Origin of the sequence: Pontibacter mucosus, from assembly GCF_003054055.1 — a bacterium.
Classification (GTDB): Bacteria; Bacteroidota; Bacteroidia; order Cytophagales; family Hymenobacteraceae; genus Pontibacter; species Pontibacter mucosus.
The window spans coordinates 115,344-173,014 of the sequence record NZ_QBKI01000001.1 but is presented as its reverse complement, the minus strand read 5'-3'; the positions used below and the strand labels follow the sequence as shown (position 1 = coordinate 173,014).

53 protein-coding genes and 1 tRNA gene (1 of these 54 only partly in view) are annotated in these 57,671 nt (G+C 54.2%); 31 read left to right on the top strand and 23 right to left on the bottom strand.

The genetic code is table 11. The annotated features are described in order from the left end of the window. Positions 1-649 precede the first annotated feature (649 nt). The 3 genes from C8N40_RS00775 (at position 650) to C8N40_RS00765 (ending at position 3,639) form a co-directional block, all read left to right on the top strand. Positions 650-2,419: an ABC transporter ATP-binding protein gene (locus tag C8N40_RS00775; RefSeq protein ID WP_108209911.1), complete on the top strand. Its 1,770-nt coding sequence runs from the start codon at positions 650-652 to the stop codon at positions 2,417-2,419. Continuing rightward, positions 2,419-2,940, top strand: a complete 522-nt coding sequence (locus C8N40_RS00770; RefSeq protein WP_108209910.1) for a GyrI-like domain-containing protein — start codon at positions 2,419-2,421, stop codon at positions 2,938-2,940. Before C8N40_RS00775 ends, C8N40_RS00770 begins: the two co-directional genes overlap by 1 nt. Before the next feature lie 90 nt (positions 2,941-3,030). Beyond that, positions 3,031-3,639 carry a TetR/AcrR family transcriptional regulator gene (locus tag C8N40_RS00765; RefSeq protein WP_108209909.1) on the top strand — a complete coding sequence of 203 codons (609 nt, stop codon included), beginning with the start codon at positions 3,031-3,033 and terminating at the stop codon, positions 3,637-3,639. Between the two features lie 17 nt (positions 3,640-3,656). Here the strand turns inward: C8N40_RS00765 and C8N40_RS00760 are convergent, their stop codons facing one another. Both C8N40_RS00760 and C8N40_RS00755 read right to left on the bottom strand, forming a co-directional pair. After that, positions 3,657-4,073, bottom strand: coding sequence for a hypothetical protein (locus C8N40_RS00760; RefSeq protein WP_092100677.1), 417 nt, complete (start codon positions 4,071-4,073; stop codon positions 3,657-3,659). Positions 4,074-4,226: 153 nt separating this feature from the next. Next, a complete protein-coding gene (locus C8N40_RS00755; protein WP_108209908.1) occupies positions 4,227-6,008 on the bottom strand; it encodes an ABC transporter ATP-binding protein in 1,782 nt (593 codons plus the stop codon). Positions 6,009-6,161: 153 nt separating this feature from the next. On the opposite strand from C8N40_RS00755, the gene C8N40_RS00750 reads away from it, so the two are divergent. The 8 genes from C8N40_RS00750 to coaE all read left to right on the top strand — a co-directional run bounded on the left by C8N40_RS00750 (position 6,162) and on the right by coaE (position 12,502). Further along, positions 6,162-7,262 (top strand): Glu/Leu/Phe/Val family dehydrogenase, encoded by a 1,101-nt coding sequence (locus C8N40_RS00750; protein ID WP_092100673.1) that lies wholly within the window; start codon positions 6,162-6,164, stop codon positions 7,260-7,262. Between the two features lie 188 nt (positions 7,263-7,450). Beyond that, positions 7,451-8,623, top strand: a complete 1,173-nt coding sequence (gene nusB / locus C8N40_RS00745) for a transcription antitermination factor NusB (RefSeq protein WP_108209907.1) — start codon at positions 7,451-7,453, stop codon at positions 8,621-8,623. Between the two features lie 86 nt (positions 8,624-8,709). After that, positions 8,710-9,015, top strand: coding sequence for a YtxH domain-containing protein (locus tag C8N40_RS00740; RefSeq protein ID WP_108209906.1), 306 nt, complete (start codon positions 8,710-8,712; stop codon positions 9,013-9,015). Between the two features lies 1 nt (position 9,016). Beyond that, the gene (locus tag C8N40_RS00735) at positions 9,017-10,015 is read left to right on the top strand and encodes an isocitrate/isopropylmalate dehydrogenase family protein (protein ID WP_108209905.1); all 999 of its coding nucleotides are present in this window, start codon (positions 9,017-9,019) and stop codon (positions 10,013-10,015) included. 20 nt (positions 10,016-10,035) lie between these two features. Beyond that, the gene (locus C8N40_RS00730) at positions 10,036-10,587 is read left to right on the top strand and encodes a DUF1573 domain-containing protein (RefSeq protein WP_108209904.1); all 552 of its coding nucleotides are present in this window, start codon (positions 10,036-10,038) and stop codon (positions 10,585-10,587) included. Positions 10,588-10,620: 33 nt separating this feature from the next. Beyond that, entirely contained in the window at positions 10,621-10,929 is a 309-nt protein-coding gene (gene yajC / locus C8N40_RS00725; RefSeq protein ID WP_108209903.1) for a preprotein translocase subunit YajC, read from the top strand. 41 nt (positions 10,930-10,970) lie between these two features. Continuing rightward, a complete protein-coding gene (locus tag C8N40_RS00720; protein WP_108209902.1) occupies positions 10,971-11,906 on the top strand; it encodes a YbbR-like domain-containing protein in 936 nt (311 codons plus the stop codon). Then, positions 11,906-12,502 (top strand): dephospho-CoA kinase, encoded by a 597-nt coding sequence (gene coaE, locus C8N40_RS00715; RefSeq protein ID WP_108209901.1) that lies wholly within the window; start codon positions 11,906-11,908, stop codon positions 12,500-12,502. The genes C8N40_RS00720 and coaE overlap by 1 nt, the downstream gene beginning before the upstream one ends. A gap of 178 nt (positions 12,503-12,680) precedes the next feature. Here the strand turns inward: coaE and C8N40_RS00710 are convergent. Next, positions 12,681-12,755 (bottom strand) — tRNA-Val (locus tag C8N40_RS00710). 212 nt (positions 12,756-12,967) lie between these two features. Here C8N40_RS00710 and C8N40_RS00705 point away from each other — a divergent pair. Then, positions 12,968-15,451 (top strand): AsmA-like C-terminal region-containing protein, encoded by a 2,484-nt coding sequence (locus C8N40_RS00705; RefSeq protein WP_245904931.1) that lies wholly within the window; start codon positions 12,968-12,970, stop codon positions 15,449-15,451. A gap of 339 nt (positions 15,452-15,790) precedes the next feature. On the opposite strand, the gene C8N40_RS00700 is transcribed toward C8N40_RS00705, so the two are convergent. Genes C8N40_RS00700 through C8N40_RS00690 form a run of 3 tightly spaced genes read right to left on the bottom strand, consistent with a single transcriptional unit; the run spans position 15,791 to position 19,341 of the window. Then, positions 15,791-16,957: a mechanosensitive ion channel family protein gene (locus tag C8N40_RS00700; protein ID WP_108209899.1), complete on the bottom strand. Its 1,167-nt coding sequence runs from the start codon at positions 16,955-16,957 to the stop codon at positions 15,791-15,793. A gap of 18 nt (positions 16,958-16,975) precedes the next feature. After that, the gene (locus tag C8N40_RS00695) at positions 16,976-18,208 is read right to left on the bottom strand and encodes a Glu/Leu/Phe/Val dehydrogenase dimerization domain-containing protein (RefSeq protein ID WP_108209898.1); all 1,233 of its coding nucleotides are present in this window, start codon (positions 18,206-18,208) and stop codon (positions 16,976-16,978) included. A 59-nt stretch (positions 18,209-18,267) separates the two neighbouring features. After that, the gene (locus C8N40_RS00690; protein ID WP_108209897.1) at positions 18,268-19,341 is read right to left on the bottom strand and encodes an anhydro-N-acetylmuramic acid kinase; all 1,074 of its coding nucleotides are present in this window, start codon (positions 19,339-19,341) and stop codon (positions 18,268-18,270) included. Between the two features lie 121 nt (positions 19,342-19,462). On the opposite strand from C8N40_RS00690, the gene C8N40_RS00685 reads away from it, so the two are divergent. Next, the gene (locus C8N40_RS00685; RefSeq protein WP_025608763.1) at positions 19,463-19,771 is read left to right on the top strand and encodes an ArsR/SmtB family transcription factor; all 309 of its coding nucleotides are present in this window, start codon (positions 19,463-19,465) and stop codon (positions 19,769-19,771) included. Between the two features lie 133 nt (positions 19,772-19,904). On the opposite strand, the gene hemA is transcribed toward C8N40_RS00685, so the two are convergent. Beyond that, entirely contained in the window at positions 19,905-21,188 is a 1,284-nt protein-coding gene (hemA, locus tag C8N40_RS00680; protein WP_108209896.1) for a glutamyl-tRNA reductase, read from the bottom strand. 115 nt (positions 21,189-21,303) lie between these two features. Here hemA and C8N40_RS00675 point away from each other — a divergent pair, with 115 nt between their 5' ends. Beyond that, the gene (locus C8N40_RS00675) at positions 21,304-22,485 is read left to right on the top strand and encodes a sensor histidine kinase (protein ID WP_108209895.1); all 1,182 of its coding nucleotides are present in this window, start codon (positions 21,304-21,306) and stop codon (positions 22,483-22,485) included. Between the two features lie 103 nt (positions 22,486-22,588). Continuing rightward, on the top strand, positions 22,589-23,527 hold the full coding sequence (locus tag C8N40_RS00670) for a GNAT family N-acetyltransferase (RefSeq protein WP_108209894.1): 939 nt from the start codon (positions 22,589-22,591) through the stop codon (positions 23,525-23,527). 74 nt (positions 23,528-23,601) lie between these two features. Here C8N40_RS00670 and C8N40_RS00665 read toward each other — a convergent pair whose 3' ends face one another. From C8N40_RS00665 to dusB, 5 genes are all read right to left on the bottom strand, one after another. After that, positions 23,602-25,602: a Na+/H+ antiporter NhaC family protein gene (locus tag C8N40_RS00665; protein ID WP_245904929.1), complete on the bottom strand. Its 2,001-nt coding sequence runs from the start codon at positions 25,600-25,602 to the stop codon at positions 23,602-23,604. Positions 25,603-25,763: 161 nt separating this feature from the next. After that, positions 25,764-26,606 (bottom strand): DMT family transporter, encoded by an 843-nt coding sequence (locus C8N40_RS00660; RefSeq protein ID WP_245904927.1) that lies wholly within the window; start codon positions 26,604-26,606, stop codon positions 25,764-25,766. A gap of 138 nt (positions 26,607-26,744) precedes the next feature. After that, positions 26,745-26,870, bottom strand: coding sequence for a hypothetical protein (locus tag C8N40_RS23240; RefSeq protein WP_281259485.1), 126 nt, complete (start codon positions 26,868-26,870; stop codon positions 26,745-26,747). Between the two features lie 277 nt (positions 26,871-27,147). Next, positions 27,148-27,366 (bottom strand): hypothetical protein, encoded by a 219-nt coding sequence (locus C8N40_RS00655; protein ID WP_108209891.1) that lies wholly within the window; start codon positions 27,364-27,366, stop codon positions 27,148-27,150. A gap of 517 nt (positions 27,367-27,883) precedes the next feature. After that, positions 27,884-28,873, bottom strand: a complete 990-nt coding sequence (gene dusB / locus C8N40_RS00645) for a tRNA dihydrouridine synthase DusB (protein WP_108209889.1) — start codon at positions 28,871-28,873, stop codon at positions 27,884-27,886. Between the two features lie 53 nt (positions 28,874-28,926). Between dusB and C8N40_RS00640 the strand changes: the two genes are divergently transcribed. The 4 genes from C8N40_RS00640 (at position 28,927) to C8N40_RS00625 (ending at position 32,955) form a co-directional block, all read left to right on the top strand. After that, positions 28,927-29,892, top strand: coding sequence for a CPBP family intramembrane glutamic endopeptidase (locus C8N40_RS00640; RefSeq protein WP_108209888.1), 966 nt, complete (start codon positions 28,927-28,929; stop codon positions 29,890-29,892). A 49-nt stretch (positions 29,893-29,941) separates the two neighbouring features. Next, positions 29,942-30,769 (top strand): phosphatidate cytidylyltransferase, encoded by an 828-nt coding sequence (locus tag C8N40_RS00635; protein ID WP_108209887.1) that lies wholly within the window; start codon positions 29,942-29,944, stop codon positions 30,767-30,769. 105 nt (positions 30,770-30,874) lie between these two features. Continuing rightward, positions 30,875-32,152, top strand: coding sequence for a Glu/Leu/Phe/Val family dehydrogenase (locus C8N40_RS00630; protein WP_108210401.1), 1,278 nt, complete (start codon positions 30,875-30,877; stop codon positions 32,150-32,152). 119 nt (positions 32,153-32,271) lie between these two features. After that, a complete protein-coding gene (locus C8N40_RS00625; protein ID WP_092100636.1) occupies positions 32,272-32,955 on the top strand; it encodes a phosphatidylserine decarboxylase family protein in 684 nt (227 codons plus the stop codon). 223 nt (positions 32,956-33,178) lie between these two features. On the opposite strand, the gene C8N40_RS00620 is transcribed toward C8N40_RS00625, so the two are convergent. After that, a complete protein-coding gene (locus C8N40_RS00620; protein ID WP_108209886.1) occupies positions 33,179-33,661 on the bottom strand; it encodes a GAF domain-containing protein in 483 nt (160 codons plus the stop codon). 104 nt (positions 33,662-33,765) lie between these two features. After that, positions 33,766-34,794 (bottom strand): bifunctional diaminohydroxyphosphoribosylaminopyrimidine deaminase/5-amino-6-(5-phosphoribosylamino)uracil reductase RibD, encoded by a 1,029-nt coding sequence (ribD, locus tag C8N40_RS00615; protein WP_108209885.1) that lies wholly within the window; start codon positions 34,792-34,794, stop codon positions 33,766-33,768. 218 nt (positions 34,795-35,012) lie between these two features. Between ribD and prmC the strand changes: the two genes are divergently transcribed. The 6 genes from prmC (at position 35,013) to rfbA (ending at position 41,384) form a co-directional block, all read left to right on the top strand. Beyond that, positions 35,013-35,867 carry a peptide chain release factor N(5)-glutamine methyltransferase gene (gene prmC / locus C8N40_RS00610; RefSeq protein ID WP_108209884.1) on the top strand — a complete coding sequence of 285 codons (855 nt, stop codon included), beginning with the start codon at positions 35,013-35,015 and terminating at the stop codon, positions 35,865-35,867. A gap of 199 nt (positions 35,868-36,066) precedes the next feature. Then, positions 36,067-37,356 carry a nucleotide sugar dehydrogenase gene (locus tag C8N40_RS00605; RefSeq protein WP_108209883.1) on the top strand — a complete coding sequence of 430 codons (1,290 nt, stop codon included), beginning with the start codon at positions 36,067-36,069 and terminating at the stop codon, positions 37,354-37,356. Between the two features lie 3 nt (positions 37,357-37,359). Further along, complete coding sequence (gene galE / locus C8N40_RS00600; protein WP_108209882.1) at positions 37,360-38,394, top strand: UDP-glucose 4-epimerase GalE; 1,035 nt, start codon at positions 37,360-37,362, stop codon at positions 38,392-38,394. A 2-nt stretch (positions 38,395-38,396) separates the two neighbouring features. Continuing rightward, entirely contained in the window at positions 38,397-39,446 is a 1,050-nt protein-coding gene (rfbB, locus tag C8N40_RS00595) for a dTDP-glucose 4,6-dehydratase (protein WP_108209881.1), read from the top strand. A gap of 20 nt (positions 39,447-39,466) precedes the next feature. Next, positions 39,467-40,489, top strand: coding sequence for an SDR family oxidoreductase (locus C8N40_RS00590; RefSeq protein ID WP_108209880.1), 1,023 nt, complete (start codon positions 39,467-39,469; stop codon positions 40,487-40,489). A gap of 25 nt (positions 40,490-40,514) precedes the next feature. Continuing rightward, on the top strand, positions 40,515-41,384 hold the full coding sequence (gene rfbA / locus C8N40_RS00585) for a glucose-1-phosphate thymidylyltransferase RfbA (RefSeq protein WP_108209879.1): 870 nt from the start codon (positions 40,515-40,517) through the stop codon (positions 41,382-41,384). A 54-nt stretch (positions 41,385-41,438) separates the two neighbouring features. Here the strand turns inward: rfbA and chrA are convergent, their stop codons facing one another. Both chrA and C8N40_RS00575 read right to left on the bottom strand, forming a co-directional pair. After that, a complete protein-coding gene (gene chrA / locus C8N40_RS00580; RefSeq protein ID WP_108209878.1) occupies positions 41,439-42,608 on the bottom strand; it encodes a chromate efflux transporter in 1,170 nt (389 codons plus the stop codon). 81 nt (positions 42,609-42,689) lie between these two features. Further along, positions 42,690-43,676, bottom strand: coding sequence for an isopenicillin N synthase family dioxygenase (locus C8N40_RS00575; RefSeq protein WP_108209877.1), 987 nt, complete (start codon positions 43,674-43,676; stop codon positions 42,690-42,692). Positions 43,677-43,793: 117 nt separating this feature from the next. On the opposite strand from C8N40_RS00575, the gene C8N40_RS00570 reads away from it, so the two are divergent. Continuing rightward, positions 43,794-44,636: a hypothetical protein gene (locus C8N40_RS00570; RefSeq protein WP_108209876.1), complete on the top strand. Its 843-nt coding sequence runs from the start codon at positions 43,794-43,796 to the stop codon at positions 44,634-44,636. 90 nt (positions 44,637-44,726) lie between these two features. Continuing rightward, positions 44,727-45,128, top strand: a complete 402-nt coding sequence (locus C8N40_RS00565) for a hypothetical protein (protein ID WP_108209875.1) — start codon at positions 44,727-44,729, stop codon at positions 45,126-45,128. An 84-nt stretch (positions 45,129-45,212) separates the two neighbouring features. Here the strand turns inward: C8N40_RS00565 and floA are convergent, their stop codons facing one another. The 3 genes from floA to proS all read right to left on the bottom strand — a co-directional run bounded on the left by floA (position 45,213) and on the right by proS (position 48,361). Further along, positions 45,213-46,214 carry a flotillin-like protein FloA gene (gene floA / locus C8N40_RS00560; protein WP_108209874.1) on the bottom strand — a complete coding sequence of 334 codons (1,002 nt, stop codon included), beginning with the start codon at positions 46,212-46,214 and terminating at the stop codon, positions 45,213-45,215. Between the two features lie 14 nt (positions 46,215-46,228). Continuing rightward, positions 46,229-46,702, bottom strand: a complete 474-nt coding sequence (locus C8N40_RS00555; RefSeq protein ID WP_108209873.1) for an NfeD family protein — start codon at positions 46,700-46,702, stop codon at positions 46,229-46,231. Between the two features lie 180 nt (positions 46,703-46,882). Further along, positions 46,883-48,361 carry a proline--tRNA ligase gene (proS, locus tag C8N40_RS00550; protein ID WP_108209872.1) on the bottom strand — a complete coding sequence of 493 codons (1,479 nt, stop codon included), beginning with the start codon at positions 48,359-48,361 and terminating at the stop codon, positions 46,883-46,885. A gap of 195 nt (positions 48,362-48,556) precedes the next feature. Between proS and C8N40_RS00545 the strand changes: the two genes are divergently transcribed. Next, positions 48,557-49,840 carry a hypothetical protein gene (locus C8N40_RS00545; RefSeq protein WP_108209871.1) on the top strand — a complete coding sequence of 428 codons (1,284 nt, stop codon included), beginning with the start codon at positions 48,557-48,559 and terminating at the stop codon, positions 49,838-49,840. A gap of 25 nt (positions 49,841-49,865) precedes the next feature. Beyond that, positions 49,866-51,407, top strand: coding sequence for an OmpP1/FadL family transporter (locus tag C8N40_RS00540; RefSeq protein ID WP_108209870.1), 1,542 nt, complete (start codon positions 49,866-49,868; stop codon positions 51,405-51,407). On the opposite strand, the gene C8N40_RS22525 is transcribed toward C8N40_RS00540, so the two are convergent. Beyond that, positions 51,404-51,547 (bottom strand): hypothetical protein, encoded by a 144-nt coding sequence (locus C8N40_RS22525; RefSeq protein WP_170113988.1) that lies wholly within the window; start codon positions 51,545-51,547, stop codon positions 51,404-51,406. The genes C8N40_RS00540 and C8N40_RS22525 overlap by 4 nt on opposite strands. A gap of 781 nt (positions 51,548-52,328) precedes the next feature. Here C8N40_RS22525 and C8N40_RS00535 point away from each other — a divergent pair. Both C8N40_RS00535 and C8N40_RS00530 read left to right on the top strand, forming a co-directional pair. Then, positions 52,329-54,563: a S9 family peptidase gene (locus C8N40_RS00535; protein ID WP_108209869.1), complete on the top strand. Its 2,235-nt coding sequence runs from the start codon at positions 52,329-52,331 to the stop codon at positions 54,561-54,563. A 266-nt stretch (positions 54,564-54,829) separates the two neighbouring features. After that, positions 54,830-55,624, top strand: coding sequence for a YybH family protein (locus C8N40_RS00530; protein ID WP_108209868.1), 795 nt, complete (start codon positions 54,830-54,832; stop codon positions 55,622-55,624). A 3-nt stretch (positions 55,625-55,627) separates the two neighbouring features. On the opposite strand, the gene C8N40_RS00525 is transcribed toward C8N40_RS00530, so the two are convergent. The 3 genes from C8N40_RS00525 to C8N40_RS00515 form a co-directional block, all read right to left on the bottom strand. After that, positions 55,628-56,488, bottom strand: a complete 861-nt coding sequence (locus C8N40_RS00525) for a RelA/SpoT domain-containing protein (RefSeq protein WP_108209867.1) — start codon at positions 56,486-56,488, stop codon at positions 55,628-55,630. A 176-nt stretch (positions 56,489-56,664) separates the two neighbouring features. Then, positions 56,665-57,207 (bottom strand): hypothetical protein, encoded by a 543-nt coding sequence (locus C8N40_RS00520; RefSeq protein WP_108209866.1) that lies wholly within the window; start codon positions 57,205-57,207, stop codon positions 56,665-56,667. 2 nt (positions 57,208-57,209) lie between these two features. Then, a protein-coding gene (locus C8N40_RS00515) for an aldehyde dehydrogenase (protein ID WP_108209865.1) crosses the window boundary here: on the bottom strand, positions 57,210-57,671 show its 3' end. 984 nt of this gene lie beyond the right edge of the window; the window shows 462 of its 1,446 coding nt (coding positions 985-1,446); its start codon lies beyond the right edge, outside the window — the gene reads right to left on this strand; the stop codon is at positions 57,210-57,212.

The window sequence follows — 57,671 nt, the reverse complement described above, 5'->3', positions numbered from 1 at the left end:
CTGTAGTCCCCTCAAGGGGACAGTTTGTACTAGTTGCATAGCAAAGGCAGAAGCTATCGACCTTATCCCAGCCTTTGGGTTGAGCGCCTTGTAGATTTCTGGTGCCGCTGTGGCGGCATTGCGGAGCAAAGGAAATGTACACCGCGCGATGCCCTTATCGAGGGCCCCTACCCCCAAGGCGAGGCCTCCCGGCCTGGGAGGGAGCCAAGTAGGAGATGCAACGATTGGTAAGTGGGGCTGGAGGATGAACGGTGGTTTGGAAAGATAGCTTGCTTCAAGTGGAAGGAAGCGGTAGCTATGAAAGTATAAGCTGACAAGAATAAAAGTATAGCCAAAGTATAAATGTATGACCGGCAAGTATAGAAGTATAGCTCAACTATAAACTATGGCTTTTCAAGCCGGTTGGGTTACAAACCCAACATCATTGTAGGCACGAGTTGCGAACTCGCGCCAGCGGAAGGATAAAGTATGAGCTAAAAGAACTCCCTCCCCTGTTTTTAGGGGAGGGCTGGGGTGGGGTAAACCCCTTCCACTACAAATCCTGAAAATCCTGAGCCAAAACCATTAACTTTACAATCGGTTAAACAGAAGCGCTCGTACAGAGGAGACAGTGCAGCAACAGTAACCATACTTAAGCAGGAGCATACTTTTGGAAGATACATCAAAGCCAACCGGTAAAGTATTCGATTCGGACGTGCTGAAGCGGCTTTTTGCCTTTGTAAAGCCCTACATCAAGACCTTCTACTTTATCGTTTTCCTGACCTTTGCCTCGGCCATCCTGGCTGCCGTGCGCCCCTTCCTGATTCAGTGGACTGTGGACAACGAGATCCTGAACAACGACTGGGAGGGCCTCAACCGCATGTTCGTGATACTGGGCGTACTGCTGGTGGTGCATGCCATTGTGCAGTACCTCCATACATACTTTGCCGGATGGCTGGGCCAGCACGTAGTACGCGACATCCGCGTAAAACTCTACCGCCACATTCTTAACCTGCGCCTCAAATTCTTCGACCGTACGCCTATCGGTACCTTGGTTACCCGCAATGTATCGGACGTGGAAACACTGTCAGATGTGTTCAGCGAGGGGCTGGCCGCCATGATTGGTGACATCCTGCAGCTGGTGTTCATCCTCGGCTTCATGTTCTACATCGACTGGGAGCTGGCTCTGGTGAGTTTGTCCACGTTCCCGCTCATGCTCATCAGCACCTACATCTTCAAAGAGAAGATAAAAACCACCTTCCAGGAGGTGCGCACGGCTGTAGCGCGGCTCAACTCGTTTGTGCAGGAGCATATCACGGGCATGAGCATCGTGCAGATCTTCAACAACGAGAAGCGCGAGATGGAAAAGTTTCAGGAGATCAACAAGGAGCACACCCGCGCTAACATCCGCTCGGTGCTCTATTACTCGGTTTACTTTCCTATCGCTGAGATTATCGGCGCGGCGGGCCTGGGCCTGCTGGTGTGGTACGGCGCCTACGGCGTGATTGAGGATGAGATCACGCTGGGCACTCTGATGGCCTTTATCATGTACATCCAGATGTTCTTCCGCCCGATACGGATGATTGCCGACCGCTTTAACACGCTGCAGTTAGGCGTGGTGAGCACCGAGCGCCTCATGCGCCTGCTCGACAACAAAGAGATGATCCCGGACAGCGGCACCTACGCCCCCAAGAAGATACAAGGCAATGTGCGTTTCGAAAACGTGTGGTTTGCCTACAAAGACGAGGATTGGGTGCTGCGCGACCTTTCGTTTAACGTAAAGGCGGGCGAGACAGTGGCTTTTGTTGGCGCGACAGGTGCTGGTAAGACCTCGGTGATCAACCTGCTCAACCGCTTCTACGAGATAAACAAAGGCCACATCATCGTGGACGGCCACGACCTGCAGGAGTATGACCTGAGCGTGCTGCGCCACCACATCGGCGTGGTGCTGCAGGATGTGTTCCTCTTCTCCGGCACCATCGCCGACAACATCAGCCTGGGCAACAAAAGTATAACCGAGGAGCAAATGTGGCACGCCGCCGACCTGGTGGGCGCGCGCAAGTTCATCGAACGGTTGCCGGGCGGACTGCACTACCAGGTGATGGAGCGCGGGGCCACCTTGTCCGTAGGCCAGCGCCAGCTCATTTCTTTTGTGCGCGCGATGGTCTACAACCCGGAGATCATCATCCTCGACGAGGCCACCTCCAGCGTAGACTCCGAAACCGAGGAACTTATACAGTACGCCATCGACCAGCTCATGCACGGCCGCACCTCCATTGTGATCGCCCACCGCCTCAGCACCATCCAGAAAGCCGACAAAATCATCGTGCTGGACCGCGGCGAGCTGAAGGAGATGGGCAACCACGAAGAACTGCTGGAACACAACGGCTACTATGCGCAGCTGTACCAGATGCAGTACAAGAACATGATTGATCAATAATGAACAAGAAGATTTTCTACGTAGTGGCGGGCATTGCCACTATCGTGCTGGTGTTTTATACTTACCTGGGCGGGTTTACTTCACCCAATGTTTCCCTTGCCACTTCTAAACCCATGTATGTGGCCGGCCAGTCGTTTGAAGGGGCCGTAGAGGATAAGGCGCTTGGGCAGGCCTTTCAGCGGGTGTCGCAGGTGCTGCAGGAAAAAGAACTGGAGGGCCACCCGGGCAATATCTACTACAACGACCCCGACAGGAGCGGCGACAGCCTCCGTGCCTTTATCGGCATCATCATCCCTGACTCTACGGCTAAACTACCCGACGGCTATACCTTGCGCACCGTGCCGGGCGGCCGAAAAGTGGTGCGTGCCGAGGCAACGGCCAATATCGCCCTGCTTCCCAAAAAGCTCTACGGAGCCGTGTTCGACTACGCCAAGGAGGAGAAGCTAAAGCTGGAGGAGTTTTACGTGGAGTGGTTTCCGGAAGATGACAAAGGCGTGCTGGAGGTGCCTGTAAAGGAATAGCGCTATACTTGCAAGTATAGATTTATACTTTAACTTTGGGAGCAGCGGGTTTATACGTCACTCACTCCCCATCACCACAGCAGTTATACTTTGGGCAAGAAAGCAGAGGCTAAAAAAGAGCTGATCTTAGAGGCAGCCAAGAGCGTGTTCGGCAGGTTGGGCTACTCCAAGGCCACCCTCGACGACATTGCCGCAGCCATCGGCATGAAAAAGCCCTCGCTCTACTACTACTATAAAAGCAAGGAGCTGCTCTACATGGAGGCCTTCTCGCAGGAGTGGAAGGCGCGCCTCTCGCACATCAAGCAACTGGCCGAGCACGAACCCAACCCGCACAAGCGCCTGCTGCTCTACATCCAGTCCTCGCTGCGCTACTACCAGGAAATCGTGTCGGAGCACACCATCTCCATCAAGGTTTTAATTGAGACGCGCGCCATGTTCCAGGAGCTGTTCCGGGAGTCGAGGGGCAAGGAGGCCAACTACTACGCCACCGTGATCAAGGAAGGAATCGCCAAGGATGTTTTCATTCCCTGCGAGGCCGAGCGCGTCGGCTACTCCATCATGACGGTAAAAGATTTGATTCAGTTCGAGGAGTTCCAGCGGGCTGATTTCCACCAGCTCCCCTCCATCGACTTTGAGAAAATCGAGCGGGATGTGCTCTACACGGTGAATCTTATACTTAATGGGATTGCAAAAGTATAAAGTATAAAAAAGCGGCACTATTGCTGTGCCGCCCGAAGTTCGTCTAATTTCGCCCGCAGGGCATCCACATCGGGCTTGTGGCCCTTGGCTATCTCGGCCGCTTCCAGCTCTATCAGCATGTTTTTCATCTGCCGCAGGTAGGCGGCCTTATCTTTCTTCAGGCAGCCCTTCTTACTCGGCTCGTGGCAGTTCCCATCTGCGTCCATCGGCTTAAACATACTTCCCTCCCCGTAAATGAGCCACTGCGGGTTCAGGTCGTCGAAGTGCTTTACAATCGCCACCAGCTCATCCAGCAATATATTGCAGCCGTTGATAATGTTATTGAGGGTCTCCTCCGTGCTGCCGGTGATGGCCTTGAGGTCCTCCATTTCCAGTTCCTTCAGGTTGGTGTAGAATCTGAATCTTTTGCCGATTTGCTGTAGGTCGATTGCCATATAAAGAGTTCGTTTAGAGGGTGTAAATGCGATAGTAAATTTGCTATACGTAAGCATAACAGATTTCGCGCAAAAAAAATCCCTAGGTCCTCTTTTGCTGAGGTGAAGCCTTCTCAGAAATGGCTAACGAAGTATAAGAATCAGTGAATTTGACTAAGCGTCCTCCTGCTGCAGCTGGCGCTCATAAAGCTGCTTGTACAGCCCGTGCTGGTTGATGAGCTCTTCGTGCGTGCCGTGCTGCACAATCTCCCCGTCGTCCAGCACCAGGATGCGGTCGGCCAGCTTCACCGACGATACCCGGTGTGAGATGATGATGCTCGTGCGGTTTTCCATGATGCGGCGCAGACTGTTGAGGATGGCGTTCTCCGTCTTGGTGTCCACGGCCGAGAGCGAGTCGTCGAGGATGAGAATGCTGGGCTCCCGCACCAGCGCCCGGGCAATGGATACGCGCTGCTTCTGCCCGCCCGACAGCGTGATGCCCCGCTCGCCGAGCTTGGTGTCGAACTGCTCCGGGAAGCGGATAATGTTCTCATACACGTCGGCATCCTTGGCTGCCTGCACCATCTGCTCCTCGGTTATACTTGGCAGGCCAAACCCGATGTTGTTGCGGATGGAGTCGGAGAAAAGGAACACGTCCTGCGGCACGTAGCCGATCTGCTTGCGCAGGTTTTCGATGTTATAGTCGCGCACGTCAATGCCGTCTATCAGGATGCGGCCCCCCGTCACGTCGTACATGCGCGGCAGCAGGTTGGCGATGGTGCTCTTGCCCGAGCCGGTGTTGCCGATCACAGCCAGTGTCTCGCCGTGCCTGATGTCAAAAGAGACTCCTTTCAGCGCATGGATGCCGGTGTCGGGGTACACAAAGTCCACGTTCTCGAACCGGATGTCGCCGACGATCTCCCGGCTGATGTCCTGGCGCGAAACGATGTCGTTTTCGGTGTGCAGGAACTCGTTGATGCGGGCCTGCGAGGCGGCGGCGCGCTGCACCAGGCTGGCCGTCCAGCCCAGTGAGGTCACCGGCCAGGTGAGCATGTTCACGTAGATGATGAACTCGGCGATGTTACCCGTGGTGATGCTGCCGTTGATCACCTCCTGGCCACCAATGTAGACGGTGATAATTGTGCTCAGGCCCACCAGGAACAGCACCAGCGGGAAGAAGAGCGAGTTCACAAAGTTGAGCTCCAGCGACTTATCCTTGTAGGTGTTGCTGGCGGTGGTGAAGTTGTTGTGCGAGTCGTCCTCCCGCACAAAGGATTTCAGAACCCGGATGCCTGAGAAAGCCTCCTGTACAAAGGTGGTGATGCCCGACAGGCTGCGCTGTATCTCGTCGGACTTGCGCTCGATGATGTTGTTGACGTAGTAAATGCTGATGGCCAGTATAGGCAGCGGGATCAAAGTATACAGCGTCAGCTTCACGTTCACCGACAGCATGTACGGAATCACCATCAGGAAAAGGATGACCAGGTTGATGCCATACATGATGGCCGGCCCCAGGTACATGCGCACGCGGCTCACGTCCTCCGAAATGCGGGCCATCAGGTCGCCGGTGTTGTTTTTGCGGTAAAAGCTGAGCGGCAGCGTCTGGTAATGGGCATAAATTTCGTTCTTCAGGTCGTTCTCTACCAGGCGGCTCATCACGATGATGGTTTGCCGCACAAAGAACAGAAACACGCCGCGCAGCAGGGCCATCAAAAGGATGATAACGCCATACACCAGGATGCTTTTAGAGAAAATGCTGTAGACCACCTCCTGCTGCTCCATGCCGCCAAACAGGCCGTAGAGGCTGATTCCCTCCTTTATCAGGTTAAATGCGTGGCGCACCACCTGCGCCGGCAAAATCTGGAAAAAGTTGGAGATAATGGTAAACACAAGCCCCAGCAGGAGCCTGTATTTATACTTGAGAAGGTATTTATTTAGATATCGTAACGATTTCACAGTCAGAACTTGATGCCCTAGCGCTTTTACGCAGAGTTAGCCGGCGCAAATTGAAATAACCAAAAAAAGATTTAATTTTGCTGCGCGAACGGAGAGGGCTGATGTTTGCCTCCCCCATTCACAAAGATAGAAAACCCCTAATCAAAACTATCAATGGTGGAATTAAAAGAAGTTGAAGTGAAAAAAGACAAATCTGTCTTTGATCAAATATCAGAACACGACCACGAGAAAGTTGTTTTCTGCCACGACAAGGAAACCGGCTTGAAGGCCATCATCGGCATCCACAACACCGTGCTTGGCCCGGCGCTGGGCGGTACCCGTATGTGGGCTTACGCATCTGAGGCAGAGGCCCTGGACGACGTGCTGCGCCTGTCGAGAGGGATGACCTACAAGGCGGCTATCTCCGGCCTGAACCTGGGCGGAGGCAAAGCGGTTATCATCGGCGATGCCAAAAAAGACAAGAGCGAGGCTTTCCTGCGCCGCTACGGTCGCTTCATCAAGAACCTGAACGGTGCTTACATCACGGCTGAGGACGTGGGCACAACCACCAAAGACATGGAGTATATCCGCATGGAGACCGAGCACGTAGCTGGTCTGCCTGAGTCTATGGGCGGTAGCGGAGACCCATCTCCGGTAACAGCCTACGGTACTTACATGGGCATGAAGGCCGCCGCTAAGAAAGCATTCGGCTCTGACTCACTGGAAGGCAAGAAAATCTCCGTACAAGGTGTGGGCCACGTGGGTGGCTACCTGGTAGAGTTGCTTGCCAAGGAGAATGCCCAGATTTTCATCACTGATATTTACGAAGACCGCCTGCGCGAGATCTCCGATAAGTATGGCGCCAAAGTGGTAGGCATGGACGAGATCTACGACCTGGACGTGGACATTTACTCTCCTTGCGCCCTGGGTGGTACCATCAACGACGATACCCTGAACCGCCTCAAGTGCCAGGTAATCGCCGGCTCGGCCAACAACCAGCTGCGCGATGAGCAGGTGCACGGCCCGGCCCTGGTGCAGAAAGGCATTATTTACGCGCCGGATTTCCTGATCAATGCCGGTGGCCTGATAAACGTATACTCTGAGCTGATTGGCTACAACCGCGACAGCGCCTACGCCCAGACAGAGCGTATCTACGGCTATACGTTGGATATCTTCGAACTGGCAGAGAAAGAAGGCATCCACAACCAGGCTGCCGCCATGAAGATGGCCCAAAAGAGAATTGAGAGCATCGGCAAAGTGCGCTCTACGTACTAAGCCAACAGCCTCTAAGCAATACTGTTGAAGTCAAAAGTGCTGCACTAACCTGTGGCACTTTTGCTTTACACCCTTACACTGCGGAACTATCGCCTGCCCGCTCCGCTTTTATGTAGCAGGAAAACAATTTACCGGGCCTGGCCCAAACAAAAATACTTTACCAAACACACGCTCTTTAAAATAAGAATATGCTCAACCGCAGAACACTACGAATTAAGGCGATGCAGGCTATCTATGCCTATCAGCAGGCCGTAGGTTCAGATTATCTGCTGGCCCTAGATCAGATCAACGACGATTTTGCGCCAGACCTTAACTCGATGGAGGTGCAGGACAAAAGGCTGCTCGAAGGCAAGAAACAAATGGCCACCCTGCTGTTTAAGGAATGGTACGAGAAGCAGGAGTTTGACACAGAAGGTGCCGGAAAGGATGTTGTGGATGCGGTGAACAGAGCGATTGCGTTCTACAACAACGCCACCAAAAAAGACTTCAAATACTACGGCAACCAGATGCTGAGCGCCGTGGAGCGTATCTACGACCACTACCTGGGCACCCTGCAGATACTAGAGGTGGTTGTCAGCCTGATTCAGGAAGAGGAAGAGAAAAAAGCCAACCGCTTTACCGCCCCCGAAGGCCCCGATACCACGGCCTTTCTGCGCAACAAGGTGGTGCAGCGCCTGCTGCAGAGCAAGTCATATCAGGAAAGTATCATTCGCCGCAACATTAGCTGGGGCTCCGACATCAGCGAAATCAGAGCTGCTTACCGCAACATCCTGAAGAAGGACGAGACCTTCCTGGGCTATGTGGTACAGCCCGAGCACACCCTGGAAGAGGACGCCGAAGTGGTGAAACATATTTTTAAAAACATTATCTTTAAAGAAAAAAACTTACAATCTTTGTTTGAGGAGCAGGATTTGAACTGGGTGGAGAACAAATCGATTGTAAAAAGCCTGGTGAACAAAACTGTTAAAATCTTTGCCGAGGAGGCTGAGGGAGACAAGCAACTGCTCGATCTTTCGGCCAACTGGGAGGATGACAGGGCCTTCTTCGAAGATTTATACTTCCGGACGGTAGAACAGGACGCCCGGTATGAAGCCATGATTGCCGCCAGCGTGAAGAACTGGGATGTGGAGCGTGTGGCCCTGCTCGATAAGATCATTCTCAAGATGGCACTCAGCGAGATGTACATCTTCCGCAGCATACCGGTTAAAGTTACCATCAACGAGTATATCGAGATCTCGAAGCTGTACAGCACCCCTAAGAGCAAGCAATTCATTAACGGCGTGCTGGACAAAATGGCACAGGAACTGACGGCGAAAGGAGAGATCCGCAAGTCTGGCCGAGGCTTGATAGACAACAAATAAGCCGGAGCAAGTAAACGCGGCGTTAAAGGCCGTTTCTCCGTAGTATGAGAAAAAGTTTGTACCCGAGATAAATAGCATAGAAAACTATGAGCAAGAAGACAACTGCATTGCTTGCCTTTGTTTCCGGCGCCGCCGTGGGAGCTGCCGCTGGCATACTCTTTGCGCCCGAAAAAGGCCGCGAAACAAGATACTGGCTTAGCTACCGCCTGGAGAAGTACCGCGAAACCCTGTCAGACCTGCTGGAGCAGCTTATCGCCAAGGGCGACGGACTGCCTACCACAGCCAAGTCGGAGGGCCAGCGCGTGATACAGGACGCCAAGGAGAAGGCCGAGAAGCTGCTCGGTGATGTAGACTCGCTTATTAATGAAATAAATAGCAGGAAAGAACTGTAAGATGAGACAAGTAACCCTGATACCCGGCGACGGGATAGGACCTGAGATCACAGAAGCTGTAAAAGCTATATTTAGCGCTGCCAACGTGCCTGTGCAGTGGGAAGAAGAAAATGCCGGCCAAACCACCTTCGATTCGATTGGGGAGTTGATTCCGGCTACGCTGATTGCGTCCCTGGAAAAGAACAAGGTAGCCCTGAAAGGCCCTATCACCACACCGGTTGGCAAAGGCTTTAAAAGTATAAATGTGCAGCTGCGCCAGAAGTTTGACCTGTACTCCAACGTAAGGCCGGCTAAAACCACCAAAGGCATCGAGACGCGCTTCGAAAACGTGAACTCGGTGCTGTTCCGCGAAAACACCGAGGGCCTGTACTCCGGCCTGGAGATGTTTGACGAGCGCCTGCAGATCTCTGATTCCGTGGCCCGCATCACGCGTGTAGGTTGCCAGAAGATCATCCGTGCGGCTTTCGCCTATGCCGACAAGCATGGCTGCAAGAAGGTAACAGCAGCCCACAAGGCCAATATCCTGAAAGGCGCAGGCGCCATGTTCCTGAACGAGTTCCATGCCATCGCCAAGGAATACCCGCACATCCAGCCCGACGATAAGATCATCGACAACATGTGCATGCAGCTGGTCATCAAGCCGGAGCAGTTTGATGTGATTGTGACTACCAACCTGTTTGGCGATATCATTTCGGATATTTGCGCTGGCCTGGTAGGCGGCCTGGGCGTGGTGGCCGGTGCCAACATCGGTGACGACATGGCTATCTTTGAGGCCGTGCACGGCTCAGCCCCTGATATTGCAGGCAAAGGCATTGCTAACCCAACCGCGCTGCTCCGCTCGGCCATCATGATGCTGCACCACATCGACCTGAAGGAGGAAGCAAACCGCATCGAGGCGGCGCTGGAGGCGACACTGGCCAATAAGGCAGAGTGCACCGGTGACCTGGGCGGCAAGGCCTCCACCATGGAGTTCGCGCAGCACATCATCGCAAAACTTTAACCAATTAAAGTATACTGAACATGAAAAAGAATCTGTTTCTGGCAGCAGGAATGGCGGTAGTTATACTTGCCACAGGCTGCGATAACAACACAGGCAACGATACAGCGGCTGAGAGCGCTACGGCTACTGAGGCAACTGCGCCTGTTCAGCCAATCGAAAACCCGAACGTGGTAGCTACCACTGCGCAGGGCGAGACAGCCCCTGCCGGCAATGCCGCGGTGATGACGTTTGAGCAGACAGAGTATGAATTCGGCACGATTAAGGAAGGGGAAACGGTAGAGCATAAGTTCGAGTTTACGAACACCGGCAGCACCCCGCTTGTAATCGAGAGCGCCACGGCCACCTGCGGCTGTACTGCCCCTGACTGGACGCGCACTCCTGTGGCGCCAGGCGAGAAAGGCTTTGTGGCTGTTAAGTTCAACAGCAACGGCAAGCCCGGCCAGCAGCAGCCAACGGTTACCATCCGCGCCAACACAGAGCCAAACATCGTTCGCGTAGCCATGAAGGGCAGCGTGGAGCCTAAAAACAGAATGCCTGTGGCAGGTCCGGACGGTCCGGTGCGTCGCAACTAACCCATACTTATAAACGCTAAGAGAATACTACCAATGAATACGTTACTTCTTCAGACTCCAGACGGCGGCATGTTACCACAGTTGCTGATGTTCGGAGCCATTATCCTCGTGTTTTACTTTTTCATGATCCGTCCGCAGCAGAAGAAAATGCGCGATCAGAAGAAATTCCGCGAGGAACTGACAAAGGGCATGACTGTAATAACCATCGGTGGCCTGCACGGTAAACTGGTTGCAATAGACGACGAGACGATTACGTTAGAGGTGGACAAAGGCGTACGCCTGACTTTTGATAAAACTGCCGTGTCCATGGAAGCTACCATGAGAGTGCAAAAAACAGCCTAACCTTGCCTTTAGAGGGAGTAAAAAATATAGCTATATGGTTTATGAGGCCATTCCAGCCGCGAACAAAGCAATACTGGCGAGTGGTATTGCTTTGCTTCGTGGCGGCCTCTACTTTTTGGCTCCTTAACGCTCTAAATAAGAGCTACAGCACACAGACCACGTACCCTATCCGGTTTGTGTACAACGATAGCGAGCTTGTTCCTGTCAAGCCTCTTCCCCAGGAGGTTCTCATCAACGTGACCGGTAAAGGCTGGAAGCTTTTGCGCAAGAGCCTCCGTCTGGAGGTGCAGCCCGCCGAAATCTACATCCGCGACCTGCCGCGCAATAATTTCCTGCTGGGCTCCGCCCTGCGGCCGGCGCTCGTTAACGCCCTGGATGGCCTGCAGCTTAACTTTGTGGTGACCGATACGGTATACTTCCACTTCGACCCGATAGCGCAGAAGCGCATCGCCCTGCAAGTGGACCCGAAGCAGCAGCTGACCAATAACCAACATACGGTGTTTGGTCCTATCCGCATCAGCCCCGATAGCGTGACCTTTACCGGTCCCGCCTCGCTGATAGACAGCCTGCCAGACCCTTTCCTGCTGCGTGTGCCCCAACAGATACTCACAGAGCCAACCAAACTCCCCGTGCCGATTAACCACAACTACAAGCCCCTGGTAGAGGCCGATGTAGAGGAGGCGCAGGTAAGTATAAACGTGAAAAACCTGGTGGCCGAGGAGCGGCAGGCGCTGCCTGAGCTGGTAAATGTGCCCGAGGGAGTGTCGCTCACCTTGCGGCCGCCTATCGTGGTGCTGCGTTACCAGCTGCTGCAGGACTCCATGTCGCTCCTGAACCGGTCTGCGTTTAAGGTGGTGCTAAACTATAACAAGTTTAACCCGATAGACTCCACGCTGGTGCCGGAGCTGGTGCAGCAGCCGCGTGGCCTGCGCAACGTGCAGATATGGCCAGGTAAGGTACAAGTTGACGTAAAGTAATGCTGAAAATAGGTATAACCGGTGGCATAGGCGTAGGCAAAACCATTGTGAGCCGCATGTTCCAGGTGCTGGGGGTGCCCATTTACGACGCCGATACCCGTGCCAAGTGGGTGATGCACCACAATACAACGCTGCGGCAGGAACTGCAGGACGCCTTTGGCCCGGCCACCTATACAGACGCAGGGGCATTAGACCGCGCCTTCCTGGCTGGCATGGTGTTCAATCACCCGGAGCGGCTGGAGCTCTTAAACAGCCTGGTGCACCCGCACGTGGGCAAGGATTTTGAAGTATGGGTAGCCGCGCACGCCGATAAGCCTTACATCTTAAAGGAGGCCGCGCTGATGTTTGAGTCTGAGTCGTGGCGGCAGGTGGATGAGGTGATTGCCGTGTATGCCCCGCTGGAGCTGCGCATCAAACGCCTGCTCAAACGCGACACGCACCGCACCGAAGCAGACATCAAAGCCATCATTGCCCGCCAGCTGAGCGAGGAGGAGAAAATGCGCCGTGCCCAGCACATCATCTACAACGACGACCAGCAGCTCATCATACCGCAGGTGCTGGTGCTGCATGCGCAGTTCACCAAAGCCGAAGTATAAATCACCAATATTTTAGAGGAAGTGATTAGCCCCGTTGCGAGTGCGGCAGCAGGAGTAGTATACTATGCCCGGGGCTGCGCCGTTGGTAAAGTATAACCAACGCTAAAGTATAAGCAGTAGGAGCGAGGGCGGAAAAGTATGGATATAAAAAAAGGACAACTTTGCAGTTGTCCTCTTGTGGGGCGTACTGGATTCGAACCAGTGACCCCCTGCTTGTAAGGCAGGTGCTCTGAACCAGCTGAGCTAACACCCCGTTTTTTGTTTTCGTTGACCTTTTGTCCCCGTTTGATGATGCAAATATGAGGGTTATTTTTGAAACTGCAAAACGATTGAGAAAAATTTCTTAAATATTTTTTCAGCGACCGGACGCTATTGCCCACGTGTTAATACTGCTGTACCTTTAGGGTAATATAAGACGCTATAAATCTGAAGTTTCGCCAGGTGAGAAAAGGAGCGGTAAGAAAAGTGCTATTTTATGGAGTGGCCATTTTGGTGGCGGCACTGGGTCTGGCGTTGGCGCTGGTGTATACGTATCAGGATAAAATAATCGCGCTTTTTGTGGCCGAGGCCAACAAGCACATCAAAACAAAGGTGGATGTGCGACAGATTTCGCTCTCCCTCTTCGATAAGTTTCCGCAGGTGGCCGTGACCTTGGACCAGGTAAACGTGCACGAGGGGCTGCCCAAGAGTGAAGAGTCGCTGGCGCGGGCCGACAAGCTATACTTTACCTTCAGCCTCTGGGACGTGCTGCGTGGCGAGTACAGCGTGAAGGAGTTTTACATGGAGCAGGGCGAAGTATACGTCAGGGTGCTGCCGGACGGGCGGGTGAACTACGAGATCATCGCCACCGACACCACCAGCTCCGATGACAGCGGCTTCTCCTTCGACCTGGAACGTATAAACCTGCGCGAAGTGGCCCTGCACTATGTAGACGAGCAGCTGCAGCAGCGCTACGAGGTCAGCGCGCATCAATTGGCCGCAGCCCTGGCCATCTCCCCTGAAACCATTGACATTGAAGCCGACGGGCAGGCGACCATCCATACCATCCACCTCAATTCCGGCGAATATTTCAAGGGCAAGAAAGTTAACCTGAGCTCGGCCCTAAGTATAAACCGGCAGGCTAGGACAATCGCCCTGCAGCCGTCGGTGGTGCAGGTGGGCGAGGCGGCCTATGAAGTGGGCGGCGGCATTGCCTACGAAGGCGTGACAGAACTGAATTTAAAGGTAAAGGGCAAGAATACCAACATACAGTCGCTGCTCTCGCTGCTGCCCCAAAGTATGACGGAGGAATTTAGCCAGTACCGCAGCAAGGGCGATGTCTACTTTAACGGCACCGTGCAGGGCAAGGCCTCGGGCAGGCACACGCCAAGTATAAGCATCAACTTTGGCGCGCGCGATGCTTCTTTTTACCACCCCGATGTGCAGCAGCGCGTGGAGAAGCTTTACCTGACGGGCAGCTTTACGAACGGCGAGAAACAGAATGCCACCACCTCGGTGCTGGAGCTAAAAGAGCTGCGGGGCGAGCTGAACGGAAGGCCCTTTAAGGGCAACCTGAAGTATAGCAACTTCCACAATCCCTACATTGCTTTTGATTTGCAGGGCATGCTGGACGTGAGCTATGTGCTGGGGCTGGCAAAGCTGGAGGAAGTGCGCAGCGGCAGCGGCCTGGCTGACGTGCGCATTGCCTTCTCGGGGAACCTGAAGGAGTTTAAGGCCAAGCCCGGCAACAGCACCCTCAACACCACCGGCGATATTACGCTGCACGACGTATCGCTTTCCCTGAAAGACATGCCGCTGCCGCTGCGCAACCTCAACGGAAACTTCATGTTCAAGCGCAACGATGTGGCCGTGTCCGACTTTAAGGGCAAGCTGGGCGAGTCCGATTTTACCGTCAACGGGATGTTCCGGAACGTGATGGCCTGGCTGATTTTGGAGAACCAGCGCCTGTTGGTGGAGGCCAACTTCAGCAGCCGCTACCTCAACTTCGACCAGCTGCTGAGCGAGGAGCAGAACACGCCTGAGGCCGCCCGTACCGGCGACAGCTACAAGTTCGTGATAGCCCCCAATATCGCCTTCGACCTGAGCGCCTCCATCGACAGGCTGCGGTTCAGGCGGTTTCACGGCAAAAACATTCGGGGTGAGGTGAAGCTGCGCAACCAGGTGGTTTCTTCCCCTAACATCTCCTTTCAGGCCATTGGCGGTGATTTTGCTGTGCGGGGCAACCTGGATGCCCGCAGCCGCAACCACATCAAGGTGAGCACTGCCGCCAAACTCAACAACATGAGCGTAGACAGCCTGTTTTACGTGTTCGAGAACTTCCGGCAGAACTTTATAGAGGAGCGGCACCTGCGCGGCCAGCTCACGGCCAACATCGTGTCTGATGTATACTTCGACAGCCAACTGAACCCCAAAACCGATCTGCTGCAGGCCGAGATTCAGGCCACGGTGCGCAACGGGCAGCTGATAAACTTTGCGCCCATGCAGAAAATGTCGGCCTTCGTGAAGCGTACGGAGCTGGCCAACATGCGCTTTGCCGAACTGCACAACTCTTTCTGGATACAGCAGGGCACCATCTACATCCCGGAGATGGACATTCGCTCCAACCTGTCAGCGGTGCCGACGGTGTCGGTGTCGGGCACCCACACGTTCGACCAGAAGATGGACTACAAGATCAAGCTGCCCCTCTTCACCAAGCAACGACCCGACAAGGATGCCCGCTTTGGCACGGTGGCCGAAGACCCGGATGCTGGCAACAGCAACCTCTTCCTGACGCTACGGGGCAGTGAGCGCGACTTTAAAATCGCCTACGACGACGAGCGCGTGCGGCAGAAGATAAAGACGGATCTGAAGCAGGAAGGGCAGGAGCTGCGGGACCTGCTGCGCGGCAAAAAGCCAAAACAGAAGGAGAAGGAAGTGGAGCTGCAGGAAGGCGAGTATTTTGATTTTTAGCGGAGAAGGCCAGCCTCCAATCTATACTTTGTTCGCTACTCAAGGAGGGTATCCATAAATAATTCTATCCTTTTACTCAGCAATATTGCTTGTTTACTGCAGAATAAAGGCCTTATAGGGTAAAAGTTATACTTTGTTTGTAACTATGACTAAAGTAGGTCGTTAAAGAAATCAAAACTACGACTAACGATGCTTGTAGAGCTTAAGGATTTAGGTTTAACGGGAGTGCGCTACACACCCCGGATTGGTTTAAGATGATAGTGTAACCTTGCAATTCAGACGAATTAAGATATAAGGGTGAAAAAAAAGCCGGAGCTTCTCCGGCTTTTTTATTGGCGCTTACTCCAGGTCTGCACCTCCAATGTATGATTTCTCCTGCACGGGTTCCGGCTTGCCTTCCGGCCGGTGCAAGTATAGCTTCTGGGTAGGCAGGGCAAAGTCCGCTCCATGCTTTTCCACAATTTCCACAATCTTATAGTTGATTTCCTCCTTGATGTCGATGAAATCAAACCAGTCCATGGTATCCACGAAGTATAGCACCATCACATCCTTCGAGTCAGGGGTGAGGGTGAGGAACCGGACACGGGTATCCTGGTTGGTGCGCGGGTGCTGGTCCACGTACTCCTGTATCTCGCGCGTAATAGCCCGGAGCTGCTGGGAGGTGGTGTTATAGGTAAGCCGGATGTCGAACTTGGCGCGACGGAAGGTGCGCAGCGTCAGGTTGTCCAGCGGTTTGTCGATCATCAGCTTGTTGGGCACCGTCACAAAACTTTTCTCCAGCGTGCGGATGCGCGTGCTCCGGAAGCCTACTTTTTCCACCGTGCCAATCATCTCGCCCACCTGCACCAAATCGCCGGCCATAAAGGGCTTATCCAGGAAGATGGTGAAGGAGGCCAGCAGGTTTTCTATACTTTCCTTGGCGGCAAAGGCCACGGCCAAACCACCCACGCCCAGACCAGCCACCAGGCCCGTCACGTTTACCCCGAACACCGACCCCAGCATGATCAGGAAGGAGAAGATAACGATCAGCACCTTGGTAAAGTCCTTGAAGAAGGGCACCAGCTGCTCGTTAAGTTTGGAGGCGGATCTTTCGTTGCGGTGCTGGAACACGAGGCCCACAAAGTCAGCAAAGCGCAGCAGCACCCACGTGAGGGCCACAATGACAAACACCTGGTAGGTCCGCAGCAGGAACGTCTTCAGGAAAGGATCCCCGGCCTTGAGGTCTTCGGGCTGCACCGGGTAATTAAGCACCTGGAAGGCCAGGTACAGAAACACCAGGAACACGAGCACCTCCAGCGGCTGCACCAGCAGGCGGCGGAATTCAGGCAGCTCCGACTCGGGCCAAAGGCGGCTCCCAAGCTTGTAAATCAAGCCCGAAAGCATTCTGGACAACAGCGTGTTGAAGAGCAGCCCGAATAAAAGTATGGCAGCGGAAAGAATGTAATCCGCTACGGTATTTCCGAGGAACTCATGGCTGAGCCATTCGCTGTTTAACAACTCTTGCATAGGTAAGCGTAATTCTTTTTAGAGCAACTGGCTCAGGGCAATTTCAAAACTTGTCTTGGCAATCTCGGTCTTCTGCCCGTTTCGTCCATGCGATTTCTCCAGGGCAGCCCGTATCACGGCGGAAGTATCGCTGAAGATGGCCTCGTCGGTAATCTCTACCTCGTCGCCCATCAGGTAGGCAAATACGCGTGCCATGCCGCAGTTGGCCACAAAGTCAGGGATCACGGACAGGTTGCGGTCGGCAAACTCGCCGGTCGGGCCGAAGAAGATCTCCGGGTCCTGAAACGGAACATTGGCACCGCAGGAGATAATCTCCAGACCACTTTGGACCATGCGCTCCACCTGCTCGCGCGTTACCAGCCTGGAGGCGGCGGCAGGTATAAAGATCTCGGCCGTAAGGTCCCAGAGGCGGCTGTTTGCCTCCTCAGACGAAAGTATACCAGGCGTGGCCGGGTTCAGGGTGTTGCCCTGGCGGTTGAGAAACAGGTCTGTGATCTCCTCAAAAGTATAGCCCTGCTCGTTGATAAGCCCTCCGGCCCTGTCGATGATGCCGACGATTTTAACGCCCTTGGAGGCCAGGTAATAGCCCGCCGCGGCTCCCACGTTGCCCCAGCCCTGGATAATGGCGCGCTTGCCCTCAAACTGCCCTCCCCAGATGCTGTAGTAGTGGCGTGCGGCCTCAGCCACACCATACCCCGTGATCATATCGGCAACCGTATACTTACGGGCGGTGTAAGGGGAGAAGTGCGGGTCTTCGATCACCTTTACCACCCCCTGGCGCAGCTGGCCAATTTTGTTTATTTTCTGCGGCTCGGTGGCGTTGAAATAGCCGTTAACCACACCCTCCTGCGGGTGCCACAGGCCATAGCTTTCCGTGATTGGAATTACTTCGTGTATCTCATCCACGTTCAGGTCGCCGCCGGTGCCGTAGTAGTTCTTCAGCAGCGGAAACACGGCCTTGTACCAGCGCTCCAGCACACCGCGCTTGCGCGGGTCGGCCGGGTCGAAGTTGATGCCGGACTTGGCGCCTCCAATGGCAGGGCCGGATACGGTGAATTTCACCTCCATCGTCTTGGCCAGCGACTCTACCTCGCGCTTGTCGAGGCCTTTGCGCATGCGGGTGCCACCGCCCGCCGCCCCGCCGCGCAGCGAGTTTATCACCACCCAGCCTTCGGCTTCGGTTTCAGGGTCTTTCCACTCGAAAACTATTTCAGGTCTCTTGTTCTCAAATTGGGCAAGTAAGTCTTTCATTCCAGTTATGGGTGTATCGGGTATAGGGTGCAAAGGTACGAAAATTAGATGGGCAGGGCTTAGGACAGGTAGATGGCGCCCCCCACGTTGTTGCGGCTGGCCCCCGTTACGCTGCTGAGGCAGTTGTGCTCACCGCGCCAGCGCAGCACGCCCAGAAAGGCAAATATCAGTGCCTCCTTAAAGGATACCACTTCCGGCGCCGGGATCTCCACGGTATACTTTGGCCCCAGCTGCTGCTGTATCTGCTCCATCAGGTAGCCGTTAAACGCGCCGCCCCCTGTTATTAGTACACGGTGCTGCCCCTCGTGCAGCGGCGGCAGGGCGTTACGCAGTTGCTGGGCGATGTGGTGGCACACCGTGTGCAGCTTGTCTTCTGCAGTGGCCGGGCTGTCGGCTATACTTTTCAGGCTGTGATCCAGCACCCACTCCTTGCCCAGCGACTTCGGGGCCGGGGCTGCAAAGTAGGCGGGGGCGTTAAGGGCCTCTAATAATTTTGGCTCTAAAGTACCGGAGCGGGCTAGCGCGCCGTTATGGTCATAGGGTTGGCCCAGGCTGTTTGCCAATGTGTTGAGCAACATGTTGCAGGCGCTGGTGTCGAAGGCCAGGCGGGTGCCCTGGTGGTTGTAGGAAACATTGGCGATGCCTCCCAGGTTAATACAATAATCGTAGTGGCCGAAAAGCAGCTCGTCGCCGATGGGCACGAGCGGCGCGCCCTGCCCCCCCAGCGCAATGTCGAGGGTGCGGAAGTCGCAGACCACGGGCAGGTGGGCATGCGCCGCCAGGTAGGCACCGTGGCCCAGTTGCAGGGAGATGTGCTTGTCGGGCTGGTGGAAGATCGTATGTCCGTGAGAAGCAACAAAATCGGGCTGTATTCCGTGTTGTTGTACGAACTCATGAACCCGTTGCCCCATGAAGCGGCCGAAGGCATGGTCCAGCTCCACCAGCTCCAGGGCACTGGCGGTCTCGGCACCCCGAAGGGAGTCAATTAGTTCATGGGTATATGTTAATGTAGTAGTATTTAGTATCTCATATATCCAATTATGAGATTTGTACGTAAATCTACAAAAAGCAATATCGAGGCCGTCGAGTGACGTCCCGGACATTAGACCGATTACATGATAAGAAGTATCCATTGGCCAAAAATAATAAAAGCATGCTAATGATTTTCAGCTAAATAGTGCAGGCCTCGTATATATCTTATTGTGAATGGGATTGAAAAATGAATTGTAGAAACTGTTAGGTATAATTTTAATTATGAAAAGTTTGTTGTCAAGAGTTGAATCGAAGAAGATAGATAAGGCGGCAGCCATGCTTAAAGTACTGGCACACCCCAAGAGACTGGCGATAGTGGATTTGCTCGGAAAAGAGGATAAAATGACTGTTACAGAGATATATAAGCAGTTAGACCTTCCGCAGGCCATTGCATCACAGCACCTGATTACACTAAAGGATAAAGGCGTTTTATCGTCTTTTAAAGTGGGTACCAAGATTTACTACTCGCTGGCCATCCCGAAACTGATTGATGTAATAGACTGCCTCGAAGAATGCTGCATTGATATCTAAGCCAGTGCCCTGTACGGCACCCTGGGTAGCAGTTTGTTACCTGAGGATGGAATAGTTAAGGCCCCCGTTTGTCCCTTTTAACATGGAATTTGCGGAGGCCTTAGTTATTTCTTCACTAAAAAAATTGTATCGTTTACCCAGGATTTTGCTCTGATTCTGCCGGCTGGTTCTCCAGGCTGAACAGGTCGTTGAGCAGGTCAATAAGCGTTTCGGCCTCTCCGCGCTTGCAGGCAGCTTTCAGTTGTAATACCGGTAATTTTATAATTTTCTGCATCATGGATTTCGTGATGCTGTCTACCAGCTTTGCCTCCTTAGGCCCCAGCTTCTTCACATAGCGGGCTATTTCCTCCTGACGTATCGTTTCCAGTGCATTTTTCAGGCGATGAATGGTGGGCGATACCATCATTTCCTTAGACCAGTCGTTGAACTGCTCGATAGACTCGGCAACGATTTCCTTTACCTTCGGGATGGAACTGATGCGGCGCTGCAGTGCCTCGGAAGCCTTGTTCTGGATCGTGTCGATGTTGTATACCAGCACGCCCGGTATGCTCTCCACCTCCGGCTCCACGCTGCGCGGCACGGCCAGGTCAATGAAGAATTTATAAGTGAGCGCGTTCAGGCGCTTTACCATTTCCTTTGTAAAGAAAGGCGTTTCGCGGGCCACCGAAGAAATGATCACATCGGCCTCTTTCATACCCTGCACAATCTCCTCAAAAGGAAGCACCTCCAGAGCGCACTCCTCGGCCAACACCTTTGCCTTTGCCAGCGTGCGGTTGGTGATCTTTACCTTCTTGTAGCCCAGGTCTTTCAGGTTGCGGCATACATCGGCGCCAATCTCCCCAACGCCCACCACCAGGATATTGGGCTCAGCGCCCTCTCCGGTTAGCTCCTCAATTAGCTCGATAGCGGCATAAGAGGTAGAGGCGGCACCGTCTCTGAAGGAGGTCTCCTGCACCACGCGTTTGTTGGTGAAGAAGATGGTGTGCATCAGGCGGTGCAGGAAAGGGCCGGCTGTTTCGTTGTCGGCGCTCCACTGGTAGGCCACCTTCACCTGGTTCGAGATCTGCATATCGCCCACCACCTGCGACTCCAGCCCCATCGACACGTCGAACAGGTGCTGCACGGCATCGTCGTGCTCGTTCAGGATGGTGAAGTAGTCGAAGTAGCGGCTGATGTTGTCGATGCCCTTGGTGATGCCCAGGAGCTTGACGATCTCAGCGCTATAGTCAGTGTCGGAGTTGTAGTATACTTCGGTGCGGTTGCAGGTGGAGAGAACAAGGATGTCAGTAGCCTGAAGGAAGCCCTTAAGCGTCTGCAAAAATATTCTGCAAGAAGATTCATCTAAGGCAATCAGCTCCCTGATATCGAGCGGCGCTTTTTTATACGACAGGCTGATTGCTTTAAAGTTCTGAAGCATAATAACGTTTGTTCTACTAAAGGGCAAAGGTACGGCTCTATTTATTAAAATAAAACTTACTTGCTCTCTATGTTCAATTTATACTAATTTCAAATAAATTTCGTGTTTATACTCAATGATTCCCATCTACTCCCAGAAGAACAGGATAAAGCTCGTTGTTGTTATCATTGCTCTCATCATAGGTGCCGCCACCATCACTTATACCAACATACTTGTGAGCAAGTTGTCGGAGCGGGAGCAGGAGCTGGTGCAGCTTTATGCCAAGGGCCTGCGCTACATGATCAACGCCCCCAGCGACGACAACATCGTGTTCATCGAGGAGGAGATCCTGTCGTCCAACACCACGGTGCCCGTTATCCTGACAGATGAAAATGAGAATATCCTCGACTCCAAGAACATAAATCTGCCCGAAAACATTGCCGATAAGCCCGATAAAATAAACGAATACCTGCAGCGCGAGATTGGGAAGATGAAGGAGCAGCACGAGCCCATCGTGGTGCCCTGGGCGGAGGGTTCTGTGAACTACGTGTTTTACAAAGATTCCGAGTTGCTCTCGCAGCTGCGCTACTACCCGTACGTGCAGCTGATCGTGATCTCGTGCTTTGCGCTGGTGGCCTACTTTGCCTTCAGCTACTCGCGCCGCGCCGAGCAGAACCGGGTATGGGTGGGGCTGGCCAAGGAAACGGCGCACCAACTGGGCACGCCGCTCTCTTCGCTGATGGCCTGGTATGAGTACATCAAGTCAAGCCCCAAGTTTGAGAATGAGCCGATACTGGAGGAACTGGGCAAGGATGTGCGGCGCCTGGAGATCATCACGGAGCGCTTTTCCAACATCGGCTCTGTGCCCTCGCTTCGTGACGAGAACATCCTGCAGGTAACGCAGAACGCCATAAATTATCTGCAGAACCGCATCTCGCGCAAGGTAGCGTTCTCCATAGAGTCCACCTTCTCGCCGGATATCACGGCCAAGGTAAACGTGTCGCTGTATGATTGGGTGATCGAGAACATCTGCAAGAACGCCGTGGATGCCATGGAGGGCCGCGGCAGTATAAACATACAGCTGGTGCTGCTGGGCAAGAGCAGCATTGCCGTGGATATCACAGACACCGGAAAAGGCATCCCCAAAAGTAAGATCGACTCTGTTTTCCTGCCCGGCTTCACTACCAAAAAGCGCGGCTGGGGTTTGGGCCTGGCACTGGCCAAGCGCATCATCGACAATTACCACGAAGGCCGCCTGTACGTGAAGTGGTCGGAGGTAGGCAAGGGCACCACCTTCCGGATTGTGCTGAACAGGTAGTAGGAGTTAGAAAGTTAAGAAGTTAGAAGGTTAGAAAGTTAAGGAGGTAAAGGTGCAAAAGTATCGTCTTTTGTCCTTTGTCTAGCAGTCCTTTGTCAATAGAATGGTTGAAGTAGTAAAGTATAGCGCGGAACATAAGCCGCTTTGGGATGCCTTTGTACGGGAGTCGAAGAACGGCACGTTCATGCTGCTGCGCGATTACATGGAGTACCATGCCGACAGGTTCACGGACCACTCGCTGCTGTTCTACCACAAGGGCAGGCTGGTGGCGCTGCTGCCGGCAAATGAGGCAGGGGAGCAGGTGCAGAGCCATGGCGGCCTGAGCTACGCCGGACTCGTTACGGACAAGCGGATGAAGGCGGCGCTGATGCTGGAGGTGGTGCAGGCCATGAAGTTATACTTTCAGGGGCAGTGGTTCCGAAGCATCCTTTACAAGGCCATTCCGCACATCTACCACCAGCAGCCCGCCGAGGAAGACCTGTACGCCCTGTTTCGCCACGGGGCCATACTTTACCGCCGCGATGTAAACTCGGTTGCAGCGTTAGCTGCAGGGGCTGGTTACAGCAGAACACGCCGGTGGGAAATCAGAAAAGCCAAAGGAGGAAGTATACAGGTGCAGTTATCCATGGCCTACACAGACTTTATGCAGCTGGAGTGGCAGGTGCTGCAGCAAAAGTATAACCTCAAGCCGGTGCACACGGCAGCGGAAGTTGAGCTGCTCGCCTCGCGCTTTCCGGAGAACATCAGGCTTTACACTGCTACCAAAGAGGGCGAATTACTGGCGGGCACCCTAGTTTTCGAGACTGCCACTGTAGCCCATTGCCAGTACATTGCCTCCTCAGAGCAGGGCAAGCAGGCAGGTGCCTTGGATGTGCTGCTGGACTGGCTGCTGACAGAGGTGTATGCGCACAAGCCGTATTTCAGTTTTGGCGTGTCTACGGAGCAGGGGGGCCAGTATTTGAACGAGGGGCTTGTCTGGAACAAGGAAAGCTATGGCGCCCGCACCATCGTACACGATTTTTATGAGCTAAGGCTGCAGTAGCGGCCCGGCAAAGTATAAACCAGCAGCGGCTGCCTCACACCTGGGGCAGCCGCTGCTGGTTTATACTTGTAATGCTATGCTTCAGCTTCAAGCTTTTCTGCGATGGGCACAAGCTTGTGGGGCACGTCTTTGCCCCAAAGCTTTACAATCCCCCAAAGTATGGCTATGCCAATAACGTATACCAGCAGCCAGTGCACGCCAAAACTAGACAGGTTGGTGCAGGCAATATTGGCGACCAAGGCCACCGTAATGGCGTACGGCAGCTGTGTTTTAACGTGGTCTATGTGGTTGCAGCCCGAGGCCAGTGAGCTCAGGATGGTGGTGTCGGAGATAGGGGAGCAGTGGTCGCCGAACACAGCCCCTGCCAGCACCACCGAGATCACATTGTACATGATAGGCATGGTCTCCTCCATCGTAAAGCCCTGCTGCTGGCACACATACCAGGCGGCTGGCATCATAAGCGGGTAAAGTATGGCCATAGTGCCCCAACTGGAGCCGGTGGAGAAGGCAATGGCAGCGGCCAGGAAGAAAGTGATCTCCGGCAGGAAGTATGGCGACACATTGCCTGAGAGCAGCGAGGTGAGGTATTCTGCCGTATAAAGCTCCTGCGTAACCGCCGCCAACGACCAGGCCAGCACCAGGATAAGGATGGCCGGCAGCATGGTCTTAAACCCGACCACCAACGAGTCCATGGTTTCTGAAAGCGTCATGATGCGCTGGCTTATTGTTAGGGCTATGGCTACGACCACGCCTCCGAGCGAAGCCCAGATAAGGGCCAGGTAAGAATCGGAGTCGCCGATGGTGGCGGAGAGCTTGCGGAAAAAGCCGAGGCTGGGATCGACCCAAACGTCGGCGCTGTAGCCGGTGTAGAGCAAGGCAGCAATAGTGCCCCCGATAACCGTAAGCACGGGCAGCAGCGCGTTGACAGCACGGACCCTGGTTTCGTCTATGGGCTCAAACTCGGCCATTTCTTGTTGCTGTTTCTCCTGCCCGGCCCGGTCGAGGCGCGCTGCCGACACCTCTCCGGTGGTGCGCGCCCTTTGCTCTGCCCGGTGCATCGGGCCAAAATCCCGGTTCATCAGGATCAGTATCAGCATAAACACCAGCGCGAGCACCGGGTAGTAGGCATACTGCAGCGAGTGGAAGAACAGCGAGTAGGCGCCTTCCTCAATCCCGAGCTTGGTGGCGGCGTCCTTTATATAACCCAACTCAGCTCCGATCCAGGTGGTGACAAAGGCGATGGCCGCCACAGGGGCAGCGGTGCTATCCACAATATAAGCCAGCTTTTCGCGGGAGATGCGGTGCTTGTCGGTAACGGGGCGCATGGTGTTGCCCACAATAAGGGTGTTGGCGTAGTCGTCGAAGAAAATGGCTATCCCCAATACCCAGGTTACCAGCTGCGAGCTTTTGGCGGAACGGGCGTAGCGCGAGAGCAAATGCACCACACCAGCCATGCCGCCGTTTTTGGAGATGATGGCCACCATCCCCCCAATCAGCATGGAGAAGATAATAACCGAGGCGTGGTCGCTGTCTACGAGGGCCTTGAGCAGGAAGGTGTCCGCTACGGCTAGCAGGCCCACCAAAATAGAATTAAAGGATAAGCCGTAGATCACAAAGCCGCCCACCCAAATGCCCGCGAAGAGCGCCAGCAGCACCTGCCTGAAGAGAAGCGCCAGCACGATGGCAATAAGCGGCGGAAGTATGGACAGCCACATCGGGAACTCCTTCACGCCCCGCATCTCCTCTACATCCAGGCGGTAGAGCCGGGCCAGCGTGTGCGTGTCCAGGTTAGCGCTTACCTGGATAAGCTCGCGCCGCTCCGGTATCGAGAACGTGGTTTCGCCATCAACAAACTCGGCCTCCTGTAGCTCGCCGTTCACGCGGAGCGTAAGCGGGCCATTGTACGTCATCAGGTTGCCGGTTTCGGTAACAGTGCGGAGGGTGAAGGCAGTGTCGTTGATGGCCTGCAGCTGCAGTTCTTCCAGCTGCTCCCTGGAAACCAGGCCTTGCGCCAGGCTTGGCACCGACAGCATGAGAAATAACAGGAGACTCAGGAGGGGCTTGTAAAGCTTCATTCTGAATGGTTGCGGGTTAGAGAATCCCCTAAGTTAGAAAAGAATCAGAAAACTCATAGTGTTGATTCGCGCCTGCCGCGGCCCTACTTTATACTTGCCGCTAAAGTATAGCCGCAGCAAGTATAAAGTAGGGGAGCATATACTTTTGAGGGAACGTGCGTTTACCTGGCCCTGTTTACGATGAACACGCCCAGCAAGATCACCACCATGCCCAGGTAGTGCCACAAATGGATGGTCTCGCCATCAAGCACGCCCCACATCAGCGCCACAATGGGTATGAGGTAGGTGGTGGAACTGGCAAAGAGGGTGGTGGATATCTGGATAAGCTTGTTGAAAAGTATAAGCGCGATGGCAGTGCTGAACACGGCAAGTATGGCGATGTACATCAGCGCCTCCCAGGCCCCCGGCACATGCTGCAGCTTGTAAAGAAAATCGGTGGTGAGCAGGTATACCAGCGCCACCGGCCCCACCGTGAGCAACGCCAGACTGGAGACGGCGATGGCCTTCATGCCCTGCAGGCGAAACTTGATAAGGTTGGCGCTGATGCCGTAGAAAACGGTGGCCAGCACAATGTACAGGCCATAGTACATGTTGTCGAGCTCCGCGTTGCCGTTGCCGGTAAAGATAAGGATGGCCGTGCCGGCAATACCGATAACGATGCCGAGCATGCGCATCCAGGTGATGGACTGTCCAAACAAGGCAGCCCCTACCAGCAGGGTGAAGAGTGCGGTAAGCGAATTCAGCACCCCCGCCAGTCCGCTGGCCAGGCGCGTTTCGGCGATGGCAAAAAGGAAAGCTGGCAAGAAGTTGCCCAGCATCCCGCTGCCTAGCAGAAACTTCCAGCGGTGGGGCTCCACCTTACGAACGTTCCGGATGGCGAATGGCAGCAGGGCCGCGCAGGCAATTACCATCCGCAGGGCCCCCACTTCGTTAGGATCGTAAACCACCAGCCCCTTCTTGATAAGTATAAACGAGGTGCCCCAGATAAGAGCAAGTATAATCACCAGCAGCCAGGCCAGTGCCGGGGTCGCGGTTTCTTGTGCAGTGGGGGTAGTGGAGGTTTTTATAGTTAGAAAGTTAGAAGGTTAAAGTGTGGCTGCAAAAGTAAAGAGTTGGAGCGTCAGATTTGCTCACCCGCTATCTCATCTGCTGAAAATTATTTCCGTGCTGCCCCTGAGCCAGAAAAGCTGCCATGTGCGTGGCAAAGTATAGCTCGAAGTATAAGAGGTGCCGTAGGTGTAGCCGGCTATCGTTTTGGAGTGTATCATGGCTGCAATCTCTCAAGGCGGCGCTCGTGGCACAACCCGGTTCTTGCGGAACTTCTGTTGGCAAAAAGAGAAATCCCCGGCCGATGGGGCCAGGGACCTGTTTTATACTATCCTTTAGACTACGGTAATCCTCTCCCCGCCATTTTGAGTGTTATCACCAGCAATTTATACTTCGGCAGACTTCAGGAACGAACTTTAAATGCTTTCTAACGGGCTTGGCTTTGCCATGGCAAAGGTGTGGTTAGCTAAAGTTCTTCTATATCTTTTCAGAAGTTACTTAAATGTAAATAACTTCTCCAGGCTTCGATTCTTTGATTTTGGCGATAATTTCTTCACCATGCTCTGCTGAACGACAAGGAATGACTATTTTATTAGGTGGATTCTTTATGTCATTCAAGACAGCCAAATTTCCAGCCATCATTTTCTGAATCGTTAGGGTTCCAATTATTTTTGGCCTTATTAACTTCATCAGGTTTACGGCTTCTATTTTTGGCACATAAGTTTAGCAGGTCTGGCGGTAAAGTAATCTAAATCAGGATTAGCTATTCTTCGATTGTTTTCGTTTATCTTTTTTCTCTTTCCTGTTCTTAAAGTCACCTTCGAGGAACTGTCGGATTTTACCAAGAGGAGATAGGCTGTAGTATGCTACGACTAAGAATATTAGTCCCATCAATATTAAATATTCGCCACCGAAACCCGATAGGGATAGAGTCCTGCTATTAATCCCAACAGCCACAAGGTTCTTTACAATCATCTTGATACCCCAGATAATAAGAACAATTGCAATTAAGAAGAATGAGATAGTACTTACATTGTCGGCTTTACCCTTCATTGCTTTAATTTTTTGCTAACCAAAGTATAAAGTATAGCCTAAGCCTTTGCGGCCCTTTCTTTTTCAAAGCAGTTTTAAACTGCTGCCATACAAAGCCACAGGTAAACTTGCGGCAGAAAGTATAAACTCAGAAAACACTGCCCACTTTCTAACTCCCCAACTCCTCAACTCCCAAACTCTCTTAACTCTCCACGTAGCTCATGCTATGGGCAATCTCATCCAGCGTGTCGTAGATTTCCTGCATGTCCTCGGATTGCACCAGTTTCATGCGCAGGGGCTTGAAGTTTGGCAGGCCGCGGAAGTAGTTGGTGTAGTGGCGGCGCATCTCAAAAATGCCCAGCTTGTCGCCCTTCCACTCCAGCGAGTGCGTGAAGTGCTGGCGGCATACTTCCACGCGCTCCTCCAGCGTCGGGCCCGGCAGCATCTCACCGGTTTTCATGTAGTGCTTTATCTCGTTAAAGATCCACGGGTAGCCTATACTTGCCCGGCCGACCATGATGCCGTCCACGCCATACTTGTTGCGGTACTCCAGCGCCTTGTGCGGCGAGTCAATGTCGCCGTTGCCGAAGATGGGGATGTGCATGCGTGGGTTGTTCTTCACCTCGGCAATCAGGCGCCAGTCGGCCTCGCCCTTGTACATCTGCACGCGCGTGCGGCCGTGTATGCTCAGGGCTTTAATGCCGATATCCTGCAGGCGCTCGGCCGTCTCTACAATGTTTTTGGTGTCCTCGTCCCAGCCCAGGCGCGTCTTTACCGTTACCGGCAGGTGCGTGGCCTTTACGATCTCCTCGGTCATTTTCACCATCTTCGGGATGTCGCGCAGCAACGCGGCACCGGCGCCCTTGCAGGCCACGTTCTTTACGGGGCAGCCATAGTTGATGTCGATCAGGTCCGGGCCGGCCTGCGAGGAGACGATAGCCGCCTCGCGCATCGACTCAATCTCAGACCCGAAAATCTGGATTCCGATGGGGCGCTCGTAGTCGAAAATGTCAAGTTTTTGTACACTTTTGGCGGCATCACGTATCAAACCCTCAGAGGAGATAAACTCCGTGTACATCAGGTCGGCACCGTTGGCCTTGCATACTTTGCGGAAGGGCGGATCGCTTACGTCCTCCATCGGTGCCAGCAGCAACGGAAACTCCCCTAGCTCTATGTTAGCAATCTTTACCAAAGCAAAAATTAATTATTCGCGTAAATTTACGCCAATTAAACCTAAATCTCCCTATGAAAGGTTTCATCTCGAAAGATCTGCACCCAAGTTGGGTACTGTTACTGCTGATAGTATACATGGCAGGCGGCTACTTTGTGGCGATGTTTGTGATAGGGCTGCTGGCCAACTGGATCTTCGGGATAGGCCTGATTGAGCTGGCAACCGTGGCTACCAACCCAGCCGACCACCCGCAGGGGCCGCAGGTGATGCTGCTCTTGCAGGGTGTGCTGCAGTTCTTTGCCTTTATCGTGGCGCCCCTCTTTCTGCTGCTCTCGCTCAACTACAGGCCGGGGGATTACCTGAACTGGAAGACGCCTTCACCGTGGCTGCTGGTGCTGCTCAGCGGCATCCTGATAATTGCCATCATGCCGGCCAACTCGGTCATCATCCAGTGGAACGCCCACATGAGCTTCCCGGACTTTATGCGTGCCTTTGAGGAGTGGGCGCGGCAGCAGGAGGAGCAACTAGCCGAGCTTACCAAGCTTATCACACGGTTTAACTCGGTGCCAGAGCTGCTCATTGGCCTGGTGGTGTTTGCGGCTATACCTGCCGTAGGCGAGGAGCTCGTGTTCCGGGGAATTGCGCAGCAGCAGATCCACCGCTGGTCCGGCAACATCCATGTGGCCATTTGGGTTACAGGCATCATCTTTGCGGCCATACACGTGCAGTTCTTCGGCTTTTTGCCACGGGCCATACTTGGAGCGCTGTTCGGATATTTATACTTTTGGTCCGGTCGCATCATTGTGCCGATTGTGGCGCACTTTGCCAACAACGGCTTTACGGTGTTTTTACTGTACCTGCAGCAAACCCGCGCCATCGATACCAATATCGAGAGCACCGAGGCAATGCCGTGGTATAGTATCGCGTTATCGTTGCTGGTAAGCGTGGGCCTGCTATACTTCCTGCGCCAGGCATTTGCCCGGCAGCCATTGCGCCCGCAAAGTATAGCCCAGGCCGCAGGCACAGAGCAACAACTATAAACTAAACCCTTACAACACGCACAGGCCCCGGGCAGGCGTAAGTCATGGCATGAACAATAAGCTATCAACTCTAAGCAATCTAAATCAACGACTTATTGTAGGGGTACTAGGCGCCGCGGTGCTAATAGGCGGCATCCTGTTCAGCGAGTGGACCTATTTCCTGCTCTTCCTGGGGCTCACGCTGCTGGGCATCGCCGAGTTTTATACCTTGGTGGCGGTGCAGGGCATGCGCCCGAACAAACCCCTGGGGCTGCTGCTGGGCGGCGTGTTCTTCACCTCCATGTTCCTGGTGCAGAAAGACGTTGCCCCGGGCGAGTTGCTGTTTCTCTCGCTGCCGCTGCTGTTTCTGGTGTTTATTTACGAAATGTACCGCAAGAAGCCCCAGCCTTTCACCAACATTGCCTTTACGATAACGGGCGTTGTGTACCTGGCCGTGCCCTTTGGCCTGCTGCACCTGCTGGGCTACTACGGGGAGGAGTATAGCTGGCAACCCATACTTGGCCTGCTGCTGCTGATCTGGGCGTCCGACACCGGGGCTTATATTTTCGGGAAGAACTTCGGCAAAAATAAGCTCTTCGAGCGTATATCCCCCGGAAAGACCTGGGAAGGCTGGGTTGGCGGTACGCTGGTGACCATGCTGGTGGGGTATGGGCTCTCGCATGTGTTTCTCGATTTAGAACAATACCAGTGGCTGGGCGTATCCATCATTGTGGGCATTGTGGGAGTGCTGGGCGATCTCTCGGAGTCGATGCTGAAGCGCAGCCTGGGGGTAAAGGATTCTGGCACACTGCTGCCCGGCCATGGCGGCATCCTGGACCGCTTCGATAGCCTGCTGATGGTCATCCCGTTCGTGGTCGCCTTCCTCGAAATCTTCTAAAAAATTTGTTGCCCGCTCTTAGGAGGTTGCAAGTTTAATTCTCAACTTTGCCCCGTATTTTAATTCACTGATTAATTACTCACTAATAAAAATTTAGAGTAGATGATGTTATACAAAGAGCCAGCTCCGATTAAGGATAAGGAAAATCCTTTCGAGTCGATGATGTCGCGCTTTAACATAGCGGCGGAGGTGCTGGGGTTGGATGAGGAAGTATATAACGTACTTAAGTCTCCAACACGTCAGGTAATCGTGAACGTGCCCGTGACCATGGACGACGGCAAAGTGCGCGTGTTCGAGGGCTACCGCGTTATTCACTCCACTATCCTGGGGCCGTCCAAAGGCGGTATCCGCTACGCACCGGATGTATTCCTGGATGAGGTGAAGGCCCTGGCTGCCTGGATGACCTGGAAATGCGCCGTGGTGGACATCCCGTACGGTGGTGCCAAAGGCGGTATCATCTGCGATCCTTTCTCTATGTCAGCCGGTGAAATTGAGCGACTGACCAGAGCCTATACGTCGGCTTTGCAGGATATTTTTGGCCCGGACCGCGACATTCCTGCCCCGGACATGGGCACCGGACCTCGCGAAATGGCCTGGCTCATGGACGAGTATTCCAAGACAAAAGGCTCTACCGAGCACGCAGTGGTGACGGGTAAACCGTTGGTGCTGGGCGGCTCGCTGGGCCGCGTAGAGGCAACGGGCCGCGGCGTGATGGTGTCGGCCATGGCCGCCATGAACAAACTGGGCATGGACCCCGCCAAGTCTACGGCTGCGATACAGGGCTTCGGCAACGTAGGCGCCTGGGCGGCAAAGCTGATGAATGACCGGGGCGTGAAGATTTTAGGCGTTAGCGACATTAGCGGAGCCTACTGGAACGACAACGGGATTGATATTGACGAAGCGATAGAGTATAAAAACGCGCACAACGGCCGCCTGGAAGGTTATAAGGGAGCAGAGTTGATGGATGACCCGGGCGACCTGCTGACAGCCAAGGTGGACGTGCTGATTCCTGCTGCCGTGGAGGACGTGATCACCATCCACAACGTGGACAGGATACAGGCCCGCCTGATTGTAGAGGGTGCCAACGGCCCTACCTCTTACAAGGCTGATAACATCATCAACGAGAAGGGCATTATGGTCGTGCCGGACATCCTGGCGAACTCAGGCGGTGTTACCGTGTCCTACTTCGAGTGGGTGCAAAACCGCATGGGCTTTAAGTGGACGCTGGACCGCGTGAACGAGCGCGCCGAGCGCATCATGAACGAGGCTTTCGAGCGTGTTTACGCTGCTTCTCAGAAGTATAACGTGCCAATGCGCATCGCAGCCTACATCGTGGCCATCGATAAAGTGGCCATGACGTACAAGTATCGCGGGGGCTTCTAAAAGATTTTTAGAGGAATATTCCGGATATTATATAATTTTGAAGCAGGTAATAGCCCATCCACGTAACTGGATGGGCTATTATGAGTTTATATAGTACCTGCGGCAAACAATAGCATCGAATGAAAATCCATAAGGAAGGAAGGAAAATACTATTTTTTACTTTACTGGCACTTGTAGTGCTGAACCTTTTGCTCTACAATTTCAATGCTGAGAATGGCACCTTCAACAGGGTGTTCTCCGGTGTGTCTGCCGTTCTCTTCCTGTTGATCCTGCAGTTTTTCCGCAGTCCCTACCGTACGTTGCTGCTGCACGAGGACCTCATCATAGCCCCTGCCGACGGAAAGGTGGTAGTGATTGAGGAAGTGGAGGAGCCGGAGTACTTTAAAGACAAGCGCAAGCAAATCTCCATCTTCATGTCGCCGATAAACGTGCACATCACGCGCAACCCCGTTTCCGGCATTGTAAAGTACTTTAAATACCATCCTGGCAACTACTTTGTGGCCTGGCACCCAAAGTCGAGCACGCAAAACGAGCGCACCACGGTGGTGGTGGAGTCTACTGCAGGGCCGGAGGTGCTGTTCCGCCAGATTGCCGGGGCCATGGCACGCCGTATTGTATGGTATGTAAACGAGGGCGATGAGGTGAGCCAGGGCGAGGAGTTCGGCTTTATCAAGTTCGGCTCGCGTGTGGATATCTTCCTGCCGCTGGATACAGAAATCAAGGCGGAACTGGGGCAAAAAACTAAGGGAGGTCAAACCGTTATTGCTCAGCTGAAAACCCCGCCACCGACGTTGTTTGGGTAAGCTGGACGTATCACGAAGCACGTATCAAGTAGCACGATAAAAAAAACAAAAAGCCGCTGCAAGTTATTACTTGCAGCGGCTTTTGTCTGAATCAGGTTTTGCAGGATTAAGGGATGAGTAGGATTCTGTTAATGGAAGCCACTGCTTATACTTCTATTGTAGCTTACGGCTTACCGTAGCTTGATTCCCAAAGTCTTGCTACTTGATACGTGCTTCGTAAAAACTAATACCAGTTCTCCACCAGCGTCATCAGCTGCTCCAGGTATTTCTGGTCCACTTCGTCGAAGTCGTTGAGTTTGTCGCTGTCTACGTCCAGCACCAGTTTAACCTCGCCGTCTTTTATGGCTGGCAACACGATCTCCGATTTAGAGTCGCTGCTACAGGCAATGTGGCCCGGGAAGGCTTCTACATCCGGCACTAGTATGGTTTTCTGCTGGGTGTAGCAGGCGCCGCAAACACCTTTGTGGTAGGGGATGCGGGTGCAGGCAATCGGCCCCTGGAACGGCCCTAGCACCAGCTGTCCCTCTTTGTTAAAGTATACCCCCACCCAGAAGAACCCCATGCCCTGGCGCAGCGCGGCCACCATATTCGAGATATTGGCAATCAGGTCTGTTTCGCCGGCGGTCAGGGCTTCTATCTGCGGAAGCAGTGCTTTATACTTTTCTTCTTTACTGAGGTTTGCGTCTATAATTAATGATTCGGCCATGGTGTAATTTTGAATGAGTGGTTGAGTGAATGACTGAATATTGAATGTAGTATAGAGTGGGTATACTTTAGGAGAACTAATAACGAACAACTATCAACCAACAACTAACGCCGGTAGTGCAACAATTGGTCGGTGCCTAAAGTTTGAGAGCTTTGTAGCCGGCCGTGCGTCATGGCAGGGGCTTTTATCCCATCCCCAAGCGTTTTTTGCTGGCTCTTAAACACAAGGGCTTCGTCCCAGAGGTTTGCCTGCAGCAGGCTCTCCAGCAGGTAAGTTCCTCCCTCCACCATCACCGACAAAACGTTACGCCGGTGCAGGTCCTGCATAATTTGCAGAAGCAGTGGCGCCTCCTCCTGAAGCTGCACAAAGTATAAATTCTCCCCATCCTGCTGCTGTTTATAAGTATAAACCACCGTCGGTTGGCTGCCATCAAAAAGGTGCAGGTGCGGGGGGAGCTGCAAAGCCCGGTCGATGACCACGCGTAGCGGTTGCGGCCCGTGCCACGCCCGCACGTTAAGCTGCGGGTTATCATGAAGCGCGGTGCGGGTGCCCACCATAATAGCCTGTTCTTCTGTGCGCCACTTGTGCACCAGCCGCCTGGCCAGCGGCCCGCTGATTTGCTCCTGTTTATAGTTAGCCCCCGCGATAAAGCCATCTGCTGTTTCGGCCCATTTCAAAAGTATAAACGGCCGCTTTTGCGCGTGGAAGGTGAAGAAGCGTTTGTTCAGTTCCAGCCCCTCCTGTTCCAGTACGCCTACTTTTACCTGGGCACCAGCATCAGTTAATTTTTTTATGCCACGCCCGGCCACCAGCGGGTTCGGGTCTGTGTTGCAGATCACCACATCCTTCACCCCATGAGAAACGAGCAGGTCGGCGCAGGGAGGCGTTTTGCCAAAATGGGAGCAAGGCTCCAGCGTGACGTACACCCGGCTCTTAAGCAGCAGGCTTTTATCCGCCACGGCAGCAATGGCATTCACCTCGGCATGGGGGCCGCCATACTTTTGGTGCCATCCCTCGCCAATGATTCTCCCATCGTGTACCACCACGCAACCCACCATCGGGTTTGGTGAAGTATAGCCTCCGCCCAGCTGAGCCAGCTCCAGGGCGCGTCGCATGTATCGTTCGTCGGACATAGGAAGAGTTTAGGAGTTAGAAAGTTGGGAAGTTAGAAGGTTAAAAAGTGAAAAAGGAAAGCAGTAATCAGGCGCTACTCTTTCGTGCCTAAAAAGTCACAACTCTTGGCTCAGTAAAGGTCAATGCACCGTAACATTCTAACTTTTCAACCTTCTAACTTTCTAACTCAGAAAGTTCTACTTTTGCAAAGATACCGAAATCAACAGAAAGTATAGACGTGGCAACCGTTCAGCAGTTACAGCAGCACATCCGGGAAAGTATAAAAACGGCCTATCCCGAGCCGGAGGCGGGAAGTATAGCCCAACTAGTGCTGGAACACGTGCTGCAGAAAAACCGTATGCAGCTGTCGCTGGCACAGCAACAGGAGGTAAACCCGGAGCAGGAGACACAGCTAAAGCAGATGGTACAGCGGTTACAGCAGCAGGAACCGGTGCAGTACGTGCTGGGGGTGGCGCATTTTTATGGGCTAGAGTTGCTGGTGGACGAGCGCGTGCTGATTCCCCGGCCGGAAACGGAAGAACTGGTGGACCTGGTGCTGCGGGAGCACAAAGGGCAGGACGGGCTGCAGGTGCTGGATATCTGTGCCGGGAGCGGTTGCATCCCGCTGGCGCTGGCGGCCAATCTAAGAAATGCCGAAGTATACGGCCTGGAGGTGTCGGAGGGCGCGCTGGAGGTGGCGAAGGCGAATGCGGCAAAGTATAACCTTAACATAAACTGGCTTCAGGCGGATATTTTTGAGCCGGTGCCACGTATAACTCCTGCCTCGCTGGACATTATCACGAGCAACCCACCCTATGTGCTGGAGGAGGAGAAAGGGCAGATGCGGGAAAACGTGCTGCAGTATGAGCCGCACCTGGCGCTGTTCGTACCAGACCAGGACCCGCTGAAGTATTACAGAAGAATTGCCGAGGTGGCGCAGCAGCTGTTGAAAAAGGGAGGGAAGCTATACTTTGAAATAAACGAGCGCTACGGGCAGCAGGTGCAGGATCTCCTGTTACAGCTAGGTTTTGCCGAGGCGAGGGTAGTGCAGGACCTGTTCGGGAAAGACCGTATCGTGCGGGGAATGATGTAAAGCCTTTGAAAAATACCCTGAAATATCCGGAGTATTATTTATAATTGTACTTTTGTGGTAATTTTAGGCCACAGCGGGCGTTATCCATTTTAATGGATTATTTTGGGGCAATGCTAAGCGGCTTTAGTCCGTTCTGGCAGAGGTAAATGAGCCCCAAGCAGTTTGTGTAAAAATTCTAACATAACAAACGATATACAACGTGTACCAGGAAATACTAGACAAAGAAGCCAAACTTGCTGTTATTGGGTTAGGCTATGTGGGGTTGCCGATTGCGCTTGCCTTCGCTAAAAAAGTTAAAGTAATCGGATTCGACATCAACTCCAAGCGCGTGGAGATGATGCGCAACCACATAGATCCGAGCGGCGAGTTGGAGAGCCGTGAGTTTGAGGGGGCCGATATTGTGTTCACCGATAGCCTGGACGTGCTGCGCGAAGCGCGCTTCTTTATCGTGGCCGTACCCACTCCCATCGATCAGCATGCCCAGCCGGACCTGAAGCCTTTGCTGGCAGCCTCTACGACGGTAGGCAAAGTGCTGAAGAAAGGTGATTACGTGGTGTTTGAGTCTACGGTATACCCTGGCTGCACGGAAGAGGATTGCGTGCCGGTGCTGGAGCGCGAGTCTGGTCTGAAATTCGGCGTTGACTTCAAGGTAGGGTACTCGCCGGAGCGCATCAACCCGGGCGACAAAGAGCACACGCTGGCTAAAATCGTGAAGGTGGTTTCTGGTTGCGACGCTGAGTCTGCCGAGGAGGTTGCCAAAGTATACGAACTGGTGGTGGACGCGGGTGTGCACCGTGCCTCTTCCATTAAAGTAGCCGAGGCGGCTAAAGTTATCGAGAACACGCAGCGCGACCTCAACATCGCCTTAATGAACGAGCTTTCCATCATCTTCGACAGGATGAACATCAACACCTACGAGGTGCTGGAAGCTGCCGGTACGAAGTGGAACTTCCTGCGCTTCTCTCCGGGTCTGGTGGGCGGCCATTGCATCGGCGTGGACCCGTATTACCTGACCTACAAAGCCAAAGCGCTTGGTTACGACGCCAAGGTAATCCTGAGCGGTCGCACGACCAACGACACCATGGGCGCGCATATCGCTAATAAACTGGTGAAGATGATGATCATGCGTGGCAAGAACATCTCGCAGACAAAGGTGCTGGTGATGGGGGCTACGTTTAAGGAGAACGTGGAGGATATCCGCAACTCGAAGGTAGTGGACGTGATTCGTGAACTGCAAAGCTTCAACGTAAACGTGGAGGTAGTGGACCCATACGCTAGCTCCGAGGAACTGCAGCACGAGTATGGCTTTGGCCTGGTAGAAGAGGCTGGCAAGGATTATGATGCCGTGGTGGTGGCCGTGCCGCACAACGCTTACCTGGAGCTGGACGAGAACTACTTTAAGTCAATCATGAACAGCAGCCCGATCCTGGTGGACCTGAAAGGCATCTTCCGTAACAAAATAAAGGACATAGAATATACAAGCTTATAAATTTTGGCAAACGCAAAGATACTGGTAACCGGCGGAGCCGGCTACATTGGCTCCCACACGGTGGTAGAGCTGGTGGAGGCAGGGTATGAGCCTGTGATCATCGACAACTTCTCCAACTCCGAAGAAAGCGCACTGGAGGGTATTGCCGCCATACTTGGCCGTGACATTCCTTGCCACCGCATCGACTGCACCGACGTGGAGGCCCTGCGCCAAGTGTTCAAGCAGGAACAGAATATCCAAGGCGTGATTCATTTTGCCGCCTACAAGGCCGTGGGCGAGTCGGTGGCAGAGCCGCTGAAGTACTACCACAACAATGTAGGCTCGCTGGTGGCGCTGCTGCAAGTAATGGAGGAGTATAAAGTATACAACCTGGTCTTCTCGTCGTCCTGCACGGTGTACGGTATTCCGGAGCAACTGCCTGTAACGGAGGAAACGCCCGTACAGAAGGCCAACTCCCCGTATGGCAATACCAAAAAAGTATGCGAGGAAATCCTGACGGACCTGGCGAATAGCGGGAGCAGTAACATCAAAGCTACCGCTTTGCGCTACTTCAACCCGATCGGGGCACATCCATCGGCCAGAATAGGAGAGTTGCCCTTGGGCGTACCCAACAACCTGGTGCCGTTTATTACCCAGACAGCTGCGGGCATACGCAAGGAACTGACGGTGTTTGGCGATGATTATGACACTCCGGACGGCACCTGCATCCGCGACTTCATCCATGTGGTGGACTTGGCCAAGGCACACGTGGTGGCAGTGGAGCGCCTGCTGCAGGGCAAAGCGCAAAGTATAGAGTTCTTCAACGTGGGCACCGGAACAGGCTACAGCGTGCTGGAGGCAATCAGCGCCTTTGAGAAAGCATCCGGCCAGAAGCTAAACTATAAAGTTGGTCCACGCCGTGCCGGCGATGTGCCAAAGATTTACGCCGACGTAACCAAATCAACTAAAGAACTGGGCTTTAAAACGACCAGCACCCTGGAAGAGGCCATGAAAAGCGCCTGGGACTGGCAAGTATCGCTACAGAAAACAGAAGTATAAGCATGAAAATATTAATCACGGGCGGCGCGGGCTTCATCGGCTCGCACGTGGTGCGCCTGTTTGTGACCAAGTACCCGAACTACCAGATTTACAACCTCGATAAGCTGACCTACGCCGGCAACCTGGCCAACCTGGCAGACATCGAGGACAGGGAAAACTATACTTTCCTGAAGGGCGACATTGTGGATGCGGACTACCTGGAGGAAATCTTCTCGGAGTATAAATTTGATGCCGTGATCCACCTGGCGGCCGAGTCGCACGTGGACCGCTCCATCTCTGACCCGCTGGCCTTCGTGCAGACGAACGTGATCGGTACGGTGAACCTGCTCAATGTAGCGAAAAAGCACTGGGCCGATGACCTAAGCAAGCACCTGTTCTATCACATTTCCACCGACGAGGTGTATGGCTCGCTGGGAGAGGACGGCCTGTTTACGGAGGAGACGGCCTATGATCCGCGCTCGCCGTACTCGGCCTCTAAGGCAAGCTCCGACCACTTCGTGCGCGCCTGGTACCACACTTATGGCCTGCCTGTGAAGATCTCCAACTGCTCGAACAACTACGGGCCGAACCACTTCCCCGAGAAGCTCATCCCGCTGGCGATCTACAACATCAAGAACGAGCGCCCGGTGCCGGTGTACGGCAAGGGCGAGAACGTGCGCGACTGGCTCTACGTGCTGGACCACGCCCGCGCGATCGACGTGATTTTCCACGAGGGCAAGGTGGGCGACACCTACAACATCGGCGGGGTGAACGAGTGGAAGAACATCGACCTGATCGAGCTGCTCTGCGATCAGATGGACGAGAAGCTGGGCCGCGAGAAAGGCCACTCCAGAAAGCTGATCACGTTTGTGAAGGACCGCGCCGGCCACGACCTGCGCTACGCCATCGACTCCTCCAAGCTGATGGATGAGCTGGGCTGGAAGCCGTCGGTGACTTTTGAACAGGGCCTGAGCAAGACCGTGGACTGGTACCTGGAGAACCCCGAGTGGCTGGAGAACGTGACCTCGGGCAACTACCAGAGCTACTACGAGCAGCAGTACACGCATCGGTAAGTATAGACTTTAACAATACTATGTACGATTCCCCTTTCCACGACCAGCCCCTCGATGGGCTGTCGTTTTTAGTAACAGGTGGGGCCGGCTTTATCGGCTCTAACCTGGTGGAGTACCTTTTAAAGTATAAGGCGGGCAAGGTGCGCGTGCTGGATAACTTCTCCAACGGCTACCGCAAGAACATCGAGCAGTTTCTGGGCAACCCGGCTTTTGAACTGGTGGAGGGCGATATCCGCGACGTACAAACTTGTATGGACGCCTGCCAGGGGATGGACGTGGTGCTGCACCAGGCGGCGCTGGGCTCGGTGCCCCGAAGTATAAATGACCCCATCACGAGCAACGACGTGAACGTGGGCGGCTTTGTGAACATGCTCACTGCGGCCAAGGAGCAGCAGGTCAAGCGCTTCGTGTATGCCGCCTCCTCGTCTACCTACGGCGACAGCAAGGAGCTGCCCAAAGTCGAGGACCGCATCGGCAAGCCCCTCTCACCCTACGCCGTGACCAAGTACGCCAATGAGCTGTACGCCGACGTATTCGGCAAAACCTACGGCATGAAGATCATCGGGCTGCGCTACTTCAACATCTTCGGGCCCAAGCAGGACCCGAACGGTGCTTATGCGGCCGTTATCCCGCTCTTCATCGACGCGCTGCTTCACAACCGCCCGCCGAAATTCAACGGAGACGGGGGACAGACCCGCGACTTTACCTTCGTGGAGAACTGCGTGCAGGCCAACATCAAGGCGGCGCTGGTAGAGAACCCCGAGGCGGTAAATCAGGTGTACAACATCGCTGTGGGCGACCGAACCTCGCTGCTGCAGATGTTCCACATTCTCAGGGAAACGGCCGGAGCCGACGTGGCCCCGGTGCACGGCCCCGACCGCGCCGGAGACATCCGCGACAGTCTGGCCGATATTTCGAAAGCGCAGCGCCTCTTGAAGTATGACCCGCAGGTGCGCATCCAGGAGGGCCTGGAGCGCACCTTCGAGTGGTTTAAAAACAACCAGGAGTTTATTTACAGAGACACCAAGGCTGCTACCCTATAAAAGTAGAGCCGAAAACAGACACTAAATGAAAGGAATTATCCTCGCCGGGGGCTCCGGCACGCGGCTGCACCCGTTGACGTTGGCCGTGAGCAAGCAGCTCATGCCCGTCTACGACAAGCCCATGATCTACTACCCGCTCTCGACGCTCATGCTGGCGGGCATCCGGGAGGTGCTCATCATCTCCACGCCGCACGATTTGCCCCTGTTCGAGCGTCTCTTAGGTGATGGCTCGCAGCTAGGCTGCAAGTTCAGCTACGCCGTGCAGGAGGTGCCCAACGGGCTGGCGCAGGCCTTCGTGATAGGCGAGGAGTTCATCGGAAGTGACAAGGTGGCCCTGGTGCTGGGCGACAACATCTTCTACGGGGCGGGTATGGGCTCGGTGCTGCGGGAGAACGCAGACCCGGACGGGGGGGTGGTGTACGCCTACCACGTGCACGACCCGGAGCGCTACGGGGTGGTCGAGTTCGACAAGCAGATGCGCGCTGTCTCCATTGAGGAGAAGCCCAAAGAGCCTAAATCGAGCTACGCCGTGCCGGGGCTGTACTTTTATGACAACGAGGTGGTGGAGATTGCCAAGAACCTGGAGCCGAGCCCGAGGGGCGAGTACGAGGTGACCGACATCAACCGCGAGTACCTGCGAAGGGGCAAGCTCAAGGTGGGCATCCTCAACCGCGGCACGGCCTGGCTCGACACGGGCACCATCCAGTCGCTGATGCAGGCGGCCACCTTTGTGCAGGTCATTGAGGAGCGGCAGGGCCTCAAGATCGGCTGCATCGAGGAGGTGGCCTGGCGCATGGGCTTTATCTCCGATGAAGAGCTAAAGCAGGTGGCAGAGCCCCTGAGGAAGAGCGGCTACGGAGAGTATTTGCTCCGCATGCTCAAGGAGAAAATGTAAAGTACAGAAGGCCATCCGCAAGGGTGGCCTTTTTTGTTAGGAATACTTTCGTTTTTACAACACAAACCCCAACAGCAACCCCGTAAGTATAAGCACAGGTGCGGGTATTTTGGTGAACATCAGCAGGCAGAAGGTGGCCACTACAATGCTGAAGTTGAGGAGGGAGCTCTCGATGGGGTGGTAGAGCAGGATGGCAGCGGCGACCACCATGCCGGAGCTTACGGCGCTGATGCCTTCCAGGGAAGCGCGGATCACTCTATACTTTTTGAGCTCGTCCCAGAACCGGATGACGAAGAAGATCAGGAACGTGCCTGGCAGGAAAATACCGACAGTGGCCACAAAAGACCCTAGGAACTGCCCGGCAATGCCATATTCGCGCATGGCCAGGTTGCCTACAAAGGAGGTAAAGGAGAAGGTTGGTCCCGGCAGTGCCTGCGCGATGGCGTAACCTGAAAGAAATTCCTCGCCGGTCAGGTAGCCCTTAAAATCCACGAATTCCGTGTATAGCAGCGGAATGAGCACCTGCCCGCCTCCAAACACGAGGCTGCCGTTACGGTAGAAGTTCTCGAACAAGCGCACCGGCAACGACGAAGTATACGCACCCAGCAGAGCTGCTACAACCAGAACAGCCACATAAAGTATAAAATTGGCCCACTCTATGTGCAGGTGCTTGTCTTTCTCCTGGGGGTGTTGCTTAAAGCGGAGCGCGGTAACGGCGCCACCGGCAATCAGCATGCCCGAGAGCACCCAGGGCGAATGGAAGAAGTAGGCAAGTATGGCCGAGACAACCATCAGGGCGACAGCCGTTTTGGTGTGGATGACCTTCTCACAGATCTTGTAAGCGGCATAGGCCACAAAGCCCACCGCCATGGGCTGTATGTACTTCAGGAAGCCGAGCGACACGCCCTGCCCCTGCAGGTAGGAAATAACGATGGCGGCCAGGGCCATGAAAGTGGCGGCAGGTAAAATCCAGACCAGCAGCGTGAGGTACGCCAGGTTCGGGCCGCCGATTTTGAAGCCGATGGCCGTGAGGGTTTGCGTGGAGGTAGGGCCGGGAAGTATGGAGCAAAGGGCGTTCAGCTCGATGAGTTCCTGCTCTGTGAGGTAGCGGCGCTTCTCCACCAACAGCTTAAACATCATGGCAATATGCGCCTGCGGCCCACCAAACGCGGTGAGGGCCAGAAGTAACACGTCTTTCAGGAAGATGTAGTAACGCAGGCTCATATGGCGTAAAAATATAAAAAGAGAGACAGCTTTTCGCCACCTCTCTTTTTATGTTGCATTAATTCATATCAGGCTTACAGGCTAGGCTTTCTTCAGCAGACCCAGCTCCACCAGTCGTTCGTTCAGGTACTCGCCCGCCGTGGCGTCCGGGTAGGCCTTTGGGTTTTGCGCATCAATGCAGCTCTCCAGGCAGGTCAGGTCCATCTCGGAGCGGGGGTGCATGAAGAATGGGATAGAATAGCGGGAAGTATGCATGAGCTCACGCGGCGGGTTAACCACACGGTGGATGGTAGACTTGAGCTTGTTATTAGTGAGGCGAGCGAGCATGTCGCCTACATTTACCACCACCTGATCCGGCAGCGCCGTAATCGGGATCCACTGGCCGTCGCGGCGGAGCACCTGCAGGCCGTCGGCGCTGGCACCCATCAGCAGCGTGATCAGGTTAATGTCGCCATGCTCTGCGGCACGAACGGCATCGGCGGGCACGCTATCCGGATCCTCGATCGGGAAGTAGTGGATAGGGCGCAAAATGCTGTTGCCATATCTTACCTTCTCATCGAAGTAGTCCTCCTCCAGGCCCAGGTGAATGGCAATGGCGCGGAGCACCTGCTTGCCGGCAGCCTCAAGCTTTCTGTAGGCTTCTAAAGTAGTTCCCTTGAAGTCCGGCACCTCCTCCGGGAAGATATTCTCCGGGTACTCTTTCTTAATCGGATCGCTGTCCGGAATATCGCTCAGCTCCTGGCCTACGTGGTAGAACTCCTTCAGGTCGCCGGTGTTAAATCCTTTGGCCTTCTCTTTTCCTTTGCCCACATAGCCGCGCTGGCCGGCAAGTTCGGGGTTCTCATACTTCTGCTTTACCTCGTCCGGCAAGGCAAAGAACTCCTTGGTTGCTTTGTATAGCTTATCGGTCAGTTCATCGCTGAGGCCGTGGTTGCGCAGGGCGATGAAGCCGATGTTCTGATAGGCTTCGCCCAGCTTTCTAACAAATTGAGCCTTCCTCTCCGCATCTCCCGATGTGAAATCCGCCAGGTCCAGGGACGGGATCTCATCAAACAAAATCTCGCTCATACTCACTGGAATATAATTTTTTTCGTATACTTTAGTGTAATCTTTACGTAGTTCGCAATATACAAAGAATAATCGCTAAATTAGCTACACTAGAAACCAACAACATCCATTAGATACATGAAAAAAACGTACCTATTGCTGGCTTCGGCCCTGATGCTCAGTTTCTCGGCCTGCGACACTGCACGCCAGACACAGGAAGCCGAAAACCAGACACCTACTACACCCAGCGCCACAGCAGGGCCAACTCCTTCAGGCGCTGTTATGAGTAAAGGCGGGCTGCGTGTGTATGCCTTCGATAACTCACAGAAATATCCGGAGTCCCAGCTTCGACTGAACACGCCTGTAGCCGGGGGTGTGGTAGAGCCGGGGCCCGTGCAGTTCTCCTACTCGCTCTCAAACTTTGAGCTGACGCGCATGACGCCGCACTCTAACGCCGAGCACATGGCCAACTCGCACCAGGGGCAGCATATCCACAACATCGTGGACAACGAGCCTTACACAGCGCATTATGAAACAGAGTTCACTAAGGAAATCGGTGAGGGCGAGCACGTAATCCTGTCGTTCCTGTCGCGCTCCTACCACGAGAGCCTTAAGCACAAGGGCGCCTACGACCTGCGCAAGATTACCGTGGGCAAGCCAACCCAAACGCTGGAGTTCGACGAGAGCGCGCCGCACATGTTCTACAGCCGCCCGAAAGGTGAGTATGTAGGCCCGCAGGAAACCGAGAAAGTGATGCTGGACTTCTACCTGGTGAACACCGACCTCTCCACTACCGGCAACAAGGTGCGCGCCACCATCAACGGCACCGAGTTTGTACTGGACCGCTGGATGCCTTACATCATGGAGGGGCTGCCTATGGGCGAGAACAAGATAAAGCTGGAACTGATTGACAACAACGGCAACGTGCTTCCAGGCCCGTTCAACACCGTGGAGAGAACCTTCACGCTTAAATCAGAATAAACACCTGAAGTATAAAGTATAAACAGCCCGCTTCTGACCTACAGGAGCGGGCTGTTTGTTTATAAAGTGATGTACCAATGAGGTGATGTTATGAGCGCAAAGTGGGTGTTCCTGTTGATGTTGGGCGTGGCTGGGTGTGCCACAAGGCAGCCGGCCTATACTTCCTCCGGGGAAAAGGTGCTGACAGTACAAAAGCAGGTGGAACTGTACCGGAGCAAACCTCCTGTATGGCCCGCCAAAGGAAGGTTAGTCGCTATAGCCGATAAATTGGTTTTTATCCCTACACCGCATTTTGGCACGCTTTACATCCATGGGCGGGATAGCACCTTTATACCTTTAAACGAAGTGGCGCGGCTGGAGGAGAAAAGGTGGCTGCTGGTGTTTCCCTTCAAACTCCAGGTGATGACCCATGATGGTTCGGGCTATACGTTTGTCTCCGCACGGCGCGATAGGCTGGCAAGGGAGATAAGAAAGCTGAAGCTGGAAGAGTAAAGAATAAAGTACTTCTAGTCAAGCTCAATAAAAAGGGCCGCTCCATACTTTGGGGCGGCCCTTGCTGTTAGGTATAAACCGGTTTTATTCTTTAGACCGGATAGGGTTTCCGCCTCCTCCGCCACCTGGGCCCGGGCTGGCGATGTTATTGCGCATATCCGTATCGGCCTGTATGTTCTGCATCTTGTAGTAGTCCATAATACCCAGGTTGCCGCTGCGGAAAGCCGCTGCGATGGCCTGAGGCACCTCCACTTCAGCCTGAATCACGTTAGCGCGGGCTTCCTGCGCTTTGGCTTTCATCTCCTGCTCCACGGCCACGGCCATGGCCCTACGCTCTTCGGCCTTGGCCTCGGCTACTTTCAGGTCGGCATTAGCCTGGTCAATCTGCAGCTTGGCACCGATGTTCTCGCCCACGTCCACGTCGGCAATATCAATGGAAAGGATTTCGTAGGCAGTGCCGGCATCCAGGCCTTTTTGCAGCACCAGTTTCGAGATGATGTCCGGGTTTTCGAGTACTACCTTGTGCGAGCCGGATGAGCCAATAGAGGTTACGATACCCTCGCCTACACGGGCAAGTATGGTTTCCTCGCCGGCGCCACCTACCAACTGCATGATGTTGGCACGCACCGTTACACGGGCCTTGGCGATCAGCTGAATGCCATCCTGGGCCACGGCGGCTACGTTGGGCGTGTTGATCACCTTCGGGTTTACCGACGTGGTTACCGCCTCAAACACGTTACGGCCGGCCAGGTCGATGGCAGTGGCCTGCTTAAAGGAAAGCGGGATGTTGGCCTTGTCAGCCGAGATAAGCGCCTTGATTACGTTGGGCACGTTGCCGCCTGCCAGGTAGTGTGTTTCCAGCTCGGTGGTGGTTACGTCTATGCCTGCCTTGGTGGCGTTGATCATGGAGTTAACGATAAGGCTTGGTGGCACCTTACGGATGCGCATGAACACCAGCTCCAGCAGGCCTACCCGCACCCCTGAGAACAAGGCCGTTATCCAGAGGCTGATAGGCACAAAGTATAAAAAGATGATGAGCAGGATAATACCGCCTGCTATCAGAAATATGGGTGTTAGATTTTCCATCTGTGTCTTTAAAGTTAGGAGATTGCTTCTACGATAATTTTATTTTGATCCAGCTTTACGATGCGTATGGGGGTGTTGGGGGCCAAAAACTCGCTCCGGGTCTGTACCTGGTAGTGCCGCTCGGTGAAAAGGGCGGTACCCTGCGGGCGCAGCGCCGAAACCGTCGTTCCTTCCTGACCCACGGTTAGCGTATGCTGCTCGTCCTCGTTTACCCGGCTGCGGTTCTGTTCCTTCAGGGCAAAGCGTGTCCAGCTGTCGGAGCGGAAACTGTAGAAGAAGGCGAGTCCTGCCACCAGCATTGTGGCGCCAAGTATGATATGCCCGGTATTGGTGCCCAGCGCCGCATACCCTATCCATACCCCGACGGCAGTAAGTATAAAGCCAAGTATGCCCACCACCGTGGTGCCCGGCACAAAGATCATCTCCACCACAATCAGCAGCAGGCCAATGCCGATCAGCGAAATCACTGTTATCCAATCCAATAGCATAGGGCGATGGGTTATCATGTACAATATAGCAATTTCTTCATGATTTGTAAGTATAAATGCCCCAACAAAGTATACGAATGGCCCAAAATCAGGGGCGCCACCCCCAGTTAAGGAGGTGGCGCCCCGAAAGTATGGCCGCTGCCGCAGGTTACGAATAACCTAAAAACGGCCGGCGAAAATTTAGTATGCTTTAGCGAAGTATACGCGGCGCTTGCTTGGCTTGCCTGTCAGGATGTCCACGCCATCCTCTTCCGGCGTGTTCAGGGCGATGCAGCGGATGGTGGCCTTCGTCTCTTCCTTGATGCGCTCCTCTGTTTCAGCGGTGCCGTCCCAGTGGGCCAACACAAAGCCGCCTTTCGTTTCCAGCACCTCCTTAAACTCCTCGTAGGTATCCACCTTGGTGGTATGCTCCTCGCGGTAAGCCAGGGCCTTGTTGTAAATGTTTTCCTGAATCTCGTCTAGCAGGGCCGGGATGTAGCTGGCCAGGCTGTCGAACTGTTGCGAGCTCTTCTCCTTGGTGTCGCGGCGGGCCACCTCGGCGGTGCCGTTCTCCAGGTCGCGGGCACCGATGGCCAGGCGCACCGGTACACCCTTCAGCTCCCACTCGGCAAACTTAAAGCCAGGGCGCTCGGTGTCGCGGTCGTCGTACTTCACGCTGATGCCTTTGGCCAGCAGTTCGCGCTTCAGTTGGTTCACCTTTTCGGTGATTTGGGCCAGTTGCTCCTCGCCTTTGTAGATCGGCACAATCACCACCTGGATAGGGGCCAGCTTTGGAGGCAGCACCAGGCCTTCGTCGTCGGAGTGGGCCATCACCAGCGCCCCCATCAGGCGCGTGCTCACGCCCCAGGACGTGCCCCAAACGTGCTCCAGACCGCCATCCTTGGTAGCGAACTTCACATCAAAGGCCTTGGCAAAGTTCTGGCCCAGGAAGTGCGAGGTACCCGCCTGCAATGCCTTGCCATCCTGCATCAGCCCCTCGATGCAATAAGTGTCCAGGGCGCCGGCAAAGCGTTCGCTTGGCGTCTTCACGCCGCGCACCACCGGCAGGGCAATGTACTGCTCGGCAAAGGTGGCGTATACTTCCAGCATCTGCTCGGCTTCGGCAATGGCCTCCTCGGCGGTGGCGTGGGCCGTGTGGCCTTCCTGCCACAGGAACTCGGCCGTGCGCAGGAACAGACGCGTGCGCATCTCCCAGCGCACCACGTTAGCCCACTGGTTTACCAGAATAGGCAGGTCGCGGTAGCTCTGAATCCAACCTTTGTAGGTGTTCCAGATAACGGCCTCGGAGGTAGGCCGAACAATCAGTTCCTCTTCCAGTTTAGCATTAGGGTCCACGCGGAGTTTGCCGGGCTTGTCCGGGTCGTTCTGCAGGCGGTAATGGGTTACCACGGCGCACTCTTTGGCAAAGCCCTCGGCGTTCTGCTCCTCGGCCTCGAACAGGCTCTTGGGCACAAACAGCGGGAAGTAGGCGTTTTCGTGGCCGGTGGCCTTAAACATGTCGTCCAGCTGGCGCTGCATCTTCTCCCAGATGGCGTACCCGTACGGCTTAATCACCATACAGCCGCGCACTGCGGAGTTCTCGGCCAGGCCAGCCTTCTTCACCAGCTCGTTGTACCACAAGGAGTAGTCTTCGCTTCTTTTAGGTAACCCTTTGCTCATTTTACTTTTATTTAACTTGGTTATTTGATGTATAAATTTCTTGGAACAGATTTTGCTAATTACAATATATAAAACCGGACATCGTTCCGCCTCAAAATTACGTTAATAATATTATACTATAGGCAAGGATTTGGGCAATTGTGCTTATCTTTGGTATAGAAGGAGTTATTACCCACAGAACATCAGCAGAAGGCCATGAAAAAATATACTTTACTTACCGTAGCCCCTGTGCTTGCCCTGCTGGCTGTAGGCTGTAGCAGCCCCGTTGCATTACAGTCGTCGGAGTACGATGACATGTATTACAGCTCTTCAGACCAGACCGTGTATGCACAGCCGCAGGCGCAGCAGCCGCAACAGCAGCCGGCGCAGGCCTACCAGCAATACGACAACAGCAGTAGCCAGCAGCAGGAACAAGCGTTGGCCGAAGGCGAGGTACTTAACCCGGAGTACTCTGAGAGCAACATTACCCAAAACTATAATGGAGATGAGTACTACGATGGCCGCAGCTACGATGAGCGCGACAACTGGTACCGCCCTAACTACTCGTATGTAGACCCCTACTGGGGCTCAGCTTACGTGCCGCGCCGTACCAGCTATGCGTTCTACGACCCATTCTATGACCCGTTTTACTACGACCCCTTCTACTATGATCCGTTCTGGCACAATGCCCGCTTCCGTACAGGCGTGAGCATCAGCTTTAGCTATGGCTGGGGCGGTGGATGGGGCAACCGCTTCTACGGCCACCCATACTATGGCTACAGCAACTGGTGGCCTAACAGCTACGGGCACGGCTACTATAACGGCTATTACAGAGGCTTCTACAACGGCTACTACGCCCATGGCAACCCGTACGGCTACGGCTGGTATTCTGACAGGCCAGTAGTTGTTGGTAAGGCCAGCAGGGTGCAGTATGGCCCGCGCGACAGCCGCAACACCCAGACCGTTGGCACCACCACCGGCAGGCAGTCCAGAGACGGCGTGATCCGCACCGAGAGCACCGGGCAGCAAAGCGTAGGCCGCCAGTCGCGCAGCAGCCGCAGCACGGTGGCCCCGGCTACCGGAGGCAAGCAGGAACTGCCGACAAGGCCAAGCCGCAGCAGCAGAAGCACCGTGCGTTCGCAGGAGCAAAACGTTGTGCAGCCGGCGCCAAGCAACAGCCGCAGCACGCGCACAACCCGCGAGTACGTGCCTAGCCGAAGTACAGAACAGCCGCAGCAGCGCCGCGAAGTGCGTCCGCGCACCACAGAGCGCCAGCCAAGCCGTACGATTGAGCGCAGCCAGCCTACCCGCAGGATAGAAAGCAGCCCGAGCCGCACGCAGGAAAGCCGCCCGGCGCGCACCTACGAAAGCTCGCCAAGCCGCAGTACTTTTGAGAGCCGTCCGAGCTCTAGTCCCAGCTCAAGTCCAAGTATGAACCGAAGCAGCGGTAGCTCGTCCTCATCCGGAGGTGGCGGACGTCCAACCCGCGGAAATAACTAGACGCATCGTTAGAAACCAAATCATCATGAAGAAGACACTATTGGCCAGCCTGGCGCTCGTGCTGGGCTGGGGTGGTACTGCCTTTGCCCAAACGGAGCTTGACGCACTGCGCTACTCCCAGATGGGCGTTTCCGGTACTGCGCGTATACAAGGCATGGGCGGCACGCAAACCGCACTGGGCGCTGATATCTCCAGCCTTTCAGGCAACCCGGCAGGCCTGGGCATGTTCCGCCGCTCCGAGTTTACCGTAACGCCGGGGGTGCAGTCGGTGAACACCAACACCTCTATACTTGGCGAGCGTAACACCGGCAGCAACAGCAATTTCGTGTTCCCGCAACTGGGCGTGGTTATCTCCAACAGAAAAGGCGACAATGAAGGCAGCGACTGGCGCGGCGTTACCTTCGGGATAGGCTTTACCAGGCTCAACAACTTTAACGAGCGCTATACTTCCTACCGCACCCAAACCGGGGAGTTCGACCCCACACTGGTAGAGTACTTTGCTGACCTTGCTTTTGAGAACAACCGAACCCGCGCCAGCCTCGACCAGGAATATGATGCCGGCATCAGCACCTTGGAGGGACTAGCCTATGGAGGTTTCCTTTTTGATGTAACAGAGGATGATGAGATATTCGAGGTAGATCGCATCGGAAGTATAACCCAGCGCGAAGAAATCATCCGCAAGGGTTCTCAGAGCCAGATCGATATTGGTGTGGGTACCAACTACAAGGATAAGCTTTACATCGGGGCCTCCCTTGGCATCGTGACGGTGGATTTCTCGCAGGAAAATATTTATTCAGAAGCGGAGGGCGACGCAAGTACACCTTTTACAAGCTTTCAGTACGTGGATGAGTTCTCTACTTCCGGGGCTGGCGTAAACTTGAAATTAGGTTTGATTGCCCGTCCGACGGACGCCCTACGCCTAGGCCTGAGTATACAAACGCCAACCGCTTATACGTTTGACGATGATTACCAGCGCCGCATCACGACCACGTTTAACGATGGTGTGGAGACAGCCGCGGAAGTGCCTGGCCAGTTCTCTTACCGGCTGGTGACGCCTTTCAGGGCAAACGGAGGTATTGCGTACTTCCTGGGTAAGTATGGCTTTATTACGGCGGATGTTGAGTTTGTGAACTACAGCAAAGCCAAGTATAGAGAAGACGACGACTTCTCCTCAGGCGGCTTCTTCGACGACATCAACGATGGCATTGCCAGCAACAACGAGTCCGCTATAAACTACAGGATAGGGGCAGAGGGACGCTTTGAGGTGTTCAGGCTTCGTGCTGGTTACGCCTTCAACGCCGACCCGGATAATGGCTCCAGCTACGACGCCGGCTTTATCAACTACAAGTATGGCGCAGCGCATCACTATACCGCCGGTGCCGGCATCAGGCTGAAAAACTTCTTCCTGGATGCAGCCTACGTGCATACGCAGCAGGACATCGACTACGCCCCCTTCGTGAGCGGCACGTCTTACTCGCCATACTCCCTGAAAACCACAAACGAGCCCCTGATGAACATCAACAAAAAGCAGAACTCCGTGGTAGTGACCATGGGCGTGAACTTCTAAAGTATAAACGTATACAGTATAACAGCAGCGGCAGCACCGATCATGTGCTGCCGCTGCTGTTTTTGGCAGGCCGGTTTAACTGGTGCATTTCTGGAGCCCTGGTTCCAACCACCCCTATCGCTTAAGAGGAGGAGATTCATGCCTATTATTTTCACTGTCATCCTGAAAGGATCTTGTGGGAAGGGAGGTGAAGCCAAAGCTACGGGCTACGAAATCCAACCACCCCTACCCCTCCTCGTCTAAGGCGGGGGGCTTACTTTTGCTGCTTGCAAAGTATAAGTACTATAGCTACTGTTTTATACACCCCTGTTGAGCTTTGCTCGCAAGCTTCGAACTCTCGTTCTCGCTTGTCCTCAAGGGGACAGTCTGTATTCGTTCCATAGCAAAGGCCGTAGCTATCGAACTGCTTCCCAGCCTTTGGGTTGAGCGCCTTGTGAGATCCGGTGCCCGGTAAGGGCATGCCGAGCGCGAGCGAGGCAAGGAGGGAACACAGCGCCGAGCAGGAAAACGAGGCCTCCCGGCCTGGGAGGGCACCAAAGCCAGAAATGAAACGAGCCGTTTGTGGGAACTAGAGAATGAACGGCAGCTAGCAAGGATAGCTTGGCCCAAATGGAAGGAAGCGAAGGCTATGGAAGTATAGCTAAAGTATAAGTATGGCTATGCGAGCCAGTTGGATTACAAATCCAACATCATAGTTAAACACGGGTTACAAACCCGCGCCAGCGGGGAAAGGGTCGGCCACTAAAAGGCACAAGCGGACGCTTGCGCCAGGTAAGTATAAAAGTATAAGTATAGCAGCAAGTATAAAGTATACCTAACACATATCCCACCTACGGAACAACACAGTTTTAACGCCAAACCATGGCTAAACCACATTAATCCCCTAAATTAGGGGAGCTAAACTTAAACTAACCAATTCGCATGCATAGTAAGTTAAGAACCAATCTTTTGGCTGCTGTACTGCTTTGCTTCGCCTTTGTGGCGCAGGCGCAGCAGAAAAAAGACATCACCCTGGAGGACATTTACCAGAAAGGTACGTTCCGCGCCAAATCGGTGTGGGGGGTAAACTGGATGAACGATGGCCGCTACTACAGCTCGCAGGTAGCTGACGAGAAAAACAAAGTACAGGACATCGTAAAGTATGACGTGACTACCGGCCAGCCGGTAAATACCATCATCGAGGGCGAGAACCTGGTGCCGGAGGGTGGCAGCCAGCCAATTCAGTACGATGGCTATACGTTCTCCTCGGATGAGCAGAAGGTGCTGTTCTCCACAGAAACCGAGCAAATTTACCGCCGCTCCTCCAAGGCTGAGTTCTACATCTACGACATTGCCTCCAAAAAGCTGACCAAGCTGAGCAACGGTGGCAAGCAGATGTACGCTACTTTCTCGCCGGATGCCAAGCGCGTTGCCTTTGCCCGCGACAACAACATGTTCGTGACGGACCTGAGCAACATGCAGGAGACGCAGATTACCACCAACGGCAAGTATAACTCCATCATCAACGGCTATGCGGATTGGGTGTACGAGGAAGAGTTCTCGTTTGCACAGGGCTTCCACTGGTCGCCGGACGGCAAGAAGATCGCTTTCTATACGTTCGACGAGACCAACGTGCCCGAGTTTAACATGCAGATGTGGGGTGAGCTGTACCCGCAGGACTACAAATTCAAGTACCCGAAAGCCGGCGAGGCCAACTCAATTGTAACCGTGTCGGTGTATGACGTGGCCAGCGGCAAAACCGTGAAGATGGATACCGGCAATGAGTCCGATATCTACCTCCCGCGCATGAAATGGACGAACAACCCGAACCTGCTCTCTATCCAGCGCATGAACCGCCTGCAGAACACGCTGGAGATCCTGCACGCCAACGCCTCCACAGGCAAGGCTGATGTAGTCCTGAAAGAGACAGACAAAGCCTACATCGACGTAACCGACGACCTGACCTACCTGAAGGACGGCAAGCACTTTATCCATTCTTCGGAAGTGAAGGGCTACAACCACCTCTACCTCTACAACATGAACGGAAAGCTGGTGCGCCAGATCACCAGCGGCAACTGGGAGGTCAGCAGCTACGTGGGCTACGACGAGAAAAACGACCGCCTGTACTACATGTCTACCGAAGTGTCGCCGCTGGAGCGCCACCTGTACAGCATCAGCAGCAAAGGCAAAAAGAAGCAGCGCCTGACGCAGCAAGCCGGTACGCACCGCGTGAACATGAGCAACGACTTTAAGTACTTTCTGGATTACTTCTCTGCCGCCAACGAGGTGCCTACCGTTAGCCTACACACGGCCAAGGACGGTAAGCTGATAAAGGTGCTGGAGGATAATGCCGGGCTGAAGAACACGCTGGCGCAGTACAACATCGCCAAGCAGGAGTTCTTCCAGATGAAGACTGCTGATGGCACGCAATTGAACGGCTGGATGATCAAGCCAACCGACTTCGACCCGAACAAAAAATACCCGGTGCTGATGTTTGTGTATGGTGGACCCGGTTCGCAGACAGTGACCAACAGCTGGGGAGGCAACAACTTCCTGTGGTACCAGGTGCTGGCCGATAAAGGAATGATTGTGGTGAGCGTGGATAACCGCGGCACCGGTGCCCGCGGCGCGGAGTTCAAGAAAGTGACTTACGCCAACCTGGGCAAGTATGAAATCGAAGACCAGATTGAAGCGGCCAAGTGGCTGGGCAACCAATCTTACGTAGACAAGAACCGCATCGGTATCTGGGGCCACAGCTACGGCGGCTACATGACGCTGCTGGGCCTGACCAAAGGCAACGGCGTGTTTGCGGCTGGTATTTCAGTAGCGCCCGTTACGAGCTGGAGATACTATGACACCATCTATACCGAGCGCTTCCTGAAAACACCGCAGGAAAACCCGGCGGGCTACGACGAGAACTCACCGCTGTTCTTTGCCGATAAGATGCAGGGCGAGCTGCTGCTCATCCATGGCACCGGCGACGACAACGTGCACTTCCAGAATGCGGTGGCCATGCAGGATGCCCTGATCAGTGCCAACAAGCAGTTTGAGAGCTTCTACTACCCGAACCGTAACCACGGCGTGGGTGGCGGCATCACCTCGCTGCACCGCTTTAAGATGATGACTAACTTCCTGGAGCGCACCCTGATTAACCCGAAAGAGGTGGCAAACCAGTAATCTTTTTAGACAAAAGACACTTAGACAAAGGACAAAAGAAGCTTAACAGATAGGTCGTTCTGTGCTGAACGATTTACACTCCAGGCTACTTTTTTCTTCCCTGATTTTAAATATAAAGGCCTGCCGGAAACGGTGGGCCTTTTATACTTTAGAGCTGCTAGTAAAAAGTAAGTATAAGTACCTGAATATTGAGTAGCTGACATAAACCGGAGCGACAAGGGCGCTTATATTTAGCCTGTATTCCTGCACTCACATCAACCAAAGCTATGAAATTGACACTCCTGCTGGCCCTGCTGCTATGTGCGCTACAAGCCGCCAATACGCGCGACGAAGCCTTGGAAGACCTGGCCAACGCCGAGCACCGCTTTGCTGCCACGTCAGTTAAAAAAGGCTTTCACCAGGCCTTTGTGGAGCATCTGGCTGGGGATGGGTTGGTGTTTGCCCCAAGTCCCACAAACGGCAAAAAGCTGCACGCCGAAGCACCCGAAAGCAAGGCGCTGCTTACCTGGTATCCTGCCTACGCCGACATTTCCAGCTCTTTGGATTGGGGCTATACCACCGGGCCCTATGCGTTTAAAGCTGCCCCAGAGGATACTGCAACTGCTGGCGCGGGGTTTTACCTGTCGGTGTGGAAGAAGCAGCCGGACGGGCAATGGAAAGTAGCCATAGACATGGGTAATTCCTTCGCGCCAAATCTGCTGAAAGAGGAAGTCTACAGACCAGCTCCTGCGCCAGAAAACAAGCCTGCCAAAGGTACAACCGAGGGCCTGCTGACCCAGGATGTGAAGCCAGTACAGCCATACTTCGAGGAGACGCTTATCTACCGCCACGGTGCTTACCCGGTAAAGTATAAGGACGTAATCATCGAACCTGCCGCCAATGTGCGCTACTCCAACCTCGGCCACGACCTCTCACCGGCCGCGGACATGGCCTATACTTATGGCCGCTACAGTCAACCCACCGCCAAGGGAACAGAAACGGGCTATTACCTGAAAGTATGGAGAGTACTGGGTGGGGAGTGGCGGCTGGTGGCCCATAACCTGGTGCCCGAAAGAAAATAAGCTTTACTGTTTCAGCTGCCGGGCCAGACAGGCATGCAGGTGCTGTTTCTCCTGTTCATCCACTGGAAGCCTGTCGATGCGGGCCTGCAGCTCTGCCAGGGTTGCTTCGGGGGTGGTGGTACCTTCAGACTGTTGTAGCATAGTGGCAAGGGCCTGAATCTGCGTGGCTACTGCGTCGGCATCAGAGGTGAGCCGGTTGAGGATGAAAAGCAACCTGTTCAGAAGCTCGTTCGGTTGCTGGTCGGGGTAGCGGATGCAATGGTCTATTTCGCTCCAGCCTTCCTCAAAGAGTGTCTTTACCTGCACCTCCACATAGTATGGCTGCCGGTTGGGCTTTACGTGCAGGATGTAGTGCTGTGCCCTGTAGCCCCGGTCGTTTTCTATGACTTTATACTTTTGGGCGTTAAATTGCCTGGCCTCTTCCGAGTTTTTGTCGGTTACGTAGGCGAAGGGGTTACGCTTTAGCTCCCAGTTTTGGGTGATAAAGTTGCCGATGTCGTGGCAGGTGCTTTTGTACAGGTGCAGGAGGCGCACCCCTACCAGGTCATTGATATACATCAGGTAGTTGGCCACAGTCAGGTGGCGGTCGGGGTATTCTTTCCGCTTCCGGATGATTTTTTTGAGCAGGTGCAGCGGCTCCTTTACCCGGTAGCGCACGGCATGCACCGCTGCGTGCCTTTTTAAGGCATTGGCTACAAGCAAGCCAGCGCCTTCCAGCTCTTGCAGGCGGCCGATGTAATTGTTGTAGATAAGTGTCAGTTCCCTGGCTGTTATACCTTGTGCGTGCAGTTCCTCCTCGCTCACCTGCAGCAGGTGAAGTATAAAAGGCATGGTGGCCTTGGGCATATGGCTGTCGGGGCGCATGGTGGGTTACAGAGCTTCTCCTTACCAAGTATAGCCGAATTACCGGGAAATGTTGCAGGCCAGCCGCCAAAGTATACTTCCTTTCTGCAGGCCCAGCTGCGCATTTACCAAAGGCATTTTGGGGCCAGGAAGAAGCCTGTCCGGCTGGCAAATACCATGAGTGTTAAGTGGAGCCTCTACAGTTTAAGTAAGGGCAACTTTTGCCTGGCAATTTCTTTTAGCCCGGCCAGCGCGGGAGCGCCTATCTCTTTCGCCGAAAAAGACCAGGCCAGATAGGGATGGTCCTGGAATAAATAGATGGTATGTTCTTCTTCTAAATACGCTCTGAAATCTTTCCAGCCAACGGTGGTTATCTCTTCCTGGCGTGTGACACTGATATTTTCCGCTGTAAAGCTGAGGCTTAACCCGGATGCGTTTTCTTGCAGACTGTTTTCGGCCAGCTGCCGGAGGGCACTTGTTCTCCTCTTGTACGTCTTCCACCTTAAGTAAAGCAGGTACAGCCCAAAACCGGCCCACCAGAGCGGGAGCGTGATAAATCCTAAGGCACCAAAATTGTGCTCGGTAAAAAAGAAGAGCAGGACAGAGACCAGCGTTAACACCAAAAATATAACGGCTCTTTTCAGGTTTCTTTTTCTTGTCGCGGAAACAATCAAATCATCAATGAAAAGCAGCTGGCGGTAGGTTTCCTCGAACGTGGTATGGATGGGTACGGGCTCCATGCTTATAGTTTCACGCAAACATTCTGCGGCTCGGTGAAGAAACGCAAGGCCTCAAAGCCGCCCTCACGGCCCACGCCGGAGCTTTTCATGCCACCGAAGGGGGTACGCAGGTCGCGCAGGAGCCAAGTGTTAATCCAGATAATGCCGCTGTGCACCTGGTGCGCCACACGATGCGCCCGCGGCAGGTTTTGGGTCCAGATGGTGGCGGAGAGGCCGTAGTCGGTGCAGTTGGCGTACTGAATCACTTCTTCTTCGGTGTCGAAAGGGGTGAGCGTGACCACAGGGCCGAAAATTTCCTCGGTGTTGGTACGGCAGTTGTAGGGGAGCCCTTCGATGATGGTGGGCGCAATGAACCAGCCTTCGGCGAAGCGGCCCGCTACCTGCACCTGGTGCCCGCCGGTAAGTATGGTGCCGCCTTCCTGTTGGGCCAGCTCGATGTAAGAAAGGACCTTTTGCATGTGCTG

Excerpts from the sequence above, each read along its gene's own strand:
- C8N40_RS00770 (WP_108209910.1), top strand. The coding sequence starts at position 2,419 with ATGAACAAGAAGATTTTCTACGTAGTGGCGGGCATTGCCACTATCGTG.
- C8N40_RS00760 (WP_092100677.1), bottom strand. The coding sequence starts at position 4,073 with ATGGCAATCGACCTACAGCAAATCGGCAAAAGATTCAGATTCTACACC.
- C8N40_RS00750 (WP_092100673.1), top strand. The coding sequence starts at position 6,162 with ATGGTGGAATTAAAAGAAGTTGAAGTGAAAAAAGACAAATCTGTCTTT.
- nusB (WP_108209907.1), top strand. The coding sequence starts at position 7,451 with ATGCTCAACCGCAGAACACTACGAATTAAGGCGATGCAGGCTATCTAT.
- C8N40_RS00740 (WP_108209906.1), top strand. The coding sequence starts at position 8,710 with ATGAGCAAGAAGACAACTGCATTGCTTGCCTTTGTTTCCGGCGCCGCC.
- C8N40_RS00735 (WP_108209905.1), top strand. The coding sequence starts at position 9,017 with ATGAGACAAGTAACCCTGATACCCGGCGACGGGATAGGACCTGAGATC.
- C8N40_RS00730 (WP_108209904.1), top strand. The coding sequence starts at position 10,036 with ATGAAAAAGAATCTGTTTCTGGCAGCAGGAATGGCGGTAGTTATACTT.
- yajC (WP_108209903.1), top strand. The coding sequence starts at position 10,621 with ATGAATACGTTACTTCTTCAGACTCCAGACGGCGGCATGTTACCACAG.
- C8N40_RS00720 (WP_108209902.1), top strand. The coding sequence starts at position 10,971 with ATGAGGCCATTCCAGCCGCGAACAAAGCAATACTGGCGAGTGGTATTG.
- coaE (WP_108209901.1), top strand. The coding sequence starts at position 11,906 with ATGCTGAAAATAGGTATAACCGGTGGCATAGGCGTAGGCAAAACCATT.
- C8N40_RS00700 (WP_108209899.1), bottom strand. The coding sequence starts at position 16,957 with ATGCAAGAGTTGTTAAACAGCGAATGGCTCAGCCATGAGTTCCTCGGA.
- C8N40_RS00695 (WP_108209898.1), bottom strand. The coding sequence starts at position 18,208 with ATGAAAGACTTACTTGCCCAATTTGAGAACAAGAGACCTGAAATAGTT.
- C8N40_RS00690 (WP_108209897.1), bottom strand. The coding sequence starts at position 19,341 with ATGGATACTTCTTATCATGTAATCGGTCTAATGTCCGGGACGTCACTC.
- C8N40_RS00685 (WP_025608763.1), top strand. The coding sequence starts at position 19,463 with ATGAAAAGTTTGTTGTCAAGAGTTGAATCGAAGAAGATAGATAAGGCG.
- hemA (WP_108209896.1), bottom strand. The coding sequence starts at position 21,188 with ATGCTTCAGAACTTTAAAGCAATCAGCCTGTCGTATAAAAAAGCGCCG.
- C8N40_RS00675 (WP_108209895.1), top strand. The coding sequence starts at position 21,304 with ATGATTCCCATCTACTCCCAGAAGAACAGGATAAAGCTCGTTGTTGTT.
- C8N40_RS00670 (WP_108209894.1), top strand. The coding sequence starts at position 22,589 with ATGGTTGAAGTAGTAAAGTATAGCGCGGAACATAAGCCGCTTTGGGAT.
- C8N40_RS00665 (WP_245904929.1), bottom strand. The coding sequence starts at position 25,602 with ATGAAGCTTTACAAGCCCCTCCTGAGTCTCCTGTTATTTCTCATGCTG.
- C8N40_RS23240 (WP_281259485.1), bottom strand. The coding sequence starts at position 26,870 with ATGATACACTCCAAAACGATAGCCGGCTACACCTACGGCACCTCTTAT.
- C8N40_RS00640 (WP_108209888.1), top strand. The coding sequence starts at position 28,927 with ATGAAAGGTTTCATCTCGAAAGATCTGCACCCAAGTTGGGTACTGTTA.
- C8N40_RS00635 (WP_108209887.1), top strand. The coding sequence starts at position 29,942 with ATGAACAATAAGCTATCAACTCTAAGCAATCTAAATCAACGACTTATT.
- C8N40_RS00630 (WP_108210401.1), top strand. The coding sequence starts at position 30,875 with ATGTTATACAAAGAGCCAGCTCCGATTAAGGATAAGGAAAATCCTTTC.
- C8N40_RS00625 (WP_092100636.1), top strand. The coding sequence starts at position 32,272 with ATGAAAATCCATAAGGAAGGAAGGAAAATACTATTTTTTACTTTACTG.
- C8N40_RS00620 (WP_108209886.1), bottom strand. The coding sequence starts at position 33,661 with ATGGCCGAATCATTAATTATAGACGCAAACCTCAGTAAAGAAGAAAAG.
- ribD (WP_108209885.1), bottom strand. The coding sequence starts at position 34,794 with ATGTCCGACGAACGATACATGCGACGCGCCCTGGAGCTGGCTCAGCTG.
- rfbB (WP_108209881.1), top strand. The coding sequence starts at position 38,397 with ATGAAAATATTAATCACGGGCGGCGCGGGCTTCATCGGCTCGCACGTG.
- C8N40_RS00590 (WP_108209880.1), top strand. The coding sequence starts at position 39,467 with ATGTACGATTCCCCTTTCCACGACCAGCCCCTCGATGGGCTGTCGTTT.
- rfbA (WP_108209879.1), top strand. The coding sequence starts at position 40,515 with ATGAAAGGAATTATCCTCGCCGGGGGCTCCGGCACGCGGCTGCACCCG.
- chrA (WP_108209878.1), bottom strand. The coding sequence starts at position 42,608 with ATGAGCCTGCGTTACTACATCTTCCTGAAAGACGTGTTACTTCTGGCC.
- C8N40_RS00575 (WP_108209877.1), bottom strand. The coding sequence starts at position 43,676 with ATGAGCGAGATTTTGTTTGATGAGATCCCGTCCCTGGACCTGGCGGAT.
- C8N40_RS00570 (WP_108209876.1), top strand. The coding sequence starts at position 43,794 with ATGAAAAAAACGTACCTATTGCTGGCTTCGGCCCTGATGCTCAGTTTC.
- C8N40_RS00565 (WP_108209875.1), top strand. The coding sequence starts at position 44,727 with ATGAGCGCAAAGTGGGTGTTCCTGTTGATGTTGGGCGTGGCTGGGTGT.
- floA (WP_108209874.1), bottom strand. The coding sequence starts at position 46,214 with ATGGAAAATCTAACACCCATATTTCTGATAGCAGGCGGTATTATCCTG.
- C8N40_RS00555 (WP_108209873.1), bottom strand. The coding sequence starts at position 46,702 with ATGCTATTGGATTGGATAACAGTGATTTCGCTGATCGGCATTGGCCTG.
- proS (WP_108209872.1), bottom strand. The coding sequence starts at position 48,361 with ATGAGCAAAGGGTTACCTAAAAGAAGCGAAGACTACTCCTTGTGGTAC.
- C8N40_RS00545 (WP_108209871.1), top strand. The coding sequence starts at position 48,557 with ATGAAAAAATATACTTTACTTACCGTAGCCCCTGTGCTTGCCCTGCTG.
- C8N40_RS00540 (WP_108209870.1), top strand. The coding sequence starts at position 49,866 with ATGAAGAAGACACTATTGGCCAGCCTGGCGCTCGTGCTGGGCTGGGGT.
- C8N40_RS22525 (WP_170113988.1), bottom strand. The coding sequence starts at position 51,547 with ATGAATCTCCTCCTCTTAAGCGATAGGGGTGGTTGGAACCAGGGCTCC.
- C8N40_RS00535 (WP_108209869.1), top strand. The coding sequence starts at position 52,329 with ATGCATAGTAAGTTAAGAACCAATCTTTTGGCTGCTGTACTGCTTTGC.
- C8N40_RS00530 (WP_108209868.1), top strand. The coding sequence starts at position 54,830 with ATGAAATTGACACTCCTGCTGGCCCTGCTGCTATGTGCGCTACAAGCC.
- C8N40_RS00525 (WP_108209867.1), bottom strand. The coding sequence starts at position 56,488 with ATGCGCCCCGACAGCCATATGCCCAAGGCCACCATGCCTTTTATACTT.
- C8N40_RS00520 (WP_108209866.1), bottom strand. The coding sequence starts at position 57,207 with ATGGAGCCCGTACCCATCCATACCACGTTCGAGGAAACCTACCGCCAG.